Below are 57,230 nucleotides of genomic sequence, written 5' to 3' on the forward strand. Positions count from 1 at the left end.
TGGGATGCGTCCTCGAAAACCAAAGTGTCGTCCATGCCGGGCAACGACTTCTACGCAAACGAGGTTTCGGCCACCATCACCGCTGCTCAGGCCGGTGACGCGAAGATCGAATTTGTTGGCAAAGACGGCGCAACCACCGTTCTGAAAGACGGCTGGCCGCTGGAAGAAGGCACCATCGCGGATGCGACCTTCATGTCGGCAAAAGCCTTGGGGTCCTTCCTGGCAGACGCCATCGACGACACCAAAACAGACGGCACCATGTTCTCGCTTCACATGAAGGCGACCATGATGAAAGTGTCGGACCCGATCATCTTCGGCCACGCTGTGAAAGCATGGTTGGGTCCGGTGTGGGACAAGCACGGTGACGCGATTGCCGCCGCCGGAGGTTCGCCGAACTCGGGTCTGGGTGACATTCTGGCCGCCATCGACAGCATGGGCAATGCCGCCGAGATCAAGGCCGAGATTGCCGCGCTGGACCGTCCATCGATGTACATGGTCGATTCAGACAAAGGCATCACCAACCTGCACGTGCCTTCAGACGTGATCATCGACGCATCGATGCCCGCCGTGATCCGCGCGGGCGGCAAAGGCTGGGACGAAGCTGGCGCGAAAGGTGACACCAACTGCGTGATCCCTGACCGCTGCTATGCCACCGTCTATGACGAAACCATCAACTTCTTCAAAGCCAATGGTGCGCTGGACGTGACCACCGCGGGTTCGGTCGCAAACGTTGGCCTGATGGCGCAGAAAGCGGAAGAGTACGGCTCGCACCCGACCACTTTTGAAGCCCCTGCAAACGGCACCATCCGTGTCGTGACTGCAAATGGCGACACGCTGCACGCGCATGAAGTCGAGGCCGGTGACATCTGGCGTTCGTGCACTGTCAAGAAGGCTCCGATCGAGAACTGGATCGAGCTGGCCATGGACCGTCAGCGCCTGACCGGTTCGGAAGCCATCTTCTGGCTGGACGCAAACCGCGCCCACGATGCCGAGCTGATCAAATACGTGACGCCCGCACTGGAAGCTGCCGGCAAAGCCGACCTGTTCCAGATCATGGCCCCGCGTGAAGCAACCGCCCAGTCTCTGAAAACCATCACGGCTGGCAACGATAGCATCGCGATCACCGGCAACGTGCTGCGTGACTATCTGACCGACCTGTTCCCGATCCTTGAGCTGGGCACCTCGGCCAAGATGCTGTCGATCGTGAAGCTGATGAAAGGTGGCGGTCTGTTTGAAACCGGCGCTGGTGGTTCGGCGCCTAAGCACGTGCAGCAGCTGGTTGAAGAAAACCACCTGCGTTGGGATTCGATGGGCGAGTTCTGTGCGCTGGGTGAAAGCCTGAACTTCCTGGCGGACGTCAAAGGCAACGCCAAAGCTGGTGTTCTGGGTGCCGCTGCCGAAGCTGCGACCCAAGGCATTCTGGACAACAACAACTCGCCTTCGCGTAAAGTTGGTCAGCCGGATAACCGCGACAGCCATTATTGGTTTGCACGCTACTGGGCCGACGCTTTGGCCGCGCAGTCGGATGACGCTGACTTGGCTGCCGAGTTCGCTCCGGTTGCGAAGGCTCTGGCCGAAGGCGAAGAGGCCATCTTGGCCGAGCTCGCCGCAGCCCAAGGTCCAGCAGCCGACATCGGTGGCTATTTCCGCCCCTCGGTCGAGCTGAAAGCCAAAGTGATGCGCCCCTCGGCCACGCTGAACGCAATCATCGACTGATACGTCTCTAAATCACCTGAAAACCCCGTCCTTGTGGCGGGGTTTTCTGTTTTATCAGTCCTGCGTTACAACGCCAGATTGGTGCAAAACCCTGTGTTCTGGGAACCAAATGCCGCTGGGGTGCGTGTCATACACGCGGGTTATGAAATCAGGTGAAACACCCTGCCCCAACATGAACTCGCGGTCCCGCAGCTGCTCGGCCTCGATGTCGAACCCAGGCAATCGCTGCGCGCCTTCCAGCATGTAGCTGTGAAATCCCAGCCGCGCATCGGGTCCAAGCTGTCGCTGCGATCCTGCAATGAAAACAAGCGTGCAGGCCGAGCTACAGGTGGCGTCCACGTGGGTGTCGAGGCCATGAGAGGTGATCAGCTTGGCCAGCCCGCGCGCCTCGAACACATTGCCGCCTTTACTGTCTAATGTGATGCTTGTCGGAAGCGGCGCTTGCGCCAACTCTCGGCGCATTGCCTTGGTTACCCCCAACACAATCTGCCCTTGGAACAGCAGATTCCCATCAGATTGTCGCTTAAACTGATACTCGGCCTGCCGTTCCCGCGCCTTACGTTCGGCAAAGCTGGGCCCGTCATCTACCGGACGCGTCGCAAGGCCCAAGGCCCACCACTGCGACACCACCACGAATACCGCGATCACCAAGGCGATCATCCCGACCCATGTCGGCAACATGGACCCGGTATCGCGTATGCGTGCTTCTGCCGCACGGAAATAGCCGACACCTTGCCATAGCAGGCACAATGCATCAGCGCCAACCAATACGGCGGCCACCCACAAAGCGATCGGCGCATCCCGCAAGACCAGCAAAGTAATTGCATAAACGGCCAGCCGAACCGCAACCCCGTTGACCCAGAAACTTTGCCAAAGCGGGTGCTTTCCGCGCAGATGGTCCAGAGCATATCCCATAGGCCAGCCTAGGGTCGCTCAATCCAGCAAGTCAAACCCTGTCAAACCGGCCCCTGTCATGCGGGCGGGTGTAATCCAGCGCGGGACCTTTCGGCACCACGCGCGTCGGATTGATCGTTTCGTGCGAATAGTAGTAGTGCGACTTGATGTGCTCCATGTTCACCGTCTCAGCCACACCGGGATGTTGATACAGCTCGCGCAGATAGTTCGAGATATTCGGGTAATCCTCGATCCGTTTTAGGTTCGTTTTGAAGTGACCGTGATAAACCGCGTCGAACCGGATCAACGTTGTGAACAGGCGCCAGTCTGCTTCGGTCAGTTGATTGCCGACCAGAAAGCGGCTTTCTGACAGGATACCTTCGACCCGACCCAGCGCAGCAAAAAGCACGTCGAATGCTTGTTCATACGCCTCTTGCGTGGTGGCAAATCCGCAGCGATAGACACCATTATTGATGTTTTGATAGATGTTGTCGTTGATCGCGTCGATCTGGTCCCGCAGCGCTTCCGAATAGAAATCCAGCGTATTTCCAGTCAGGCCGTTAAAGGCGGAATTGAACATCCGGATGATTTCGGAGCTTTCGTTGCTGGCAATCCGCCCCTGCACTTTGTCCCACAAAACAGGAACCGTCACGCGCCCCGAATAGTCGGCTTTGTCAGTCGTATAGATCTGGTGCATGAAACTGTGCCCAAACAGCGGATCGGGATCGGCGGGATCGAACTCCCACCCATTCGACAGCATATGAGGATGCACGGCGGTCACGCCGATCAGATCTTCCAGCCCTTTCAGCTTGCGAAAAATCAGGGTGCGATGTGCCCAAGGGCAGGCAAGGGAGACATAAAGGTGATATCGTCCTGCTTCGGCCTTGAACCCACTATCACCAGTCGGACCCGCCAATCCATCCGCCGTGACCCAATTGCGAAAGCGCGCATCTTCGCGTTTGAATTTTCCGCCGGTTTTCTTGGTGTCGTACCAAACGTCATGCCAAACGCCATCCACAAGCTGACCCATCGGTGCCTCCTATCTTCTGTTACGAAGATAGCATTCGAATTGCTTTGCACAATTCAGCGCGATGCGCGTCGGGTCTGTTCACACCCGCACAGAACGAAAACAGCCCGAAGCAACTGCTCCGGGCCGAATGCGTCTCTATTTCAGCTAAATCAGCGTTTACCCAGTCGGGTCGCAGCCAGCATTGCCATGTTCAGAATATCGTTCGACGTCGAGTTGGTCGAACAGATCTGGATCGGCTGGTCGATGCCGGACAGGATCGGACCGATCACCGTGGCGCCTGCCAATTCCTGCATCATCTTGACCGAGATCGACGCCGAGTGACGCGCGGGTACCACCAGAATATTGGCCGGACCAGACAGGCGGCAGAACGGGTACTGCGCCATAACGTCAGCATTCAGCGCCACGTCTGCAGTCATTTCGCCTTCGAATTCGAAGTCCACGCCACGTGCTTCCAAAATCGCCGGCGCTTCGTGCAGTTTCGAGGCACGTTCTGACACCGGATAGCCGAAGGTCGAGAAACTGACGAAAGCCACACGCGGCTCAAGCCCAAGTCCGCGAGCAACAGCCGCAGCACGTTCGGCGATATTTGCCAGATCTTCGGTCTCGGGCCATTCATGCACCAATGTATCCGCCATCAGCACGATGCGGCCTTTGTGCAGCACGGCGGTCACACCCACGGCACCATCGGCAGCGGTGGCGTCAAACACATGGTTGATCCGGTCCAACACATAGGCAGATTTCCGGGTCGCGCCGGTGATCAGGCCGTCACCATGCCCATGCGCCAGCATCAATGATGCAAACACGTGGCGATCACGTGCGGCAAGACGGTGGATGTCATGGTGGTCAAATCCCTGACGCTGAAGGCGCTCGTACAGGAAGTCTTTATAGGCGTCCAAATGCTCGGTGTTGGCAGCATTCACAACACGCAGTTCACGCACCGCATCGCCCAATCCATCCGCAGCCAGTTTGGCCTTCACATCGTCTTCCCGCCCAATAACAAGCGCCCGGCCATAGCCGTTGCGTTGATACTGAACCGCAGCACGCAGCACTTGCGAGTTGTCGCCTTCGGCAAAGATCATCGTTGCCTGGTTCTTACGCGCCCGCGCCGTGATCCCGCGCAGGATCGAGGCCGTCGGATCCATCCGTGCCTTCAGGCTTTGTTCGTACCCATCCATGTCGATAATCGGACGGCGCGCAACACCCGTGTCCATCCCCGCCTTGGCAACCGCTGGCGGGATTACATAGATCAAACGCGGATCAAACGGCGTCGGGATGATATAGTCGCGACCAAAGGTCAGCTTCTTGCCATAGGCCATGGCAACCTCGTCCGGCACGTCTTCGCGGGCGAGCTCGGCCAGTGCCTGCGCACAAGCGATCTTCATCTCGTCATTGATGGCGCGTGCGTTGATGTCCAGCGCACCGCGGAACAGATACGGGAAGCCCAGCACATTGTTCACTTGGTTCGGGTAATCCGAACGCCCGGTCGCAACGATCGCGTCATTGCGCACTTCGTGGGCTTCTTCCGGCGTGATTTCCGGATCGGGGTTGGCCATAGCGAAGATGACCGGGTTATCCGCCATCGAGGCAACCATATCCTGGGTCACGGCGCCCTTGACCGACACGCCAAGGAACACGTCTGCGCCATCCATTGCTTCTTCCAAGGTACGCAGTTCGGTGTTGGCGGCGTGGGCCGACTTCCACTGGTTCATACCTTCGGTACGACCCTGATAGATCACACCCTTGGTGTCACAGACGATGCAATTGTCATGTTGCGCGCCCATTGACTTGATCAACTCGATACAGGCAATGCCCGCAGCGCCCGCGCCGTTCAGAACGATGCGACAATCTTCGATCTTTTTGCCAGACAGATGCAGAGCGTTCAGCAGTCCAGCCGCGCAAATCACCGCGGTCCCGTGCTGGTCGTCATGAAAGACCGGGATGTCCATTTCTTCCTTCAGGCGCTGCTCGATGATGAAACATTCGGGCGCTTTAATGTCTTCCAGATTGATGCCGCCAAAGGTCGGGCCCATCAGTTTGACCGCGTTAATGAAGGCCTCGGGGTCTTCGGTGTCCAGCTCGATATCGATCGAGTTAACGTCCGCAAAGCGCTTGAACAGAACGGCCTTGCCTTCCATCACCGGCTTCGAGGCCAGCGCACCCAGATTGCCCAGACCCAGAACCGCCGTCCCGTTCGAAATCACAGCCACAAGGTTACCCTTGTTGGTATAGTCATACGCCGTCTGTGGATTCTCAGCGATCGCCTCACAGGGAACCGCAACACCCGGAGAATAGGCCAAAGACAGGTCGCGCTGCGTGGTCATCGGGACCGACGGCGTGACCTCGAACTTGCCCGGCGTGGGGTCAATATGGAAGGCAAGTGCCTCTTCATTTGTGATCTTGGCTTTGGGCATGGTTCGGGCCTTTGTCATCTTCTGTCGAAGTCAAACCCTTACAGGGGGAAAATCCGGGCCTCAACCGGTATTATGCTATTAATCTGTCTTCACTTGGGCTTTTTGGGTAATTCTTGGAAATTATGTTTGATTGTTAGCGCAATAATCGGAACTTCATTCTGTCACCGCATTCACACGTGCCATTCCTTCGGATCCATCCTATATGTCGTTCATTAGAATTGGAGGCTTCACGTGGCACAAAAAGTCCTTTTGACCGGCGGCGCAGGATTCATTGGCTCGCATACTTTTGTCGAGCTGACCAAGGCGGGTTATCAAGTTGTGATCCTTGATAACTTCTCGAACGCAGATCGTGGCGTTCTTGACCGACTCGAGGTCATCAGCGGTGAAAAAGTCACCTATGTGGATGGCGATGTGCTGGACCAGAACCTGCTAACCCGCGTGTTTGCCGAACATAAGTTTGATGCCGTCATTCACTTTGCCGCGCTGAAAGCCGTGGGTGAAAGCACCGAAAAGCCACTGGATTATCTGACCACCAATATCTCAGGTCTTTATACGCTTCTGAACGTCATGAAGGCGGCAGGCGTGTTCCGTCTGGTCTTCTCGTCTTCCGCCACCGTCTATGGCCAGCCGGATCAACTGCCGGTTCCAGAAACCGCGCCCCGCAGCTTTAACAACCCCTATGGCTATACCAAGCTGGTGTGCGAGCAGTCGTTGGAGCAGGTCGCCACTGCGGATGACCGCTGGGCCTTCGGGATCCTGCGCTATTTCAACCCGGCTGGTGCGCATGAAACGGGGCTGATTGGCGAAGATCCAAACGACATTCCAAACAACCTGATGCCCTATATTGCCAAGGTCGCCACTGGCGAACTGGAAAAGCTCTCGGTCTTCGGCAGCGACTATGACACGCCCGACGGCACTGGCGTGCGCGACTATATCCATGTGATGGATCTGGCACGTGGGCATGTGCAATCGGTGGATGCGCTATTGAAAACCAACGAAGGTCACACCGTTAATCTTGGCACGGGCACAGGATATTCGGTGATGGATATGCTCCGCGCCTATGAAAATGCCGCCGAGAAAGAGCTGCCATATCAAATGTCCCCGCGCCGTGCGGGTGATGTTGCCAGCGTTTATGGTGATCCGGCCAAAGCCCGCGATGTGCTGGGGTTCGAGGCCAAACGCGGTCTGGATGACATGTGCGAAAGCAGCTGGAATTGGGTCTCGCGCCGTAAAAACACCTGACCCCTCTTTCACCCCGGCGCGCGACACCCTAATCTGTCGCAAAGCAATACGCCGGGGGGCAGCAGGTGAGCGACAAACCAGCCAAGATCACGCCAATGATGGCGCAGTTTCTTGAGATCAAAGAGGGCTATCAGGACGCCCTGTTGTTCTATCGCATGGGCGATTTTTACGAGCTGTTCTTCGATGACGCCATCGCGGCGGCAGAAGCCTTGGACATCGCGCTGACAAAGCGCGGCAAGCATCTTGGCGAAGATATTCCCATGTGTGGTGTCCCCTTCCATGCCGCCGAAGGTTACTTGCTAACCTTGATCCGCAAGGGCTTTCGCGTTGCCGTCTGCGAGCAAATGGAAAACCCGGCCGAGGCAAAGAAGCGTGGCTCGAAATCCGTTGTACGGCGCGATGTGGTGCGATTGGTGACGCCCGGAACGTTAACCGAAGAAAGCCTGCTGGACGCGCGACGCCACAACTTCCTTGCAGCCTATAACGTGGTCCGCGATGAAGCTGCATTAGCGTGGGTCGACATTTCCACGGGCGCTTTTCGCGTGATGCCCTGCCCGCCTGTTCGCCTTGGCCCGGAATTGGCCCGCCTTGCCCCGCGCGAGGTTGTGTTGTCCGAAGCAGATTACCAAAATTGCGCTGGAATAGTGACTGAATCGGGGGCATCCCCAACAGAGTTGGGGCGCGCAGCCTTTGACAGTTCTGGCGCTGAGAAACGACTTCTGGATCTGTATAAGATCGGGTCTCTGGATGCGTTTGGAATCTTCTCGCGTGCTGAACTTGGGGCGATGGGCGCTATTGTCGAATATCTGGACATCACCCAGAAGGGTAAGCTGCCCCTGTTGCGCCCACCCGTGAAGGAACTTGCGCAAGGTACGATGCAAATCGACGCCGCGACGCGCCGAAATCTAGAGCTAACTCACAGCTTGTCCGGAGGGCGCGAAGGATCGCTTTTGTCCGTGATCGACCGCACGGTGACCGCGGGCGGTGGACGACTGCTGGAACGTCGGATCTCCAGCCCCTCGCGCAGTCTGTCAGAAATCAACGCGCGTCTAGATGCGGTCCGTTTTCTGGCTGAGCAGCGACAGATCTGTGAAAACACCCGTGAATTCCTGCGCAACGTACCCGACATTGACCGCGCACTGTCGCGCCTTGGGCTGGAACGCGGCGGCCCGCGTGATCTGGGATCCATTCGCAACGGCCTTGCCGCTGCAAATGATCTGGCCGACAGCCTGTCGCAATCCGACCTGCCTGCGAAACTGGCCGAAGCCTCGGCCAACTTGCGGGGACACGGTGATCTGATCGAGCTGTTGGATCAAGCGTTGGTGGCCGAGCCTCCGCTTCTGTCGCGGGATGGCGGCTTCATCGCCCCCGGCTATGACGAGGAACTGGATGAGGCCCGCCAGTTGCGTGACGAAGGGCGCGGCGTGATCGCAGCGATGCAGGCACAATATGCCGAGCACACGGGGATCGGATCGCTGAAGGTGAAGCACAACAATGTATTGGGATATTTCATCGAAACCACAGCGACCCATGCCGAAAAGATGCTGAACCCACCGCTGTCGGAAACCTATATCCACCGCCAAACCACGGCGAACGCGGTGCGTTTCACCACCGTCGCGCTGAGCGATATGGAAACCAAGATCTTGAACGCAGGCAACCGAGCGCTTGAGATCGAAAAACGTCTCTATTCCAGCCTAACTACGGCAATTCTGGATCAGGTGGGTGCGGTATCTGACACCGCCCGCGCGCTGTCGGAGATTGACGTCGCCACGGGTTTTGCCGATCTAGCGCGGTCCGACAACTGGTCAGCCCCCACCGTCGATGACAGCCGCGTGTTTCACGTGGAAGGCGGGCGTCATCCGGTTGTCGAAGCGGCCCTTCGCAAGACGGGCGAAGCATTTGTTGCCAACAACTGTGACCTCGCGGACGGGGCAAAATCCGCCGATGTTTGGCTGCTGACCGGCCCCAACATGGCAGGTAAATCGACTTTCCTGCGTCAGAACGCTCTGATCGCCCTGTTGGCGCAAACTGGCAGCTTTGTTCCGGCAAAGGCGGCGCATATTGGGCTGGTCTCGCAACTGTTCAGCCGCGTCGGCGCATCGGACGATCTGGCACGCGGACGCTCGACATTCATGGTCGAAATGGTCGAAACTGCCGCCATTCTGAACCAGGCCGACGACCGCGCGCTGGTTATTCTGGACGAGATCGGGCGCGGGACAGCGACCTATGACGGTCTGTCCATCGCGTGGGCCACGTTGGAGCATCTGCACGACGTCAACAAATCCCGCGCGCTCTTCGCAACGCACTATCACGAGATGACGCAGCTGTCCGACAAGCTGGACGGGGTCGAGAACGCCACCATTGCGGTGAAAGAGTGGGAAGGCGAGGTAATCTTCCTGCACGAGGTCCGCAAGGGCGCTGCGGATCGGTCCTATGGTGTTCAGGTTGCCAAGCTGGCCGGCCTTCCCGACAGCGTTGTCGCCCGCGCCAATGTCGTTCTGGAAGCGCTGGAAAAGGGCGAGCGCGAAGGATCCGGACAGAAAGCCGTGATTGATGATCTGCCGCTGTTCTCGGCCATTTCCGAACCCGTTCAGACCGCGCCCGCTGGGCCAAGTGACCTGCATCTGGCGCTGAATGACATTCACCCCGACAACCTGAAGCCCATCGAGGCGCTGAACCTGCTGTACGAGTTGAAAGAGCTTTCCGAGAAATAACCCAGAACACTTTAAGGTTGATATCCATCACACGTGACGTATCATCGATAGTGTTTACATCGATTATTTTTCTGAGAAGGTCTTCACATGAATGTCTTCGGGGTCTCGAGATCGTTGCAACTATGCGCCCTGTTTTTGCTGTTGTTGGGCTGCGGGCATGACATACGGCTAGGGGGCGTAAGCAGGTACGAACCTGTCGGTCGAATACTGCATGTTCAAAGGATCTTGGGAAACTCTGGATCACAGTTTGGGTGTGGGGTTGACCACACGGGTTTGGGGCTTCCAAATTTCTATGATGATCTTGGTGAAGACGCAGTGGTCGTTGGCCACGAAACGACAGGCGCGGACGATAGATGCGTTCGCGATCAGCTGACCAGATTAAATGCAGCTGTCCGGTTTGATTTGTCCCGGTCAATCGGCGGATCAGCAACAATGCCGGACCCCTCGCACATTCGCGCCGCCTCGCTGACCGTTTCAATACGTGACGGCGACAACTTTAGTAGCATTGGGTGCAGAACTTCGGCCCAATTTGGTTCTGGTGTGCTTCACAATGTTCATTCAGGATCGTGGTTGGCGCCGACTGAATTCGGGATGTCCACACCCCCTCCGATCTCGTCAAAAAGGTTCCATCTTGGCCCCGCCTCCGACGGAAACGAAGTGTCACTTCGCGAATTCATGGCGGCGGCAGGCCGCGCAAGCGTCCTTTCAGAGCACCGAGTATCTCGGATCCGTACGTCGCGGACCAGTGTTACGTTTGAGCTATCAGAAGCGCATGTTGATCAGCTTCGCGATGCGCTGATCGCTGCCGATGGTGCCCCTGCTTATGCCGATTACCTATTTGTGGGGACAAACCAAGGTACAACCACAGTGAACGAGCAATGCTTGAGCTTTATTGAGGATATTCGCCTTAATATCCTCACCAGTCCCGCACCGCGTGCGGGTACTTGAGTGCTTCTACGGCGTGATTTAGTTTTGGGTAGGAAGCGTAAAACGCCCCAATCAAAGGGGCGTTTTAAATAACAACTACGTGCTTATTTGGGGGTCGACGACACGCCAACTTGTGCCGGGCGCAATAGGCGATCATGCAGCATGAACCCTTCAGCCATCACCTGAATGATATCACCAGCTTTGGTGCCAGGCACTGGGGCTTCAAACATGGCTTCGTGCACTTCGGGGTCGAATTCATCACCGACTTCCGGCGCCAGCAAATGAATGCCGTGCTTGTCGAAAATGCCCAGCAAAGCCCGCATGGTCAGCTGTACGCCCTCCAACAAAGCCTTATCTGCTTCGCCCGCTTCGCTTGATGCCTCGAGCGCACGTTTCATGTTGTCATAGACCGGCAGCATATCGCGCGCCAGTTTCGACCCGCCATAGTTCTCGGCCTCGCGACGGTCACGCTCGCCGCGTTTGCGGGTATTTTCTGCATCCGCAAGCGCACGCATGAAACGGTCTTTCATCTCGTCCCGTTCAGCACGAACGGCGGTCAGCTCGTCTTCCAAGCTCACCTCGTCTTCAATGGTCACTTCTTCGGTCATCAGCTCATCGATGCCCGGTTCCAGATCATCTGTGCGTTGGGTTTTCGCGTCCGTCATGTTCTTTGCCTCTATCCTCGGCCTTTATCCTCGATCCGAAATCATCTTGCCGATCAGTTGCGCGGTGTAATCCACAATCGGAACAATCCGCCCATAGTTCAGCCGCGTCGGGCCAATCACGCCCACAGCACCGATGATCTTTCGATCAGCGTTCATATAAGGGGAAACCACCAAAGAGGAACCCGAAAGTGAGAAAAGTTTGTTCTCGGACCCAATAAAAATGCGCACGCCCTCGCCCTGATCGGCCAGATCAAGGAATTCGGCGATGTCCCGCTTACGTTCAAGGTCATCAAACAGGGTGCGAATGCGGTCTAAATCGACCTCAGGCCCATCCTCTGTCAACAGATTCGAGCGTCCACGCACGATCAGCCGCTCATAGGGCTGACCTTCGTTTTCCCAAATTGCTGCGCCCGTTTCGATCAACGCCTGTGCCAGCGTATCCAGCTCCTGCCGTCTGTTGGCAATCTCGGACGAAATAATCCCCTGAAGCTCGGAAATCGTGCGCCCTTCAGCCAAAGCATTCAAGAAATTCGCCGCTTCCCGCATCGAGCTGGGGGTCTGACCCACCGGCGGTTCGAACACCCGGTTTTCCACATGGCCATCGGCAAAAACCAACACAGCAAGTGCACGATCCGGGCCAAGCGAGACGAATTCAATATGTTTGATCGGCGCTTCGTGCTTGGGGGTCAGAACCAAAGACGCCCCCGCGGTGATCCCGGACAGCGCCGCACCCACCCGATCCATCATCGAGGTGATATTGGCTTCATTTCCAACAGTTGCGTCGATTTTCTGGCGGTCATCCGTCGTCAGGTCCGACACCTCAAGCAGCCCATCCACGAACATGCGCAGGCCAAGATCTGTCGGGATCCGTCCGGCCGAAACATGCGGGCTGTCGAGCAGCCCCATATACTCGAGATCCTGCATCACGTTGCGGATGGTTGCCGCGCTGACATTTTCTGCCAGACTGCGCGTCAGGCTGCGCGATCCAACGGGCGCGCCGGTCTCAAGATAGCTTTCGACGATGCAACGAAACACCTCGCGCGAGCGGGAATTCATGTCTTCCATCAATTCAGGAGCATCTGCCATAAGCTTAGCCTTGCCTTTTTGCCGGACCCATGGCTATCACGCTTTTATAGCGGAAACAAAGGAAGAAGCCATGCGTCCCTCAGGTCGAGATTTAGATCAAATGCGCCCGATTTCAATCGAAACCGGGGTCACAAAACACGCAGAAGGATCTTGCATGATCCGCGTGGGCGACACCCACGTACTGTGCACCGCGTCGCTTGAAGCACGCGTTCCCCCGTTTTTGCGCAACTCTGGTAAGGGCTGGGTGACCGCCGAATACGGTATGCTGCCGCGTTCGACCGGTTCGCGTATGCGCCGCGAGGCCGCATCGGGCAAACAAGGCGGTCGCACCGTGGAAATTCAGCGTCTGATTGGCCGGTCTTTGCGTGCGGGTATCGATCTGGTTGCCCTGGGCGAACGTCAGATCACCGTGGACTGCGATGTTATTCAGGCTGATGGCGGCACCCGCTGTGCCTCGATCACGGGCGGTTGGGTTGCGCTGCGACTGGCCGTGAACAAGCTGCTGAAAGCGGGCGACATCACCACCGATCCGCTGATGGATCCTGTCGCTGCGGTATCCTGTGGCATCTATGCGGGTCAGCCGGTGTTGGATCTGGATTACCCTGAAGATAGCGAAGCCGGCGTTGACGGAAATTTCGTTCTGTGCGGCCCAAAACTGATCGAAGTTCAGATGTCAGCTGAAGGTTCGACCTTCACGCGCGACCAGATGAACCAGCTGATGGATCTGGCCGATAAGGGTGTATCCGTACTGGTTGAAGCACAGCTTCAGGCGACAGCATAATGCGGAAATTTGACGGCGATAAACTGGTGGTTGCCACCCACAATGCGGGCAAGTTACGCGAGATTTCCGCCTTGTTAGAGCCTTTTGGCATCGCCGTCACCTCCGCCGGCACGCTGGGTCTGGAAGAACCGGAAGAGACCGAGGACACCTTCGTCGGCAACGCCCGGATCAAAGCCCATTTCGCCGCCAAAGAAAGCGGATTTCCCGCGCTGTCAGACGACAGCGGCATCATGGTCGACGCGTTGGACGGTGCGCCGGGTGTTTACACCGCTGATTGGGCTGAAACGCCAAACGGGCGCGATTTTCCGATGGCGATGCAAAAAACCTGGTCACTTCTGGAAGAAAAGAATGCGCCCCTTCCCCGCACCGCGCGGTTCTGCTGCACCCTTTGCCTTGCTTGGCCCGACGGTCATGACGAGGTTTTCGAGGGCAAAGTCGAAGGGTCGCTGACTTGGCCCATGCGCGGTGATCAGGGCTTTGGTTATGATCCGATCTTTATCCCCGAAGGGTTCGACATCACTTTCGGCGAAATGGATCCTGACAAGAAACACCAGATGAGCCACCGCGCCGACGCGTTCGCCAAGCTGGTGAAGGGCGCCTTTGCTTGAGAATTGGCAAATTGGCGGCTTTGGGCTGTATGTCCACTGGCCCTTCTGCGCTGCCAAATGCCCCTATTGCGATTTCAACAGCCATGTCTCGGCATCGATTGATCAAGATGATTGGGCCGCGGCTTATCTGAAAGATTTGGATCGCTACGGTGCCGAAACGCAGGGCCGCACCCTGTCGTCAATCTATTTCGGTGGCGGCACGCCCAGCCTTATGAACCCGTCGACGGTGGCTGCCATCATCGATAAGGCGTCCGATCTTTGGACATTTGCCAACGACATCGAAATCACGCTCGAGGCCAACCCAACATCCATCGAAGCCCAGAACTTCGCGGGATATCGCGACGCCGGGGTCAACCGTATCTCGATGGGATTTCAGGCGCTGAACGACGTTGATCTGCGGAAACTCGGACGCATGCACTCGGTCGACGAAGGGCTTCGTGCGTTGGAAATCGCCCGCACACATTTTTCCCGTGTGAGCTTCGACTTGATCTATGCCCGCCAAGATCAAAGCCTGCCCGACTGGAAGGTCGAACTTGATCGCGCGCTTAACTTTGAGCCCGATCACCTGTCGCTCTATCAACTGACCATCGAACCCGGCACCGCCTTCGGTGCGCGGTTCGATGCCGGAAAACTGTCGGGCCTTCCAGAAGAAGATCTAGCCGTCGACATGTTCTTCCATACGCAAGAGGCCACGGCCAAGGCCGGGCTTCCCGCCTATGAGGTTTCGAACCATGCACGTCCGGGTGAAGAAAGTCGGCACAATTTGATCTATTGGCGCAGCGGCGATTGGATCGGCGTTGGACCCGGAGCACACGGCCGGCTGACTTTTGGGCGGAACAGGTGGGGAACGGAAACCCCTCTCTCGCCGAGCAAATGGTTGGAAAACGCACTGGGGGACGTTGACAAGCGCGAGAGAGCACCTCTGCCTTCGTCAGAGCAGGTAACAGAATACCTTTTAATGGGGCTTCGAACCCGCGAGGGCATCGACCTTGTACGACTTCAGGAACAGTTCGACAGCCTACTAGATGCTAGTAAAATCAATGGCTTAGAAGAAATGGGCTTGATTTCTTCGACTCCAGAAAAACTTAGGGCGACCGATGAAGGCCGCCCCGTTTTGAATGGTATTTTGCGAGAGCTTTTGCCGGGCTAAACAGACAGTTTTCCGCAGATATCGTCCAGTTGATCGAGGTTTTGATAGCGAATTGTCACCACGCCCGCCTCGCCGCCTGCTTTGTGATCAATCTGAATTTTCATCCCCGTGGCCGCCGACAGATCCGCCTCAAGCGCTTTGGTGTCGGCATCTTTCTCGGTCTTCGGGCCAGCCGCGCGTGGCTTGCTGGGTCCGGGGCCTTTCGCCAGCTTCTCGGCCGCGCGCACTGACAGACCTTTGCTGATAATCTCTCGTGCCAAAGCCGAGGCATTGTCGGCGGTGACCAGTGTCCGGGCATGTCCGGCCGTCAGCTTCCCATCGCGCACAAAGCTTTGTACATCGTCTGGCAGGTTCAGAAGGCGCAGCAGGTTGGCGATATGCGAACGGCTTTTACCCAAAGCCTCGGACACTTTTTCCTGCGTATGGCCAAAACGATCCATAAGATCGCGATAGCCGGCAGCCTCTTCAATCGCGTTCAACTCGGCACGTTGAATGTTCTCGATAATCGCGACTTCCAAAGCTTCGGTGTCGCTATATTCCCGAACAATGACGGGCAGCTCGTGCAGCTTGGCCATCTGTGACGCGCGCCAACGGCGTTCGCCTGCAACAATTTCGTACTCGTCTTCACTTCCAGGGCGCGGACGAACGATCAAGGGCTGAATGACGCCCTTTTCCTTCACGGATGCAGCAAGATCATCCAACTGTTCCTGAGTGAAGGTCCGGCGCGGCTGCTCGGGATTCGGTTTAATTTTCTCGATCGGCACCATCAAATCCGCGCGGCGCGGCTCGGACGTCACGCCTTTCGGAGCCTCATCAACAGCGACATCTGCCATCAAAGCTGACAAGCCGCGGCCCAAACCGCGATTTTTTTGTGATTTGCTCATAACTCGCCTCCGATTACCGTTTGATCAGCTCTGACGCCAAATCGCGATAGGCTTGGCTACCCTTGGAGGTCGGATCATACATCAACACCGGCAGGGCGAAAGAGGGTGCTTCGCTTACCCGCACATTGCGCGGAATTACGGTCTCAAACACCAGCTCACCCAAATTTTCCCGGGCATCCAGTTCAACCTGTCGCGATAGGTTGTTGCGAGCATCATACATGGTCAGAACCACGCCTTCGATTCGCAGATCCTGATTGGCCGCAGCCCGCACTTCGCGCACCGTCAAAAGTAGTTGAGACAGCCCTTCCAACGCGAAAAATTCACTTTGCAGCGGGATCAGAACGCTGTCTGCCGCAACAAGCGCATTCACAGTCAGAAGGTTCAATGACGGTGGGCAGTCAATCAAGATATAGTCGATGCGCAGATCCGCTAACGCTACATCTCGCAGAGCATCACGCAAAAGATGGCTGCGTCTTTCATTCGAGACCAGTTCAATATCGGCCGAAGACAGATCCGTTGTAGCGGGTGAAATCATTAGATCATCGATCTCGGTCTTCTTCAGAACCTCAAGGATCGACGCCTCTTCCAGCAAAAGATCATAGGTGCTCATCTCACGGTCATCTACTGCGATTCCAAGCCCTGTTGAAGCATTGCCCTGAGGGTCCAAGTCGATCAGCAGAACGCGTTTTCCGGCTTCTGCCAATGCCGCGCCAAGATTGATTGTTGTTGTTGTCTTCCCTACCCCGCCCTTCTGGTTGGTGATGGCAATAATCTTCGGCCCGCGATCATGAAATGGGTCAGACACGTGCGATTTCTCCAATCTTCAATACAAAGGCGTCAGGATGGGTCTTGCTGGGATATGTATCTAGCTGAAACGACCAGTTTTCAAGCGCTTCTTGAATTTCATGGCGATAGTTTTCCCCTTTTGGGAAGATCGCAACCCCGCCTGGCTTCAGATGCCGCTCGGCAAAGCCGCACAGCTTGTTTAACGGGGCCAAAGCGCGGGCGGACAGGACATCCGCACCTTGCGGATCAGCCTTTTCAATACGCTCAGATGAAACCGACAGCGTCAGATCAAGTTCGCGCGCGACGGTACGCAGAAACGTAGACTTCCTGACATCGCTTTCAATGCAGACCACACGTGCGTCGGGGTGCTGATCTTTCGCCATGATGGCCACGACAACAGCAGGCAAACCGCCACCCGACCCCAGGTCACACCATATATTGTGGTCTTCGGGTACAAGGCCATATATCTGCGCGGAATCCAAGATGTGCCGGGACCAGATCTGCGAAATCGTACTTGGTGCAACCAGATTGATTGCCGGGTTCCATTTTTTCATCAATGCAACATACGCCTCGAGTCGCTCGAATGTTTCACGTGAAACATCGACTTGGCGCGAAAATCCGGCGTAGTTCATGCAGAGCGCTTCCGTTCGAACTGTCGAATCTTTGACAACAAAAGCGTCAAAGCGGCCGGTGTCATGCCTTCAACGCGGCTGGCATGGGCCAATGTACGCGGACGAGCGGCTTGTAGTTTTGATGCCAGCTCGTTTGAGAGGCCGCTGAACCCAGAATAGTCAAAATCATCCGGGATTACATGCGCCTCATCCCGTTTCAAGGCCTCGACATCCTTCTGTTGGCGGTCGATATAATTCGCATAAAGCGCATCTCGGGCGACCTGAAGCTGAACTTCCCCGTCAATTTCAAAGAGCGCTGGATCTAGTTTTACTAGCTTATCAAAGCTCATATCTGGAAAGGCTAGAAGCTCATAAGCTGTTCGGCGGGTACCATCCTTGCGTACATTGAGGTCCAAACCCACAAGATCTTGTGGAGTATAGGTCGTTTGCGTCAACTGGTCTTTGGCGCGTTCCAATGCGTCACGCTTGGCCTGAAACGTGGATTTTCGCGCTTCTTTCACCAAGCCAAGATCGATTCCCAACGGTGTCAGGCGCTGATCTGCATTATCTGCACGCAGTGACAATCGATACTCGGCACGTGACGTGAACATCCGGTAAGGCTCGGTCACCCCGCGCGTGATCAAATCATCAACCATTACCCCAATATAGGAAGACGCACGCGAAAAGATCACAGGATCCCTGCCCTGAACCGCAAGTGCGGCGTTGGTTCCGGCAACCAACCCTTGCGCCGCTGCTTCCTCATATCCTGTTGTGCCGTTAATCTGGCCAGCTAAGTACAGCCCCGGCACATCCCGCAATGCCAGTGTTTCTGTCAGTGACCGCGGATCGACATAGTCATATTCAATCGCATATCCGGGCTGAAGAATTTCAACATTCTCAAGTCCACCGATCGAGCGCACGTAATCTTCCTGCACTTCCACCGGCAGCGACGTGCTGATCCCATTGGGATACACTGTGTCATCATCCAGCCCCTCTGGCTCCAAGAAGACCTGGTGGCTGTCTTTGTCCGCGAAACGTACAATTTTATCTTCAATCGAGGGGCAATAGCGCGGGCCAACACCGTCAATATGACCGCCATACATGGCCGAGCGATCCAGATTTGCACGAATGATGTCGTGAGTTTGCGCATTCGTGTGTGTGATCCCACACGAAATCTGCCGCGCGATTGGCGCCTTGTTCATAAAGGAAAACATCGCTGGATCGTCATCGCCTGGCTGCGACGCCAGAATATCCCAATTGATGGTCTTCCCGTTCAAACGCGGTGGCGTGCCGGTTTTTAGTCGGCCAAGCGGAAGTCCAAAGGAATCAATGCGCTCCGCCAGCTTGACCGAGGGACGATCCCCCATCCGACCGCCTTGGCTTTGCTTGTCGCCAATATGGATAATGCCGCGAAGGAACGTGCCTGTGGTCAGCACCACAGCGCCTGCGAGCAACTGCGACCCGTCCTGAAGCACAACACCGCTAACGCGATTGCCGTCCATGATCAGGTCAGTCGTTTCGCCTTCGATCAGAGTCAGACCGTCGGTCGACAGAATCTCGGCAGACATGGCTTTGCGATAGATTGCGCGGTCTGCCTGCGCCCGTGGGCCTTGTACAGCGGGACCTTTACGGCGGTTAAGCAACCTGAACTGAATGCCTGCCTGATCAGCGACGCGGCCCATCAGCCCGTCCAGCGCATCAATCTCGCGCACCAAATGGCCTTTGCCCAGCCCACCAATTGCGGGGTTACAGGACATCACGCCCAAGTCTTCTTTGCGCAGTGTGATCAGCGCGGTCTTCGCACCCATACGCGCACTTGCATGGGCAGCGTCGGCACCTGCATGCCCGCCCCCAACAACAATCACATCGAAATCCAGATGTTTCACGTGAAACACTCCTTCGCTACGCACACGTTATTTTCCCAAACAGAAGCTGGAAAAGATTTCGTCCAGAAGATGCTCTACATCGACATGGCCGACCAGACTATCAAGGGCACGGATGGCGGTTCTGATTTCTTCTGCGGCAAATTCAGCGCGCTCAGGACCGTGTTGTACCTCGATTCGCGCATCTTCCAAAGAGAACAAGGCTCGCTCCATCGCGATGCGATGCCGTTCACGCGTGGCGATCCCTGCGCCTTGAACACGGGTTTCCAGAACAGACGAGATCTTATGCACCAGATGATCCATGCCCTGCCCGGTCTTGCCCGAGACAACCAAGTCACCAGACGCACCCAGATCGGCCTTTCCATGCACCACAAGATCATCTTTCAGCGGGTTCATCGCGGGCTGATCATCCGCACCTTCCAACAAGAAGACCCGCAGGTCTGCCCCCTGCGCACGTTCCAATGCGCGGGCAACGCCGATGGCTTCGACCTGATCATCCGTATCGCGAACCCCTGCCGTGTCCAACACCGTCACAGGAAGCCCTGCAAGCTCCATATGCACCTCGATCACGTCGCGGGTGGTGCCCGCAATGTCCGAGATGATCGCCGCCTCACGCCCCGCCAGCGCGTTCAGAAGCGTCGACTTCCCGGCATTGGGGCGGCCAACGATGGCGACCTCAAAACCCTCGCGGATACGCTCGGCAATTCGGGTGCCCGCGGTCTCGCGCTCGAGGCTGTCCAGCGTAGCATCCAGCAGCGTGTTCACCTCGGGCGAGACATCGACGGGTACGTCTTCGTCCGCAAAATCAATGGTGGCTTCCAGCAAAGCAGCGGCCCGGATCAGGTCGGTGCGCCACGCCCCTGCCAGATCCCCCAGAGCGCCAGAGAGCACGCCTACGGCCTGCTTGCGCTGTGCCTCGGTCTCGGCGTCCAGAAGATCGGCCAGCCCTTCCACCTGCGCCAAGTCGAGGCATTCATTCTCAAGAGCGCGGCGGGTGAACTCTCCGGGTTCTGCGGGTCGCAATCCATCTTGCTTGGACAGCTCGGCCAACACCGCGCGGACGACAGCAGTTGACCCATGCAACTGCAGCTCGGCCACGTCTTCACCTGTGAAACTTGAACCTGCTTCGAACAGCAGCACCAAGGCCTCGTCCAGCAACGTCCCGTCCGCACTTAACAAACGACGCAATCCGGCGCGGCGCGGCGCAGGTAGGTCACCGGCCAAAACACGCGCAGCCGAAAATGCATGTGGCCCGGAAATCCGGACCACGGCAACGCCCGCTTTCCCGCGGGCACTGGCAAGAGCATAGATCGTGTCCATTGGACTAACCTATTGTTTTAGTTACGTATTAGGCATTCATGGAGTCGAAGAATTCCGAGTTCGACTTGGTCTGTTTCAGCTTGGAAATCAGGAATTCGATCGCGTCTGTGGTGCCCATCGGGTTCAGAATGCGGCGCAGGACATAGGTTTTCTGAAGGTCTTTTGCATTGACCAGCAGATCCTCTTTCCGTGTGCCCGATTTCAGAATGTCGATAGCCGGGAACACGCGCTTGTCGGCGATCTTGCGATCCAGCACGATCTCGCTGTTACCGGTGCCTTTGAATTCTTCAAAGATCACTTCGTCCATACGCGATCCGGTATCGATCAGCGCAGTCGCGATGATGGTCAGTGAGCCGCCCTCTTCGATGTTACGTGCCGCACCAAAGAAACGTTTGGGGCGCTGCAGCGCGTTGGCATCCACACCACCGGTCAAAACCTTACCCGAGGACGGGACGGTCGTGTTGAACGCACGGCCCAGACGGGTGATCGAGTCCAGCAGGATCACAACGTCGCGCTTGTGCTCGACAAGACGCTTGGCCTTCTCGATCACCATCTCGGACACAGCCACGTGACGGGTCGCGGGTTCGTCGAAGGTCGAGGATACAACCTCGCCCTTCACGGACCGCTGCATGTCTGTCACCTCTTCCGGGCGTTCGTCGATTAGCAGAACGATCAGATAGCATTCCGGGTGGTTCTTTTCGATCGAGTGAGCGATGTTTTGCAGGATCACCGTCTTACCCGTACGCGGCGGTGCCACGATCAGCGAACGCTGGCCCTTACCGATCGGCGCAACCAGATCGATCACGCGGGCCGAACGGTCTTTGATGGTTGGATCTTCGATCTCCATCTTCAGGCGTTCATCGGGATACAGAGGCGTCAGGTTGTCGAACGCAACCTTGTGCTTTGCATCTTCAGGATCGGCGAAGTTAATCCGCTCGACCTTGGTGATGGCAAAGTAGTTTTCGTTCTCGCCGGGCGCTTGAATGACCGCTTCGACAGTGTCACCGGTGCGCAGCGAATACTGGCGGATCATGTCAGGCGAAACATAGATGTCATCGGGACCGGGCAGATAGTTTGCTTCGGGCGACCGCAGGAAGCCAAAGCCATCTTGCAGCACTTCTAGAACCCCGTCCCCGCCGATGATCCATTCTTCATCCGCACGTTCACGCAGGATCGAGAACATCATCTCGCCCTTACGCATGGTCGAGGCGTTTTCGATCTCAAGCTCTTCAGCCATGCTTACCAGTTCTTTGGGGCTTTTGGCTTTCAGGTCGGCTAGGTTTAGACGGTTTTCAGACATGGATATGCTCGGAAATAGATCACGACGGCGCTTACACGCGGTCTATGTCAAGTTGGGAAAAACGCATGGCCGGACGGCCTGCTTAGCAGGTGACATAGGCGTTGGCCGCCCATGAGTCAACAAATTCAGTATTTGAAGATGACCGAGAAGACGATGACGATCATCAATATCGTCGGTAGTTCGTTCATCATACGATAGCGTCGGCCAGTCAAAACATTGGTGCCTGACATGAAATCTTTGCGCCGGGCAGCCAGCCACATGTGAAACCATGTCATTCCCAAGATCGAAATCCCTTTGGTCCACGGCCAGATCAGCGTCCAATCGACCACACCCGGCGTTGCCACAAGACACAGGCCAAAAATCCACGAGCTGATCATCGCTGGGTTCATGATCGCTTTCAGAAGCCGGCGTTCCATGGTCTGGAACAAATCATCTGTTTCATTGCCAGATCCCACGACTTCGACATGATAGACAAACAGGCGCGGCAAATAGAACAGGCCTGCCATCCAAGCGATGACAGATACGATATGCAGCGATTTCGTCCAGAAATACGCGTCAGTCAGAAAGTCACCCATTCTAAGCCCCTTATGTGCGCTTACGCTTCGATCTTCATAAATAAAATAAAGAATAAGAAAAGATGATGTTGTTGTTAGGCCTGTGGATAATGGGGATTAATGACTTCTCCCGCGATTTATTCACAAGTGGATAAACACAGATCTGGATTCTGGATTGAATCGTATGGCGTTTGTTTCATGGGCATTCGCAGACACGGAGTTTGTGGATAAGTCGCTGGATGAAATTTGGCTAAAAAGATTCGCCCACGGGGTGGGATGCGCGAAAACCAACAGTGGAAGAACTGAGAGTTTCGTCTTAGTAACAGGGGGAGTTATCCCACCTCTTGGAAGAGGGCCAAGTTATGCGCCGATTCCAAAACAGGATTACACAGAGTTTTTCCACAGGGTTATCACATGACCACATCCTTGATTTTGGCGTCCTCATCGCAAATCCGTGCGGATCTTTTGCGAAATGCAGGTATCGGTTTTGACATCATCCCAGCCCGTATTGATGAAGAGATGATCCGCGCCTCGTTGGAAGCTGAAGGTGCCAGCCCACGTGATCTGGCGGACGCACTGGCCGAGTTCAAAGCCCGTAAGATCAGCGAAAAGCATCCGGGATCCTTGGTTCTGGGCTGTGATCAGGTGGCCGAACTGGATCAGAACGTGTTGTCAAAGCCGAAAGACCCGGCAGACGCACGCGCGCAGCTTGCTGCCATGTCTGGCAAAGTGCATCGGTTGCTCTCTGCCGCTGTGCTTTATGAAGACGGCAAACCAATTTGGCGGCATGTAGGGTTGGTTCGCCTTAAAATGCGTGAATTATCAAGTGGTTACATAGAAGATTATGTTGAACGCAACTGGGACAGCATCTGCCATTCCGTCGGCGCGTATAAACTGGAAGAAGAAGGCGTGCGCCTGTTTGCCAAAGTGGACGGCGACTATTTCAACGTGCTGGGTTTGCCCCTGACCGAGCTTCTGTCATATCTCATCGTACGAGGAGACCTGAAGATATGAGCGATACACGCATCCCCCTGGCGGGCGTCATTGGAAACCCAATCGAACATTCCTTGTCCCCACGGTTGCATGGGCATTGGCTGCGCAGCATGGGGATTGTCGGACACTATATTCCGATGCGGGTAGAAAACGATGATTTGGAAACGGTCATCCGCACTCTGCCGAAAGCCGGGTTTGTTGGTCTGAATGTCACCATCCCACATAAAGAAGCCGTATTGGCTCTTGCAGATGTGGTCACAGATCGCGCCGCGTTGATCGGGGCGGCGAATACGCTGATTTTCCGCGATGACGGTAAAATCCACGCTGACAATACGGATGGATATGGGTTTACGCAAAACTTGCGCCAATCCGCGCCTGACTGGGCGCCAGAAACTGGGCCTGCTGCTGTTTTCGGTGCTGGTGGAGCTGCGCGGGCCATTCTGGCGTCACTTATTGAACTGGGCGTGCCCGAAATCCGTCTGTCCAACCGCACCCGCGCCCGCGCGGACGCGCTGCGTGCCGAATTCGGCGCGCGGATTGTGGTTTATGACTGGGTTCAGGCAGGAAATATGCTGGATGATGCAGTGACGGTGGTGAATACCTCGTCGCTGGGCATGACTGGAAAACCCGCATTCCGCGTGCCTCTGGACGGGTTGAAGCCCGGTGTGGTTGTGAATGATTTGGTCTATTCCCCGCTGAAAACAGACTTCTTGCAACAGGCCGAGGCCGCCGGTTGCCATGTGGTCGACGGGCTTGGAATGCTGTTGCACCAAGCTGTTCCGGGGTTCGAACGTTGGTTTGGCATGCGCCCGGTTGTGGATGACAGCCTTCGCCAAGCGGTTTTGGGCGTATGAGCGGGCCGTATATTATCGGGCTAACCGGCTCGATCGGGATGGGGAAATCCACTACGGCACAAATGTTTGCAGATGCGGGCGTTCCGATTTGGGATGCAGATGCGGCGGTGCATCGGATCTATGGCGTTGGCGGCGCGGCAGTCGAACCAATCCGCAACGTCTGTCCCGATGCAATCATTGATGGGGCCGTCAGTCGGGATGCGCTGAAAGACTGGATGTCGAATGATGCCAGTGCGCTGAAAACACTGGAAGGCATCGTGCATCCTTTGGTCGCCCAAGATCGCGCCGCGTTCTTGGCAGACAGTACCGCGCCCATTGTTCTTCTGGATATGCCGCTTTTGTTTGAAATCGGCGCGCATGAACATGTGGATCTGGTTGTTGTTGTCTCGGCGCCTGCAGAGATTCAACGTGCCCGCGTGCTGGAACGTGGCACGATGACGGAAGCACAATTCGAGACTATTCTGGCTAAACAGGTCCCAGATGCCGACAAACGCGCCCGCGCGGATGTGATCATTCCGACCGAAACGATGGACGGCGCGCGCGCCGCAGTGGATGAAGTCATTGCCCATGTGAAGGAACAGTTGGATGCGTGAGATTGTGCTCGATACAGAAACCACCGGCTTTGATCCTGAAAGCGGTGACCGGATTGTGGAAATCGGGTGTCTTGAGCTGATGAACCACATGCCGACCGGGCGGACCTATCACCAATATATCAACCCAGAACGCGGGATGCCGGACGAGGCGTTTGGCGTTCACGGCATCGGCCCCGACCTTCTGGCCAGCCCCCGTCCCGCTGAACCGGGCGAGGTGATTTTGAAAGACAAACCCGTTTTCAAAGAGGTTGGGCAAGCTTTTCTGGATTTTATCGGCGACGCCAAACTGGTCATTCACAATGCCAGCTTTGACATGAAATTCCTGAATGCCGAGCTGAAATGGGTGGGTTTGCCGCAGATCCCTTGGGAACGCGCGTTGGACACATTGGCGATGGCGCGCAGTAAATTTCCGGGCGCGCCCGCGTCGCTGGATGCGCTCTGCCGTCGCTATGCAATCGACAACTCGTCGCGAACGCTGCACGGCGCGCTGTTGGACAGTGAAATTCTAGCCGAGGTGTATCTTGAGCTGATCGGGGGCCGTCAGCCGGACCTTGTTTTGGCAGGTGATCAGGCGTCGGCCGGATCAAGTGAAGCAGGTGAAAACTGGCGCCCGCGCCCACGTCCTGAAGCCCTGCCCGCGCGGATCCACGAAAAAGAAACCGCCGCCCATGACGCTTTTGTAGAAAAGCTGGGCGACGGTGCAATCTGGAAGAAGTTTCAGTAAGTTAGCTGAAACGATGTCTATTTAGCTTACCGGAGCATCTGCCTTTTCAGCAGCTGCGCGGCGCTCGATTTCGTTGCGGTACAGGGCAAGGAAATCGACAGTGTCCAGGTTCAGCGGCGGGAAGCCACCGTCACGGGTCACGTCCGACACGATGCGACGCACAAACGGGAACAGCATGCGCGGGCATTCGATCATCAGGAACGGGTGCAGCTGCTCTTCTGGCACGTTTTCCACGTGGAAAATACCCGAATATTCCAGCTCCATCAGGAACAGCTGTTCGCCGTTGGCCTTGTTTTTCGAGCCGATGGTGTATTTCGTGATCACTTCAAACTGGTGATCTGCTGGGCGTTTCTTGGCATCCAGCGCAACTTCGACGTTGATGTCGGGCTGAACTTCGCCCTGAACGCCTTTTTGCGCCAGAATGTTTTCAAACGACATATCACGAATAAATTGACCCAGAACCTGCATTTTAGGCGGAACGGGGGGCGTCTGTGGGGTGGCTTCGTCGGCCATAGTCATCTCCTTCGGGAAAAACTGTCGGGGATGTGCTTATCAGGTTGCACGAAGACCCTCAACTAAGGGTTTTCCCAAGGCGGGATAATCGCTATCAGCGCTGCATGAAAACGATGATCCCTACATGGGTGGACGGCACCCTGACCCCGGTTGAAAAGCTTGAGGCACATGTGAAAGGCCTGCGCCACAAGGCTGTGTCGGTGTTTTTGATCTGCGACGGTCAGGTTTTGATCCAACAACGCGCGGCGGGGAAATACCATACGCCAAACCTGTGGGCGAACACCTGCTGCACCCATCCGCATTGGTGCGAAGACCCGCGTGACTGTGCGATCCGCAGGTTGGATGAAGAGCTGGGCATTAAAGGCGTCGATCCGGTCTGGGTCGAGAACCTGGAGTATCGCGCCGATGTGGGCGGCGATCTGATCGAACACGAGGTTGTCGACCTGTTTGTCATTCACTGCGACACACGCCCAAATCTGGACCTGAACCCGGACGAGGTTCAGGCCGTCGATTGGCAGGATCGCGCTGCGTTAGAGACGAATATCGCGGAAAACCCGGATCAATTTACGCCGTGGCTTCAGATCTATATGCGCAAGCACTCGACCTCAGTGTTTGGTCCAGCCTGAGGGACCTTCGACACCCGGATGCGTTGGGCGCTTCTCGGGCGTCACATCGGTGAAATCGCCGTCAATCACTTCGTCATCTGCACGCGGTTGGCGGCGCGTATCTTGATGCATATCCTGCCCGCCCATCGAGAAGCTTTGTACCTTCACCCGCGATCGCGCCCAGTTGAAAACCGCACGGCGCACCGCGGGGATCAGCAGGGCAAAGCCGACAAAATCGGTGAAAAAGCCGGGTGTCAGCAGCAACGCACCCGAAAACAGGATCATTGCGCCATGGGCCAACGGCTCGGTCGGGTCATTCAGCTTGCCGAAACTGTCACGCAGTTGTGACATCGCCAATGCGCCTTGCGCACGCATCAATTGGGTGCCGACGACGGCAGTTAACACAACGATACCAAGGGTCCACCACAGCCCGATTGCACCGCCAACTTGGATGAACAGGGCGATCTCAATCAGCGGAACGGCGATGAACAATGCAAAAAGCCACATAGCAATGGGTCTCCTTTTCGTGTGACCGGTGGACTTGGCCGGGTACTGCACCTACATATGTCACCGATGAACGCGTTTCCAGTTGGCGCTTAAAATGAGGTATCCATGAGCTCTTCCCTGATCCAGCTTCTTGTCCTTGGCGGCATTGCCCTGTTTTTGATTTTGCGCCTGCGCGATGTGCTGGGTACGCGCGAAGGGTTTGAAAAGCCCGTTGTCCCGCGTCAAGAGGATCGCCGCCTTGACCGCAATAGCCTTGAAGTGATCGAGGGTGGCCCGGATCGGGACATTCTGGATCATGCCGCAGAAGGCAGCCCCAGTGCGTTGGCGTTGGCCGCCATGAAGTCCAACGAACCGTCGTTTAATGTCGGCGAGTTTCTGGGCGGCGCCCGCGGTGCCTACGAAATGATCCTGATGGGGTTCGAAGCAGGCGACATGGCGCAGATCAAGCCGTTTCTGTCGGATGATGTGTATGAAACCTTCGCCAGCGTGGTCGAAGCCCGCGACGCGCAGGGTTTGACCGTTGAGGCGAAATTTGTCGGCGTGCGCGAGCTGAAGCTGGAAGAGGCTGCGTTTGACACAACCACGCGCGAAGGCGAAATCACCGTGAAATTCGTGGGCGAGCTGACGTCGGTCGTGCGCGACAAGGGCGGCGATATCATCGAGGGCAACCCGAACGAAGTGAAGCGCCAGAAGGACGTCTGGACCTTCGCCCGCGTCATGGGGTCGGACAACCCGAACTGGCAACTTGTCGCCACGGGCGGCTGATGCTTCGGGGGCTGGCATGTGCGCTGGCCCTTTTGGCCATGCCTGCCCATGCAGGCTTGGGCGAGGCGCGTATCACCCTAATTCCATTTGAAGAACTTGATGGTTGGGAAGATGACAACCATCAAGACGCGTTGCGCGTGTTTCTGGACACCTGCCGCGATCTGGATGAACCGCAGTGGCGGCCGATCTGCGCAGTGGCCCAGACACAAAGCGATGGCAAAGCGTTTTTCGAGATCTTTTTTCGACCGCTTCTGATCGAAGACGGGGCTACCCCCCTTTTCACCGCCTATTACGAACCGGAACTTCAAGGCTCGCGGTTCGAGACTTCAGTCTATCGCTATCCTGTTTACGCCAAACCCCCCGAGGTTGCGGGTCAGCAATGGCTTCCCCGGCGAAACATCGAAGAGGGCGATACCATGAAGGGTCGCGGGCTAGAGATCGCGTGGGTCTCGGATCCTGTGGATCTTCAATTCCTGCAAATTCAGGGCTCTGGCCGCATTCGTCTGTCTGACGGCAGCAGCATCCGTTTGGGCTATGGTGGGTCCAACGGGCATAGTTTCCGATCGCTTGGGAAAGAGCTGGTCCGGCGGGGTGTGTATAACCAACACCAGGTGTCGCAGGCCGTGATCCGCAATTGGGTGCGCCGCAATCCGGAAGCGGGGCATGATTTGCTGATGTCGAACCCATCGTATGTGTTTTTCCGAAAAATTGGTGCGGTGTCTGCCGAAAAGGGTCCGCTTGGGGCGATGAACCGTTCGATCACGGCGCATCGGTCATTGGCGGTCGACCCGAAATATACGCCCTTAGGGGCGCCGGTTTGGCTGGAAAAAGACGGCGCCGAGCCGTTTCGCCGCCTCATGGTTGCGCAAGACACCGGATCGCGGGTCAAGGGCGCACAGCGGGCGGATATTTTCTGGGGAACCGGTGATCAAGCGGGTAAGCTGGCAGGGCAGATCAAGGATCAGGGCCGGATGCTGGTCCTTTTGCCCATCCAGCGTGCCTACGCTTTGCTGCCCGAGGAAGAGTGATATGGCAAAGCGGCCAAAGACACTCAGCGCGGATGACAAAGCGCTGTGGCAAAAGGTGACGGACAGCACGACGCGGTTGCGTCCGCCAAAGCCGTCAACCGCAAAAACCGAGACTATTCCAGCCGAACCTATCCCAAAACCACCGAAGCCGATCAAGGTCTCGCACCCGAAATTCCGTGTGGGCGAGCGGGCAAAGAAATCTGGAAACCTAAATGATCTGGCGCCTTCGTTGCGCGATCACATTGCAGCCGATCCGGTTGCGATGGACCGAAAGACATTCGGCAAGATGAAGAAAGGGCGGCTGTCGCCAGAGGCGCGGATTGATCTTCACGGGATGACGATTGCGCAGGCGCACCCCATGCTGACGCGCTTTATTTTGAACGCCGTGGACGCCGACCGCCGACTTGTTTTGGTGATCACCGGCAAAGGCAAACACAAGGACGAGGGCGGCCCAATCCCTGTGCGGCACGGCGTCTTGCGCCATCAGGTGCCGCATTGGCTGAACACGGCCCCGCTTCGTCAACATGTGCTTCAAATCACCGAAGCGCATCTGAAACACGGCGGGCAAGGCGCCTATTACATCTATCTGCGCCGTCGGCGTTAGGGTGATGTGTTGGGAATAACCAGACGTGTCGCGTTTTGAACTACCAAAACAGTTCCGGGCAACAGACCGGGGCGGACTGTTGGGCTGTCACTGATTGCGGTCGACAGGTTCGGAATGCTGTTGATCAGGCGCAGGAATGCGGGCGAGGCGAAGGCCACATTGTGATCCGCCTGCCCGTCGCTGAAGGCTGACAGATCCACAAGTGTTACGTCCAGCTCGGCCAATTCGGCGACGTCGGTATTGTTGCCAAGCCGCGCATTTTGCCCCGTCAGTCCGGCAGATAGTTTTAACGCCCGATCACGAGACGATGTGAAAATATAGAAAGGTTGTGGCAGCTTCCCGATGCGTTTGGCTTGCTGTCTGAACAGGTCCAAATCAATATCGGGCGAAATCAGAACGACCCCACCGATTTTGCTAAGCCCTTTTTGCCCGTCGGCGATTGCCATTTGGCGCAAGGCCTCCATCGACAAAAGCGCACCCATGGAATGCCCAACCAGCAGGATCTCATCCACGCCTGATTTCGAGACCGAGCGCAAGGTGGCCTCAAGCCCGTCCCGCGCAAACAGCATGGAATCGCGGTCATATCCGTATCCCAGCGGATGCCCGGCGCTGGGCCAGGAATAGTGGACGGGCAGGAAGGGCAGTTCCAGATCTGCGTTCAATTGAGCAAACCGGTAAAGGCCTTCGGAGAAACGGTTGTTGAACCCGTGGACAAAAACGGCTGCCGTTCGCTCCTCGCCCCGCCGTCCCCGCAATGCGCGCGACATCGCGGTTTCGAATGCGCGCTGCGAGGGGTAGCGTTCGTAACTATCCACAAGAAAGTGCTTCGCTGGGTCCGGGGTTTTTCGACCGGGCCAGTTAATCTCTCCGGGTTCGCGCTGTTTCGGGATCGAAACGCTTACCTCTCCAAACAGAAGATCGCCGCCGCGGTTGCTGGTCGGCGCACCGTTTTCGTCGGTTTCGCGGGTCGAGGTGACAAAGATGCTTTGCACATCACCAATTTGGCCCGCACCCGGCAAGAAGGTGATCGTGCCGCGCGGCGCGCAGGCGGAAAGGACCAGAACAACAAGAAAAACAAAACGGCGCACGGGGCAGTCTCCTGAAACACAGCTAATGGATAGCCGACGAGACCGCCCCTGCCTAGATCAAAGCACGTAGCGGCTGACGTCGGTCGAGGTCATAAGCGCGCCCAGATGCGTGTCGACAAAGGCTTTGTCGACCACAACAGTTTCGCCGCCCCGGTCCGGGGCCGAAAAGCTGAGTTCCTCGAACACGCGCTCCAACACGGTGTAAAGCCGCCGCGCACCGATGTTTTCCACGCTTTGGTTTACGTCAGCGGCAATTGTTGCAAGGGCGGCGATGCCATCATCGGTGAAGCTGACCGTCACGTCCTCGGTCCCCATGAGGGCCGTGTACTGACGGGTCAGTGCGTTGTCGGTTTCGGTCAGGATGCGCACGAAATCCTCTTCCGTCAGGGCGCGCAGCTCGACGCGGATCGGCAGACGGCCCTGAAGTTCCGGCAACAGGTCCGAGGGCTTGGCCACGTGGAACGCGCCTGAGGCGATGAACAGGATATGATCCGTTTTCACCGCGCCGTGTTTGGTCGACACGGTGGTGCCCTCGATCAGCGGCAGCAGGTCGCGTTGAACGCCTTCGCGGCTGACATCGCCGCCCCGATTTTCGGTGCGTGCGCAGACCTTGTCGATTTCGTCCAAAAAGACGATGCCATTCTGTTCAACGGCTTCCAGTGCTGATTTAGTGACTGTTTCGTCATCCAGAAGCTTGTCGGCCTCGTCGGAAATCAGAACCTCATAGCTGTCGCGGACAGTCATCTTTTTTGTCACGGTCCGCCCACCGAACGCTTTCCCAAACATGTCACCCAGATTCAGCATTCCCATGCCCTGCCCCGGTTGCCCCGGAATATCCATCATTGGCATTGGGTTCGAGGTATCGGCGATTTCCAACTCGATCTCGTGGTCGTCCAGTTCACCGGTACGCAGCTTTTTGCGGAACATTTCGCGCGTGGCGTCGCGGGCATCAGATCCGGCGATGGCTTCGATCACGCGATCCTCGGCGGCTTCTTCGGCGCGGGCCTTCACGTCTTCGCGCATATGCTCGCGGGTTTGGATGATGGCTGCGTCCACCAGATCACGCACGATCTGTTCGACGTCACGACCAACATAGCCGACCTCGGTGAACTTGGTGGCTTCAACCTTCAAAAACGGCGCACGGGCGAGCTTTGCCAAGCGGCGGCTAATCTCGGTCTTGCCGACACCGGTGGGGCCAATCATCAGGATATTCTTCGGGTAAACTTCGTCGCGAAGGTCATCCGCCAGCTGTTTTCGACGCCAGCGATTGCGCAGGGCCACGGCAACGGCGCGTTTGGCGTCATTCTGGCCAATGATGAAACGGTCAAGTTCCGAGACAATCTCGCGCGGGGTCAGATCGGTCATGTGGTGTTTCCTTTCTTTAGGCGCATCAGCAGGCAATCTGCCGTGCGGCCTTTAAATTCTGGGATCACGGCAAATCCGGCCTTTTCATAGGCGCGAACAGCGCGGATATTCGCAGGATCGGGGTCGATGATGATATCGTCATGCCCGATGCTGCGCAGGTAGGTGGTGAAATCCTTCAGGATGCGTGTTCCAAGGCCCTTCGACATCAGATCCGCTGGCCCGATCGACAAATCGACACCCACAGTTTCCGGCGACAGCCAGGTAAGCCATGGGTATTCCTTGCACAGCTCTTCGGTCTGGTGGTCGCCGATAACCCAATATTGGATATAGCCGATGGGTGTATCATTCAGCACAAACAGAAACGGATGCGATGGGTCGTGGCCTTCAAGCATATCGTTGATAAATCCAAGCTCTTCTTCGGGGTCGTCGCCCCACCATTCCCGCCAATGCGGCAGATACATCCACTTGCGCAGCAAGGGCATATCGTCAGGCGTCATTGGCCGGAATGTCAGATCAGCCTGCAATCGTCTCAACCGTTAGGTTTCCATTGGTATAGACACAAATATCGGCGGCAATCGCCATGGCTTTGCGGGCCACGCCTTCAGCGTCCAGATCGCTGTCCATCAGGCCACGCGCGGCGGCCAGTGCGAAGTTTCCGCCCGATCCGATGGCGGCCACGTCATGTTCAGGCTCTAGCACGTCGCCAGCGCCGGTGATCACGAACAGATCCTTGCCGTCGGTGACGATCAGCATCGCCTCTAGCTTTTGCAGGTATTTGTCGGTGCGCCAGTCCTTTGCCAGCTCGACCGAGGCACGGGCCAGTTGGCCGGGCGTAGCTTCCAGCTTGGCCTCCAGACGCTCCAGCAATGTAAACGCATCCGCAGTCGATCCGGCAAAGCCAGCGACAACATCAAACCCGCCGGGGGACAGACGCCGCACTTTGCGTGCGGTGCCTTTGATGACGGTTGGGCCCAAACTGACCTGCCCGTCGCCTGCGACAACTACTTTACCATTTTTACGCACGCCGATGATCGTCGTGCCATGCCAGCCGGGAAATTCCGTATCCGCCATATCGCCTCCAAATTCGGTTTCACCCTATATGGACACGCGATTTGCGACGCACAAGCACCTGCCTGCGCGAAGGGACGATTCCCGCCGAGATGGGGGTTAGCGTTTCAGGTTCTAATGAGGCCGCATTCGCTGCCTCTCGCCTTCGGCTCAAACACGATTGCGTCCCCACATGGTTCGGAAATTCCTGAAAACGCTTTAGCCCAGCCAGCCACCCAGATTGCGCTGGGCCACGCCGATCAGCGCGTCGATATGGGCGTCATCGTCGTTCAGGCAGGGAATATAGGTGAAGCTTTCGCCCCCGGCCTCGATAAAGGCCTCTTGGATCTCTTCCTGAATTTCCTCAAGCGTTTCAATGCAATCGGCTGAGAAAGCGGGCGCGATGACCGCGATGTTCTTCTTGCCGCCTTCTGCCAGACGGGCGACTTCTTCGACTGTGTAGGGCTTAAGCCATTCCTCGGGGCCAAAGACCGATTGGAAGGTCGTGGTGATGTCGGTGTCATCCCAACCTAAACGTTCTTTCAGCAGACGTGTGCTTTTTTGACATTGGCAGTGATACGGGTCGCCCTGCATCAGATAGCGTTTCGGCATCCCGTGATAGGATACGACAAGCAGATCCGGGCGCGTTTCCAGCGCGGCATAGCCCTTTTCCACTGACTGTGCCAAGGCGTCCACATAGGCGGGATCGTCGAAATAGGGCTCGATCGTGCGGGACGCGGGCTGCCATGTCTCTTCCATCAACGCGCGGAAGAATTGGTCGTTTGCAGTGCCCATCGTAGCCCCCGCATATTGCGGGTAAAGCGGGAAAAAGAGGATGCGATCACAGCCTGCCGCGACCATCTCGGACACTTTCGACTTAGTTGATGGGTTGCCATAGCGCATGCAGAAATCGACCATGACCTGATCGCCATATTTGGCGTCAAATGCGTCTCTAAGCTTGCTGATTTGCGCCTTTGTGATCGTCATCAAAGGGCTTTCGTTCAGCTCTTCGTTCCAAATGGATTTATACGCCTCGCCCGATGAAAACGGGCGTTTGGTCAGGATGATGGTTTGCAACAAGGGTTGCCATTTCCATGCGGGATAATCGATGACGCGCTTGTCTGACAGGAATTCGCCCAGATAGCGGCGCATCGACCAATAGTCATATCCGTCGGGCGTGCCAAGGTTGGCGAACAGGATGCCGACTTTGCGGGCGGGAAGTTTCGGGTGGTCCGTGGGCATTTGCATAATCATGGCTACGTCCTTGTTCGCGTCTCAGATCACTTAACCGGAATAAATTTCAGGTCAATCGGACAATTTGGTCTCGTCCGTACCCAGAACATCCGCCAGTCGGGCGGCGGCGGATCCGGGGCGCAGGGGTTTTTGCTGGCTTTCATCGGGCGCCCAGCCGGTCAGAAAGATCATCTCGAAGCTGGCGGTGATGCGGTTACCGCCGGCCGGGAAGTGTTGTGCATAGCGGGTTTTGATATCATCAAAGAATGCGCGATTCAGGGGAGCAATAAGTCTCTGTTCCAGCGCATTTCGCTCTCCCATCAGGCGCAGATCCCGCATCAGGGAATAGCTGTCTGCATAGGTCACCTGCCGTACAGCGCTGTCCGCGACGGGCAGCGCAAGGCCCGCACGTTGCAGAAGCGCACCAAGGTCTCGGATTTCGCCCATCGGGACGACGCGAGGGGACAGGCCGCCGGTGCGGGCGACCTCGACCTCGGACAAAATGGCGCGGAGTTCGGACAGGGTTTGCCCACCAAACATTACCCCCATGAACATCCCGTCATTAATCAAAGCGCGTCGGGATTGGATGATTTGCCCCACCGGATCGTTGGCCCAGTGAAGGGATAGCCCGTGGATCACCAGATCATGTGCACCCGGTTCCAGCGATAGGACGTCGTCATCAGGCACAATCACAGCGTCTGGGAAGTTTTCGGCCCAAATCTGCGGAAAACCGGTGACAATCGCTGGCTTGGTAAACGTTCTGTTAACCTCTGTCAGGCGATCCTTCACCTCATCGGCGGCAAGTTCTTGCAAGAACATGCCGTCCTCCGTCGCGCGGCGGCGGTTTTGCGCAAGTTGGTTGCGGTTGGTCAGCTTGGGGGTGTCGTCAGGCAGTCTCATCGACGCGGACCATAGTTGGAAAGGGCGAAAATGCAATCAGCGCTGCACCTGATATATCCTCCGCAATGCATCAGTTGTGACGCGCCGACGGATGCGGATTTTGCACTGTGCCCCGAATGTTGGAGCGGAACGCCCTTCATTACAGGCCTATCCTGCGATCTGTGCGGTGAACCCCTGCCCGGCGAGGATGATGGAAATACCGCGCATTGCGACGCCTGCATGACGCGGCAGCGTCCCTGGGTGCAAGGGCGGTCCGCACTGCTTTATCGCGGGAATGCGCGCCGAATGATCCTTGCCCTGAAACATGGTGACCGGCCTGAACTTGCCCGCAGTTTTGCCCCATGGCTGGCGCGTGCGGCCGAGGATATGTTGCACGACGACATGGTGATCCTTCCCATTCCCATCCATTGGACCCGGCGATTGAAGCGGCGCTATAACCAATCGGCCGAGCTGTCGCGGGCGCTATCACGGGAAACCGGGTTAAAGCACGCGCCGCAGGCCCTGATCCGTCCCCGCCGTACTGCGGTTCACGATGGGATGAGCGTCGAGGATAGGTTCGCGAACATGGAGCATGCGATTGAACCACACCCGAAACATGGTGCAATATTACAAGGGCGCGATGTGGTTTTGCTGGATGATGTGATGACATCGGGCGCGACATTTCATGCCTGCGCGCACGCAGCTGTGAGCGCCGGTGCGGCATCTGTGAAGGTCCTGTCCCTTGCGCGGGTGACCCGTGACGCCTAATTGCCTTTGGTTCTGCAAACGTGCAGAACGGATATGAAGGAAGGGTGTCATGCAACTGGTTACGATCTATACCTCGCCACTGTGCGGATTTTGCCATGCAGCAAAACGGCTTTTAAACAGCAAGAATGTTGAATTCGACGAAATCGACGTGCTGATGAAGCCTGCAAAGAAGCAAGAGATGATGTCGCGCGCCCATGGCCGCCACACAGTGCCGCAGATCTTTATCGGCGATGTACACGTGGGCGGGTGTGATGATCTGTATGACCTGGAACGCAGCGGAAAGCTTGATCCGCTGCTGGCGGGCTGACCCATGCGCGTCGCGCTGATCCAGTTTACGGCCGGGGATGATCCGGCCGCAAATCTTGGACCATTGCGCGACATGATACGGCAAGCAGCACAGAATGGGGCCGAGTTCGTTTTGACGCCGGAAGTGTCGAACATCATCTCGACCAGCCGCCGCCATCAGCAGAGCGTCCTGCATCACGAGCCCGAGGACCCGACGCTTGCCGCCTTGCGTTATGAAGCGCATGCGTTGGGCATATGGCTGTTGATTGGGTCGCTGGCGCTAAAAACTGACGACCCTGACGGGCGCTTCGCCAATCGGTCGTTCATGATTTCTCCGCTGGGGGATATTGTCGCACGCTATGACAAGATCCACATGTTTGATGTGCAGATTGACGACGTTGAAAGCTATCGCGAAAGCGTGGGCTATCGTCCGGGTGATCGCGCCGTCGTCGCCCAGACCGAGTTTTGCCCGATTGGCATGAGCATCTGTTATGACATGCGCTTCCCGCATCTTTATCGCGCGCTTGCCAAGGCTGGTGCTGAAATAGTCACTGTTCCTGCGGCTTTCTCACCCGTGACGGGGGTTGCGCATTGGGAAAGCCTGCTGCGTGCCCGCGCGATTGAAAACGGCGTATTTATTCTGGCTCCGGCGATGTGCGGGCAGCACGGGTCGAAGCGGTCTACATACGGGCATTCTTTGGTTGTGTCCCCGTGGGGCGAGGTTTTGGCCGATGGCGGAACGGACCCCGGCATCACAATGGTTGATCTTGACCTTGCAGACGTGGGAAGGTCGCGCCGACGCGTCCCATCCCTGACGCATGATCGAGAATTCAAAGGCCCCTGATGTCCGAAAGCTCTGCCGAAACCCTGTCCGTCGCCCTGTTCAGCGAGATGTTCATGGCCGACCAGTTGGCGCGCAACCGTCTGTCGAAAGCGCTGCCCAAGGGGATGGAGCTAAGCCATTTTTCCGTGCTGAACCATCTGGCCCGCGTGGGCGAGGAAAAAAGCCCTGCGCAATTGGCCAAGTCATTTCACGTCACGCGCGGGGCGATGACCAACACGTTGAACAAGCTGGAATGGGCCGGGCATGTGCATATCCGGCCTGATTGGGATGACGCGCGGCGTAAATTCGTAACGATTTCCCCGTCCGGGCGCGCGGCGCGCGATGCGGCGCTGGCTGCGATTACGCCGATTATCTCGAACATGGTGAAACAGATCGGTGCGGATAATGTGCGTAACGTTCTGCCTGTGTTGCGAGAGATGCGTCAAATCCTAAGCGAAATCGAATGAAATCGCTGGAATTTGCGACGGACCTCATGGTTCAGGATGGCCAGACCGAGATTCAGAGGTTTGATGATCGGTTCGTTCAGCGCACGCCAGATGAACCTAACTATTGGTTTGGAAACCGCGTTGTTTTCAATGAACAACCGAAATCCGCAGATGATCTAATCGCACAGTTTCACACTGATCTGCCCGAGGCTAAGCACATCTGCATAAGTTGGGATGTTCCAAATCTGAGCATTCAGTCTGTGAGGGACGTATTTGAATCCACCGGGCTGCGCGTGGAGCAAGGCGATGTTCTTGCTTTGCGACAGGATCTGATGCGCGTTGACGTGCCAGAAGGGATCACTGTCCGGCCCTTGGTGTCAGCATCTGACTGGCGTCAGAGCGAAGCCATCGGTCGTTTGGATTTATTGAATGACGGAGCACCTGAGGCAGGGTTAGACACCTTTTTGATGAATAAGACGATCGCGCGACAAGACCAAATCGCCAAAGGGTTGGGTCAGTGGTTTGGCGCTTTTGACGGCGACACACTTGCGGGTGACATGGGCATTTTTAATGACGACCGGCTCATCCGCTATCAGTCCGTTCAAACGCATGCGGCATATCGCCGGCGCGGCATCTGTTCTTCACTTCTGTGCATCTGTCTGGACTGGGCAAAATCCCGCGCGCCAGATGCGCTTCCGGTGATCGTGGCGAATGCGGATACGGATGCCGGGCGGCTGTATCGCCGTGCCGGGTTTACCTTGGCTGAAACAACGGTTGCTGCCTATCGGCCGCCGAAATAGAGACTATTTCGGCTTAACCGAGGTTATGGCGTAGTTCACCGAAAGGTCTTGGGATGACAAAGACCAGCTCCACCCCAGTGGATTGAACACCATGCCTATGCGATCCACCACGTTCAGACCGGCGGCGGCGATCAGGTCGGCCAACTCATCCGGTGTGATGAATTTCGACCATTCATGTGTCCCTTTGGGCAGCCAGCGCATCACATGCTCGGCCCCGATGATCGCGACCATATAGCTTTTCGGATTGCGGTTGATCGTGGATGCCACCATCAGCCCGCCCGGCTTCAACAGCTGCTGACAGGCGGTCAAATAGGCCAGAGGGTCGGCGACGTGTTCAATCACTTCCATGTTCAGAACCACGTCGAACTGCTCGCCTGCTTGGGCAAGGCTTTCGGCGGTGCAATTGCGGTAATCAATCTGCAACCCCATCTGTTCGGCATGGACCTGCGCGACCGGGATGTTGCCCGCCGCTGCATCCGCGCCAATCACGGTGGCTCCAAGACGCGCCATCGGTTCAGACAAAAGCCCACCGCCGCAGCCGATATCCAACAGGCGCAGCCCCTTGAATGGCTCGACATCATTCAGGTCCCGCCCGAACTCGGCGGCGATCTGATTTGTGATATAGTCCAGACGCACCGGGTTCATCATGTGAAGCGGTTTGAACTTGCCCGTGGGATCCCACCATTCGGCGGCCATTGCCTCGAACTTGGCGACTTCGGCGGGGTCGACGGTGGTCTGGTTTTCGACAGTCATCGGATACCTTCTTTCTGATGGCGGGCGCGTCGTGGTCATTATATAGAGGTCTTATGGATAAGGCCGCAGGAAAAAACAGCGCAGTCGCAAGGTTGTATCCCCCGATCGACCCGTTTGATCGGCATATGCTGGATGTGGGCGATGGCCACAAGATCTATGTCGAACAATCCGGCAATCCCGACGGCATTCCCGTGGTGGTATTGCATGGCGGTCCGGGCGGCGGGTCGTCGCCCGCGATGCGCCGGTTTTTTAACCCGCGGCTTTACCACATCATCCTATTTGATCAGCGCGGCTGTGGGCGCTCGCGTCCGCATGCGAGCATCGACCATAACACCACGTGGCATCTGGTGCGTGATATCGAACAAATCCGCACGACGCTGGGCATTGATCGCTGGATTGTGTTTGGCGGAAGTTGGGGGGCGACGCTGTCCCTGATTTATGCGCAGGCGCACCCGTCCCGCGTGGCGCATTTGGTTTTGCGCGGTGTGTTCCTTGCCACGAAATCTGAGTTGGATTGGTTCTATGGTGGTGGCGCTGGGCGGTTCTGGCCCGAGCTTTGGGATCGGTTTGAAAGCCTGATCCCTGAACCCGAGCGTCACGACATGATCAGCGCCTATCATCGGCGCCTGTTCTCTGGAAATTACGCGGAAGAAGCACGCTATGCCCGCGCGTGGACCGGGTGGGAGAACGCGCTTGCCTCGATCCAGAATGCGGGCGCGGTGATCGAAAGCCCAGCCGAATACGCGCGCGCCTTTGCGCGGTTGGAGAACCACTATTTCCGGCATGGCGCGTTTCTGGATGAAGACGGCAAAATCCTTCGCGACATGGATCGCATTGCGCATATCCCTGGTACGATTGTGCAAGGGCGCCACGATATGATCTGCCCACCCAAGATGGCGTGGAAACTGCATCAACGCTGGCCGAAATCCGAACTGCGGATGATCCACCTTGCCGGCCATGCCCTGTCCGAGCGCGGGATTGCGGACGAGCTGGTGACGGTAATGGAAAAACTCGCGGTGAACGCGAGCGATCGGGGTTTAAGATCGCCCGTTTGATCCTATATCGAAGCTATTGCAAGAAATGCGAGGCTTTGACCAATGCAGACCGCGACATTCTGGAACAAGATTGCAGATAAATATGCCAAGGACCCGATTTCGGATGTGGCGTCTTATGAGCATAAGCTGAAGCTGACTCGGGATCGGTTCCGGCCGGACATGACTGTTTTGGAAATTGCATGCGGTACGGGCAGCACCGCGATCTTGCATGCGCCACATGTGGCGAACTATCTGGCGGTCGATATCTCGGATCGGATGATCGAGATCGCACAGGCAAAAGATGTGCCATCTAATCTGACATTTCAGGTCGCGAATGTGGAAGAGATGCCGCTGGATCCGGGCAGCTTCGATATGGTGCAGGCACATTCTGCGTTGCATCTTCTTGGTGATCCCAAGGCCACGATTGAAAAGATCTATGGCACGCTGAATCCCGGCGGGCTGTTTGTCAGCTCGACCGCATGCGTCGGTGGGGTCTGGTGGTTGAAGCTGATCGCGCCAATCGGCAAGGCGCTGGGCAAGTTTCCACATCTCTCGTGGTTCACCGAGGATGAGCTGCGCAAGATGATGCGCGACGCTGGGTTCGAGATCGTCGAAGACTGGCGTCCCAAGGGTAAAATCAAGGCGCTTTTCCTGATCGTAAGGAAGCCTGAAGCGTAAGGCTTGCAGACTCAGGCGCTTTCCCCTATATGCCTTCTTAACAGCGGTGCTTCGGTCTCCACCCCCGAAGCTCCACCGGAAAAATCCGACGGGCCCGCTGGCCCGTTTTTTTGTTTTGGAGATGCGAGTGAGCAACCTTGTTGCAAAATCCGCGATTGATCGTCGTCTGGCTGACATTGCCGGCCCCGTGATTGAAGACATGGGGTTCGAACTGGTGCGTCTGCGTCTGATGGGGGGTAATACGCCCACGCTGCAGATCATGGCAGAACGTCCCGAAGGCGGGATCGAAGTGGATGACTGCGCCCAGATTTCGACTGCGTTAAGCGCGATTTTTGATGTCGAAGACCCGATCGAGGATAATTATACGCTTGAAGTCGGCTCGCCCGGCATCGACCGTCCGCTGACCCGTCTGAAAGATTTCAGCGCGTGGTCGGGCTATGTCGCCAAGATCGAGACATCGGAACTGATCGACGGACGCAAACGCTTCAAGGGGAACCTTGCGGGCGTTGAAGAAAACGAGGTTCTGATCGAGATCGAGAACCAGGGCGAAGAGGTCACGATTGGCCTTGATTTTGACTGGCTGGCAGATGCCAAGCTGGTTTTGACCGACGAATTGATCCGCGAAGCACTGCGTCAGCGCAAAGATGCCGGCCAGATCGACGAAGCCCAATTTGATGAAATTCAAGAAATCACCGGTTCCGAGGAGGACTGAGAATGGCAATTACTTCTGCTAACCAGCTTGAGCTTTTGCAAACCGCCGAGGCCGTCGCCCGCGAAAAGATGATCGACCCCGGTCTGGTCATCGAAGCGATGGAAGAAAGCCTGGCCCGCGCAGCCAAGTCGCGCTACGGCGCCGAAATGGACATTCGCGTGACCATCGACCGCAAGACCGGCCGCGCCACCTTTACCCGCGTGCGCACCGTTGTTGCAGATGAAGAGCTGGAAAACTATCAGGCCGAGTTCACCGTCGAACAGGCCAAGCAGTACATGGAAAACCCCGAAGTGGGCGACGTGTACAGCGAAGAAGTTCCCCCGGTCGAAATGGGTCGTATTGCTGCCCAGTCCGCCAAGCAGGTGATCTTGCAGAAGGTCCGCGAAGCAGAACGTGACCGTCAGTACGAAGAATTCAAAGATCGCGCCGGCACCATCATCAATGGTCAGGTTAAGCGCGAAGAATATGGCAACGTTATTGTGGACGTAGGTGCTGGCGAAGCCATCCTGCGCCGCAACGAAAAGATCGGCCGCGAAAGCTATCGTCCGAACGACCGTATCCGCTGCTACATCAAAGATGTCCGCCGCGAAGCCCGCGGTCCGCAGATCTTCCTGTCGCGCACCGCACCCGAGTTCATGGCTGAGCTGTTCAAAATGGAAGTGCCGGAAATCTATGACAACATCATCGAGATCAAAGCCGTGGCCCGTGATCCGGGCTCGCGCGCGAAGATCGCCGTGATTTCGTATGACACCTCGATTGACCCGGTTGGTGCTTGTGTTGGTATGCGTGGTTCGCGTGTGCAGGCCGTCGTGAACGAGCTTCAGGGCGAGAAAATCGACATTATCCCGTGGAACGAAGATCAGCCGACCTTCCTTGTGAACGCGCTTCAGCCTGCTGAGGTGTCTAAAGTTGTGCTGGATGAAGAAGCCGGCAAGATCGAAGTTGTTGTGCCTGACGAACAGCTGTCGCTGGCCATTGGCCGTCGCGGTCAGAACGTCCGTCTGGCAAGCCAGCTGACGAACCTTGATATCGACATCATGACCGAGGCCGAAGAAAGCGAGCGTCGTCAGAAAGAATTCGCGCTCCGCACTGCCCTGTTCATGGACACCCTTGATCTGGACGAATTCTTTGCCCAGCTTCTGGTGTCCGAAGGCTTCACCAACCTGGAAGAAGTCGCCTATGTCGAAGTCGATGAATTGCTGGTGATCGACGGTGTTGACGAAGGCACTGCACAGGAACTTCAAACCCGTGCCCGCGAATATCTGGAAGCTCAGGCCGCCAAGGCGCTGGAAAACGCCCGCGCAATGGGTGTCGAAGACAGCCTGATCGCCTTCGAAGGTCTGACCGCGCAGATGGTCGAGGCATTGGCCGAAGACGGTGTGAAATCGCTGGAAGACTTTGCGACCTGTGCGGACTGGGAGCTGGCTGGCGGCTGGACCACCGTGGATGGCGAGCGCATCAAGGACGATGGTTCGCTTGAGAAATTCGGCATCTCGCTCGAAGAGGCTCAGGACATGGTCATGACCGCCCGTATTCTTTTGGGTTGGGTCGATCCGGCTGAACTGGAAGCGGAAGCTGCAGAAGGTGAAGAAGACGCCGAAACCGCAGAAGAAGGGGCCGAGGCCTGATCCTCGGGCCTCAGAGGGCAACGCATGACGCGTGGTGGACATAAAAAGCGGCCGGAAGATCCGGAACGGCGCTGCATCGCAACCGGTGAAACACAGCCAAAGGCTGGGTTGATCCGCTTTGTGGTGGGGCCGGATGACATGGTGGTGCCTGACCTGTTGGGCAAGCTTCCGGGTCGTGGGATCTATGTCGCTGCCAACCGTGCGGCGATTGCCACGGCGATTAAGAAAGGCCTGTTTTCACGCGCTGCGCGCAAGCAGGTCACCGTACCTGACGGACTGCTTGAGATGCTTGAACGCAGCTATGCAGATCGGGTGACACATCTGATCGCAATGGCACGCAAAGCGGGTCAGGCGGTCGCTGGGTATGAGAAAGTTAAAGACTGGCTGATGAAAGATCAGGCCAAAGTTTTGATCCAAGCCTCGGATGGGTCCGAGCGCGGAAAATCGAAGCTTAGACCGCCCCGCGAAGAGGGACGGTTTATCGAATGTCTGACCGGTGACGAACTGGGTTTGGCGTTTGGACGTGAAAATGTGATACATGGCGCGCTTGCGTCTGGCGGTTTGGCCTCTCGTGTTGTAGAGGAAGCCCAGAAACTGACAGCGATGCGCGTGCAAGATAGCGACGGCGGGAAGGCTCGCCGGAAAGGTACGAAGACCAGATGAGCGATAATGACGGCAAAAAGACCCTTGGCCTACGCGGAAGCCGCCCCGGCCAGGTGAAGCAAAGCTTCAGCCACGGGCGCACCAAGAACGTCGTGGTCGAAACGAAACGCAAACGCGTTGTCGTGCCCAAGCAAGGTGCGGCAGCTGGCGGTTCCGGCAAGGCACCCGCAGGTGGGGATCCGCGCAAGCGTCCCGCCGGGATTTCGGATGCCGAAATGGAACGCCGCATGAAGGCGCTTCAGGCTGCAAAGTCACGCGAAGTCGAAGAAGCTGCCAAGCGCGAAGCCGAAGAAAAAGCCCGCGAGGAAGAGCGTAAGCGTCGTCGTGAAGAAGCCGAAGCCAAGGAACGCGCCGAGCGCGAGCGTGAAGAAGCGCTGAAAGCCAAGGCCGAAGAAGAAGCCCGCAAGAAGCGTGAAGCTGAAGAAGCGAAAGCGGCGCGTGCGAAGCCCACTCCGGCAGCAGCGGCAGACCCCGCAGCTGCGCAAGCGGCAGAGCAACGCGGCACAGGTAAACCGTCATCCGCTCCGCGCAAGAAAGACGATCGTGGCGGTGCAAATGACCGTCAGAACCGTGGCAACAAAGGTGGCCGCGATGACGGTCGCCGTTCGGGTAAGCTGACCGTGAACCAAGCGATGCGTGGTGGCGATGGCCGTCAGCGTTCGGTTGCCTCGATGCGCCGTAAGCAAGAGCGTGCACGCCAGAAAGCCATGGGTGAATCGGTCGAGCGGGAAAAGGTTATCCGCGACGTTCAGGTTCCAGAAGCCATTGTTGTGTCCGAGCTGGCCAACCGTATGGCGGAACGCGTTGCTGACGTCGTTAAGTCTCTCATGAAAATGGGCATGATGGTCACGCAGAACCAGGCGATTGACGCCGATACTGCGGAACTGATCATTGAAGAGTTCGGCCACAAGATCGTCCGCGTGTCGGATGCTGACGTGGAAGATGTCATCGACTCCGTTGAAGACAACGAGGACGATCTGGAAGACCGCGCCCCGATCATCACGATCATGGGCCACGTTGACCACGGTAAAACCTCGCTTCTGGATGCGATCCGCGATGCAAAAGTCACGGCTGGCGAAGCTGGCGGCATCACGCAGCACATTGGTGCTTATCAGGTGACAACCGACAGCGGCACAACGCTGAGCTTCCTGGATACGCCCGGCCACGCCGCGTTTACCTCGATGCGTGCACGTGGTGCGCAGGTGACGGACATTGTTGTTCTGGTTGTGGCTGCTGATGACAGCGTCATGCCGCAGACCATCGAAGCCATCAACCACGCCAAGGCGGCCGAGGTTCCGATGATCGTTGCGATCAACAAATGCGACAAGCCGACGGCGAACCCCGATCAGGTCCGCGCCGAGCTGCTGCAGCATGAAGTGATCGTCGAGAAAATGTCAGGTGACGTGCAGGACGTGGAAGTGTCCGCCATCACCGGTGCCGGTCTGGATGAACTGCTGGAAGCCATCGCGCTGCAGTCTGAAATCCTTGAACTGAAAGCCAACCCGAAGCGTGCCGCTTCTGGCGCTGTGATCGAAGCCCAGCTTGATGTGGGCCGTGGTCCTGTTGCCACCGTTCTGGTTCAGAACGGTACGCTGAAACAGGGTGACATCTTCGTCGTGGGCGAGCAGTGGGGTAAAGTCCGCGCGTTGGTCAACGATCATGGGGATCGCGTGAAAGAAGCAGGCCCGTCCGTTCCGGTCGAGGTTCTGGGTCTGAACGGTACACCTGAAGCTGGCGACGTTCTGAACGTTGTGGACACTGAAGCACAAGCGCGCGAGATCGCAGAATATCGCGAGCAAGCCGCCAAGGACAAACGCGCCGCTGCCGGTGCTGCGACCACGCTGGAACAGATGATGGCCAAGGCGAAGGCCGACAAGGATGTGGCCGAGCTGCCCATTCTGGTCAAAGCCGACGTGCAGGGTTCTGCTGAAGCCATCGTTCAGGCGATGGAAAAGATCGGCAACGACGAAGTCCGCGTGCGCGTGCTGCACTATGGTGTGGGCGCGATCACCGAAACCGATGTGGGTCTGGCGGAAGCCTCGGGCGCGCCGGTTATCGGGTTCAACGTGCGTGCAAACGCGTCGGCCCGTAACTCGGCCAACCAGAAGGGCGTCGAGATCCGGTACTACTCGGTCATCTATGACCTTGTGGATGACGTGAAAGCGGCGGCTTCCGGCCTGCTGTCGGCAGAAGTTCGCGAGAATTTCATCGGATACGCGGAAATCCGCGAAGTCTTCAAAGTGTCGGGCGTTGGCAAGGTTGCTGGCTGTCTGGTCACCGAGGGTGTTGCCCGCCGTTCGGCTGGCGTGCGCTTGCTGCGCGACAACGTGGTGATCCACGAAGGTACGCTGAAGACCCTGAAGCGCTTCAAAGACGAAGTGAAAGAGGTTCTGTCTGGTCAGGAATGCGGTATGGCATTTGAAAACTATGACGACATCCGTCCGAATGACGTGATCGAGATCTTCGAACGCGAAGAGGTCGAGCGCTCGCTGGACTAATCGTCGCGTCGACTGATGGAAAAGACAAAGGGGACGGTTTTCCGTCCCCTTTTCATATCTAAAGCGTTTCGGTTTTAACCTGACATAGGGGAAAACCGAAACGCAGTGCAAGATTGCTGGGTTGCGGGCGTTTCGCGACAAACTTGTGTCTCAAGTTTATCCCGAAACGCTTTAGTGGTGTCTTATGCCGCCATGTCGCGTTTCACAGGCCAACCAACATGCAGCCGGTCGCCCACGCGCACCACGAGGCGGCCATCGGACAGAGTTTTCACAAACTGACCCTGCACCATACTGTATGTGCCAATCATGATCGTTTTAAGCATGTGACTTCCCCTGACACGGAAATTGAACAGGGTCAGAATACCATGCGGTTGGTAAACCCGCGGTAAACCTTTTGCGCGCTGCCTTTGTTACGGGGTCAAAGCAGGTCGCGCAGGATCGGGATTAGGGGAATATCTGCAGGCGGCATTGGATAGTCGCGCAGCTGGTTCACCCGTGCCCATTTCAGTACCTGCCCCTCGCGCGGGCTGGGTGTGCCGTTCCATTTGCGGCAGGCAAATAGCGGCATCAGCAGATGGAAGTCGTCATACGTGTGACTGGCGAAGGACAGCGGGGCCAGACAGGAATCCCACGTCTCGATGCCAAGTTCCTCATGCAATTCACGGACCAAAGCTGCCTCGGGCGTTTCGCCGGGCTCAACCTTCCCTCCCGGAAATTCCCACAGCCCAGCCATGGATTTACCTTGGGGCCGCTGGGCCAGCAGGATACGCCCATCGGGATCAATCAGGGCGACGGCAGACACAAGTACAGTTTTCACGAGCGATAATCCGCGTTGATTTGGATATAGGCGTGGGTCAGATCGCAGGTCCAGACGGTGGCGGTGCCATCGCCGACACCAAGATCAACATCAATCAGCAGTTCGTCCTGCTGCATGTAATCTGCGCCGGCCTCTTCGTGATAACCGGGTGAGACCCAGCCCTTCTCGGCGACCAGAATATCCCCGAACTTGATCGACAGAAGATCACGGTCGGCATAGGCGCCGGATTTCCCAATGGCCATGACCACGCGGCCCCAGTTGGGATCCTCGCCAGCAACGGCGGTTTTCACCAAGGGTGAGTTGGCAATGGACAGCGCGTGGATTTTTGCATCTGCGTTGGATTTCGCGCCGGTCACGCGGACCTCAACGAATTTCGTGGCCCCCTCGCCGTCGCGCACAACTTGGTGCGCCAGATCCAACATGACGTCGTTCAGCGCGGTGCGGAACGCGGTGTTGGATTGGTCGACTTCAACGTCAGATGCGCCCGTTGCCGCCAGCAGTAATGTGTCCGAGGTCGAGGTATCGCTGTCCACGGTAATGGCGTTGAAGCTGTCTTCGTTAAGGTCCGACAGCATTGCTTGAAGATCCGCCTGCGCGATCTTTGCATCCGTAAAGATGAAGACCAACATCGTCGCCATATCCGGCGCGATCATGCCTGATCCCTTGGCGAAGCCCGCGATGTTCACCGTCTGGTCGCCCACCTGTATCTCGGCCTTGGCCCCTTTGGGGAAGGTGTCTGTGGTGCGGATGGCTTGGGCTGCGTCCTGCATCGCGTCGGGAGACAGGTTGGCCTTCAACGCGTCGATCTTGGCGGTGATACGATCATGGGGCAGTGGTTCGCCAATCACGCCAGTTGAGGCGGAATAGACACGGTTTTCAGGCACATTCAGCGCCTTTGCGACGGTCGCTGTGATGGCCTGAACCGATCCATCCCCGGCAGCACCCGTAAAGGCGTTCGAGTTGCCCGCATTGACCAAAATCGCGGCACCCTGATCCGAGGTAGAACCCAGTTTTGCCTGACAATCCAGAACCGGTGCCGAGCGCGTGGCGGATCTGGTGAAAACCCCCGCCACGGTCGTGCCCGGTTGAAGTTCGGCCAGCATAACGTCCAGCCGATCTTGATACTTTACACCCGCCGCAACAGCCGAGAACCGCGCCCCGGCTATTACAGGCAGATCGGGAAAACGTGCAGGGGCAAGCGGCGAAACCTCATGTGTGTGGGTCTTCGCTGCGACCAGCTGGGCCTTCAGCTTGGACACCTTCTTTTTCAGCTTTTTGATTTTCGCCGTCTTACCCATCTTCGCCCCCTAAGATTAGTTTTCCAGAAGTGTCATATCACGCGAGACGGCGGGGTCGATCCCTTCCAGCTCGATGCGCTCGATCGTTGCATCTTCTAGAAGCACCTGAACGGCAGCCTCGACCGCATCGTTTTCGATCTGCGCGGCCAGATCAGCGCGCACATCGTCCAATGCAGGTGCGCCAACCATGCGCTCATCATTCAGCTTGACCACGTGCCAGCCGAACTGAGTTTGAACGGGGCTGGAAACAGCACCTTTGTCCAACCCGATAACGGCGTCTTCAAACGGTTTTACCATCATGCCGGGGCCAAACCAGCCAAGCTCGCCTCCACTGGGGCCGGATGGTCCGGTTGAAAACTCTTTCGCCAGTTCGGAGAAATCAGCACCGCCGTCGAGCTTGGTAATCAGTTCCATTGCTTCGTCTTCGGTGGCGACCAGAATGTGCGAGGCGTTGAATTCCTGCGACGGTTCGGCATCTGCATAGGCCGCGTCATAGGCAGCTTTCAGCGCCTCGTCGGTGACGGCATCTGCAATGATGTCATCCACTTTCTCGGCGGCTGCAAGTTCACGACGATGGTTTTCCAAAATGACTTTGCCACGGCTGCTAATCTCGTCCGAGGCTTGACCCAGAACGGCCTGCTGAATCAGCTGCTCGACCAGCCCCGGAAACAGAACGTCGTCGGGCAGTTGCTGAAACTGCGGAGCCAGTGCCTGACGGGCAGCAATGACGTGGGCAAGGGTGATCTTTTCGCCGTTGACTGTTGCCAGGACCGTGTCAGCCTGAACCTCGACCTTAGGCGCGGATTCCACTGTTGCGGTCTCTTGCGCGACGGCCGAACCGCCCAAAGTCAGTGAAAGCGCAAAGCCAAATGCGGCTGCGTGGCGATTAAGCATGAAAATATCCTTTAAAACAGGCCGGATCCCCCGGCAACATTGACAGTTTTCCACCCGACGCTTACATCGCTAAGGGCTTGAGAGCGTGGGTTCTTGAGCACCTAGATAGGTGGCTGGATCGGGACGGGCAAGTTTCCTCTGGTCAAACCAGCGTTAAACCGCATTGAGGCACAAAAACATGCTTGGAAAAATCGCGCGCAAAGTCTTTGGCACACCGAATGATCGCAAGATCAAGGTCACGCGACCCATTGTCGAAAAGATCAACGCGCTTGAGGACGAATTTGCCACCCTGTCGGACGATGGCATCGTCGCCAAGACCGAAGAGTTGAAGCGACGCGTGGCCGATGGCGAGAAGCTGGATGCGATCCTGCCGGAAGCCTTTGCCAACTGTCGCGAAGCCGCCAAACGTGCGCTTGGTCTTAGGGCCTTTGATACACAGCTGATGGGCGGGATCTTTCTGCATCAAGGTAACATCGCAGAAATGAAAACCGGCGAGGGCAAAACCCTTGTGGCGACCTTCCCCGCCTATCTACATGCGCTGACTGGAAAGGGCGTGCATATCGTTACCGTGAACGACTATCTGGCCAAACGCGATTCCGAGTGGATGAGCAAAGTTTATGGTGCTTTGGGCATGACAACCGGTGTTGTCTATCCACATCAGGCGGATGACGAAAAGCGCGCTGCCTATGCCTGTGACGTCACCTATTCCACCAATAACGAACTTGGCTTTGATTACCTACGCGACAATATGAAATCCGAGCTTAAGGATATGTTCCAACGTGGCCAAAACTTCGCGATTGTGGACGAGGTGGACTCGATCCTGATTGATGAAGCAAGGACACCATTGGTCATCTCGGGACCGTCGGACGATCGTACTGAACTGTATACGACTATCGACGCGCTGATCCCCGAACTGACGGAAGAACACTATAATATCAACGAAAAGGACAAGAACGCCACCTTCACAGAGGAAGGCAACGAGTTCTTGGAAGAGATCCTGCATGCCCGCGGCCTGTTGCCAGAAGGCCAGTCGCTCTATGACCCGGAAAGCACGACGATTGTTCACCATGTGAACCAGGGTCTACGCGCCCACAAGCTGTTCGCCCGTGACAAAGATTATCTGGTTCGCGACGGTGAAGTGATCCTGATCGACGAATTCACGGGTCGTATGATGACGGGCCGACGCTTGTCGGACGGTCTGCATCAGGCGATTGAAGCCAAGGAAGGCTGCAAGACTCAGCCAGAAAACGTCACGCTGGCCTCAGTCACGTTCCAGAACTATTTCCGCCTCTATGGCACTCTTGGTGGCATGACCGGCACTGCACTGACCGAAGCCGAAGAGTTTGCCGAGATTTACGGCCTTGGCGTGGTCGAAGTGCCCACCAACCGCCCGATCGCACGGATTGACGAACATGATGCTGTCTATCGCACCGAGCGTGAGAAATTCGACGCCATCGTCAAAGAAATCCGTGGGGCGAATGAAAAGGGGCAACCTGTTCTGGTCGGCACCACCTCGATCGAGAAATCGGAAGAGCTGTCGCAACTTCTGACAAATGCGGGGATCAAGCATGATGTTCTGAACGCGCGTCAGCACGAGCGTGAAGCGCAGATTGTCGCAGACGCGGGCAAGCTGGGTGCAGTGACCATTGCGACCAACATGGCTGGTCGTGGGACAGATATTAAGCTGGGTGGTAACGTTGAATTCAAGGTGATGGAAGCCATTGCGGCCAATCCTGATGGCGACCACGAGGCACTACGTGCCCAGATTGAAGAAGCTCACAAGGCCGATGAACAAGCGGTGAAAGATGCCGGTGGCCTGTTCGTTCTGGCAACTGAACGTCACGAAAGCCGCCGGATCGACAACCAGCTACGCGGTCGCTCGGGCCGTCAGGGTGACCCGGGTCGCTCGGCCTTCTTCCTGTCACTGGATGACGATCTTATGCGTATTTTTGGCTCGGAACGGCTGGAAAAAGTGCTGTCGACATTGGGAATGGAAGAGGGCGAAGCCATCGTTCACCCGTGGGTGAACAAGTCGCTGGAACGCGCTCAGGCCAAGGTCGAAGGCCGCAACTTCGATATGCGTAAGCAGCTTCTGAAATTCGATGACGTGATGAACGATCAGCGTAAAGCGATCTTTGCTCAGCGTCTGGAAATCATGGAAGCCGAAGACCTCTCCGAGATTGCGGGTGACATGCGCCATCAAGTGATCGACGATCTGGTCGATCAGTATATGCCGCCGAAATCCTATGCTGATCAATGGGATACCCATGGGCTTCAGGCTGCCGTGATCGAGCATCTTGGCTTTGAAGAACCAGTTGTTGACTGGGCTGCCGAAGAAGGTGTGGATGACGATTCCATCCGCGAGCGTCTGTATGATGCGTCAGATGCGTTCATGGCCAAAAAGGCGGCTGATTTCGGACCCGAGACCATGCGCTCGATTGAGAAGCAGCTGATTTTGCAGACAATCGACGCCAAATGGCGCGAACATCTGCTAACGCTGGACCATCTGCGTTCGGTCGTGGGCTTCCGTGGCTATGCGCAGCGTGACCCGCTGAACGAATACAAAACCGAGGCATTCCAGCTGTTTGAAAGTCTTCTGGATGGGTTGCGGTCCGATGTGACACAGAAGCTGTCTCAGATCCGTCCGATGACCGAGGAAGAGCAACAAGCCATGATGGAGCAGATGGTCCGGCAGCAACAGGCCGTAGCACAAGCAGCAACAGAATCAGGCACTTCAGAAGCTAGTGAAAACGCAATCGAGGGATTTGATGAAAACGATCCCAGTACATGGGGTAACCCGTCGCGCAACGATCCCTGCCCTTGTGGTTCTGGTAAGAAATTCAAGCACTGCCACGGCAAGCTGGCCTAAACTAAACTAAACTAAACTACACTAAACTAATCGCGTCGCTTCGGCGGCGCGATACCGTGTGACAACAATCTCTTGCAGGACTGCCGATAGCTGGCCTATCGTTAAGTGGTATTTGGCAGGACTTTGTTTGTTTATGGTTTATCGGCCCGAGATCGATGGATTGCGCGCGATCGCAGTTCTTCCGGTAATCTTCTTTCATGCCGGGTTTGGCCTGTTTGAAGGCGGCTTTGTCGGTGTCGACGTTTTTTTTGTCATTAGCGGATATCTGATCACCTCGATCCTGATCGACGACATCGAACTGGGACGCTTTAGCCTTCTGAAATTCTATGAACGCCGCGCACGCCGCATCCTGCCCGCGCTGTTCTTTGTGGTGATTTGTACAGTTCCCTTCGCCATCTTATGGATGCTTCCCGCGCAATTACGCGATTATTCTCAAAGCCTTGTGGCAGTCAGCCTGTTCTCGTCAAACTTTCTATTCTGGCTGGAAAGCGGGTATTTCGAGGCCGGTGCCGACCTGAAGCCTCTGCTTCATACATGGAGCCTTGCGATTGAAGAGCAGTTCTATGTTGTCTTCCCGGTGCTGCTGCTCGTGTTGGGGAAATTGGGCCGTCGTACGGTGATTTGGATCCTGACACTGATCGCGCTGATCAGCCTTGGGCTCGCTGAATGGGGGTGGCGCGGCCACCCAGCCGCGAATTTCTTTCTGGCGCCTGCCCGCGTGTGGGAGTTGTTGGCCGGATCACTTTGCAGCTTCGCCCTGCATCGACGCCTCCTATCTGGCAATGATGTTGCAGCCACATTGGGTCTGATTGCTATTGCGTTGGCGATCTTCCTGTTTGACAGTACTACGCCATTTCCCAGTCTCTATACATTGCTGCCCGTGGTCGGAGTGGTGCTTATCATCCTGTTTGGCGGTCAGGGCACGCAGGTGGCTGCGTTGCTGTCCGCCAAGCCGCTGGTTGCGGTCGGGTTGATCAGCTACAGCGCCTACCTGTGGCATCAACCCCTGTTCGCCTTCGCCCGCATTCGCAGCCTGACCGAGCCAAGTTTGGCCCTGATGTTGGGATTGGCTGCGCTGTCGCTGATCTTGGCCGCATTTAGCTGGCGCTTTGTCGAAAAACCCTTCCGCGCCGGGCTACAAACACGTTTGACATCGCAGACTGGTGTCTTTGCAGCCAGCATCTTTGGGCTGGTTTTGACTGCTGGGATTGGTGTGTGGGGGCATCTAAACAAGGGGTTTCCTGACCGGTTTTCACCCCAAGCCCTTGCGGTATTGAAGTTGAACACAGATCAGATTGATCGAAGCTGCCATTTCGACGAGGCAACGTCTCTGTTGGTCCCAAAACCAGGCTGCCTTTTCACAACACCGGGTGCGAACAGCACCGTTATGCTTCTGGGTGACAGCCATGTCGCGGCGATTGCGGGAGCGACCGTTTCCGCTCTGAAGGCCAGCGGGCGGAATGTCTATGTTGGCTCCTACGGTGGTTGCATCCCCCTGCCCACGACCCGCCGCGTGCACAAACCAACCACGCATAAATGTGCCGAATTTGTTGATGCGATGCTGGCCTATGCTGGCGAGTCGGGCATCGACACTTTGATACTGGCTGGCCGCTTCCCGGCTTATCTGCAGGGCACTCGGTTCGATAATGGCGAGGGCGGAGTAGAACACGGGATCCGCATGGATATTCGTGATCTGAATACTGATCCGGACAATCCATGGCGTCGGAATGTTGATATGATTAGGGTAAAAATCGAGGCCCTTTCGGCGCAATTCAACCTTGTTCTGCTCGCTCCGATTCCCGAAGCGGGCTGGAATGTGCCTGAGCTGATCGCGAAAAGGATGTACTATCATGGCGGTGAAGAACAGACACTAACCACGCCCTATTCCGCCTATGTCGAGCGGACGAAAGTGCTGATGGCAGAGTTTTCGATGCTTGCGGCGTGGTCGGACAACATCACGGTTGCACCAATTCACCGGCGGTTTTGTGACAGCGAGATAGCGCGATGTTTGCATGCGGATGGTGATCAGATATTCTATTTGGATGACGACCACCTCAGCCCTGCGGGCGCAGAACTGATTGCGCCAGACATTGTCGAAGCAGTGGGTTCTTTGCCCACGCGATAGGGTCGACGCTGACGGAATAACCACGCCAGCTGTGAAATATCCGGACGGCAACCGCAAGCTCTGGCGCTGGACGTAGAAAGCCCTATGGTCATCTTGTGACTCGTACTGTTTCGAATACCCTATTGCGCCTGTTTCGTGTGGCGATTGCTTCGGTCCTGATTGCAGGTTCTGCGGCCCAAGCACAGGACGTTACCTTAACGTCGCGCGACGGAACGATCGAGCTGACAGGCTATCTTCTGACCTTTGATGGCGAGTTCTACCGTGTGGATACCGAGTTCGGCATTTTGACCATCGACAGCTCGGGTGTAAGTTGTGATGGTCCGGGTTGCCCCAGTCTTGGGCCCTTTGTCGCAGAGCTGACAATCTCGGGTGCACATAATATGGGGGCGGTTCTGTTTCCTGCTTTGGTAGAAGGTTTCGCGCTGCGCAAAGGGTATGCGTTAAAACGCGAGGAAATTCAGGGCGTTGGAACGCTCTATTCGCTTTTGGAAGGCGGAACTGGGCAAGAGGTCGCGCGGTTTACCATCAAGCTGACCACCAGTTCCGAAGGGTTTGCAGATCTTCTTAGCCAGCAGGCCGATATGGTTCTGTCGATGCGGCAGGCAACCACGCGCGAACGCAGTTTGGCCCGTGATGCGGGCTTGGGCGATCTTCGGATCGCGCGTCAAAGCCGGGTTGCCGCTTTGGATGCGCTGGTGCCGATTGTGTCGCCGGGCAATCCTGTTACCAAGATTTCGATTTCTCAGTTGGCCGCGATTTATGCGGGGAAAATCCAGAATTGGTCCGAACTTGGGGGCGAAGACGCTCCGATTACGCCCTATATGATGGATATCGAAGAAGGGTTCGGTCCGGTTTTCATGCAGGATGTGATCGCGGCGCAGGGTGCCACGCTGTCTGACCGCGTGGTGATCCACCCCACCAGCCGCACGCTTGCGGACGCCATCGCCCGCGACCCATTTGGCATCGCGATGACCACCTATACGCAGCGCGGCAGCGGTGAAGTGGTCGAGCTTTCGGGAGGTTGCGGATTTTCGGTTCATGCGTCGCGCGCGTCTATTAAGTCGGAAGATTATCCACTGACCATGCCGATGTTCCTGTATCTGCCCGAGCGCCGACTGCCGCAGGTTGGGCGCGAATTTCTGTCCTATCTGCGCACTGACAGCGCACAGTTCGTGACGCGCCGTGCGGGGTTTGTGGATCAAGCTCTGACCCGCCAATCAATACGCGCACAAGGGGATCGGATGGCCAACGCCGTTTCCACCGCTGGTGAAGAGGTCACACTGGAAGAATTGCAGCGGATGGTTCGTACCTTGAACGGGCACGAGCGGCTGTCGATCAGCTTTCGATTTGAAGGGGGTTCAACCCTTTTGGATGCACCGTCGCGGTCGAACGTCGCCCTGCTGGCTGAAGCATTGGAAAGCGGTCGCTTTGACGGTAAGCAACTGTCATTCATTGGTTTTTCCGACGGGCAAGGCGCAGCCGAGCAAAACAGAAATCTGTCAGAACGCCGCGCACGCGCCGTGCGTGACCAGGTTCTGGCGCAGCTGGAAGCGTTCGATCCTGCGCGTGTTCAGATGCTGATTGACGCCTTTGGCGAAGCCATGCCGATGGCGTGTGATGACAGCGCTTGGGGTCGCAGTGTGAACCGCCGGGTCGAAATTTGGGTTAACTGAAGGTTTCTAGAGATACCCTTCGGACCGAAAGCTCAGTTCCGTCGATTTTCCGATAATTAGATGATCGTGCAGCGCAATTCCCAGCGCCTTTGCTGCGTCATGTACTTGTGCCGTCATCTGTATGTCGCTCTCAGACGGGGTTGGATCGCCAGACGGGTGATTATGCACCAAAATCAATGCCGAGGCATTCAGCTCCAACGCACGCTTTACCACTTCACGCGGGTAAACCGGCACGTGATCCACGGTGCCTTTCGCCTGTTCCTCGTCCGCGATCAGCACGTTTTTACGGTCCAGAAACAGCACGCGGAACTGTTCCGTATCGCGATGCGCCATTGTGGTGTGGCAATAGTCCAGAACCGCGTCCCAGCTGGAAATCACATGCCGTTGGATTACCTTGGACCGTGCCATGCGGTGGGCTGCAGCTTCGATAATCTTTAGGTCGGTGATGACGGTATCGCCAATTCCAGACACTGAACGCAGCCGATCTGCGGGCGCGGTGACCACGCGGTTAAAGTCGCCAAACGTGTCCAGCAATTCGCGTGCGATGGGTTTCACATCGCGTCGCGGGATGGATCGGAACAGCAAAAGCTCCAACAGTTCGTAATCCGGCATGGCTTGCGCCCCACCCTCATTGAACCGCGCGCGCAGCCGTTGCCGATGATCCTTGATATACGAGGGAAGCTTGCCCGGTGTCACTTCAATCGGAACCGCAGGCGCTTCGTCCGTATCGAACAGGCTTTGCGGCATTTCGGCGAATTGGAATTCACTGTGTTCGGTCATGGGCTCAGACTGCCCCAGAACTGGTGAATGAAAGGTTAACGCCTGCCTGAAAAAGAAAACGCCCCGGCGTCTTCACAACACCGGGGCGCAAGGCTTGCTGAAAGGCAGTTTAGCCTTTCATGCTGTCCCAAAAGCTTCTGACTTTGGTAAAGAAATTCGAGCTTTCGGGGTTATTTTCTTCCGACAGTTTCTCGAACTCGCGCAGCAGATCTTTCTGTTGCGAGGTCAGGTTGACCGGCGTTTCAACTGCCAGCTCGATGTACATGTCGCCGTTGGGTCCACCACGCAGACCGGGCATACCCTTCGAGCGCAGACGCATCTGACGG

Annotated in this window: 55 protein-coding genes (2 of these 55 cut by a window edge); 28 read left to right on the plus strand and 27 right to left on the minus strand. The window is 56.7% G+C overall.

Annotated elements, in window-relative coordinates:
• Positions 1-1,716: the 3' portion of an NADP-dependent isocitrate dehydrogenase gene (locus FIL88_RS12685; protein ID WP_142854248.1), read on the plus strand. Its footprint begins 501 nt before the window's first position; only the last 1,716 of its 2,217 coding nucleotides appear in the window; the start codon falls outside the window, past its left edge; the stop codon is at positions 1,714-1,716.
• Positions 1,717-1,770: 54 nt separating this feature from the next.
• Here the strand turns inward: FIL88_RS12685 and FIL88_RS12690 are convergent, their stop codons facing one another.
• The 3 genes from FIL88_RS12690 to FIL88_RS12700 all read right to left on the minus strand — a co-directional run bounded on the left by FIL88_RS12690 (position 1,771) and on the right by FIL88_RS12700 (position 6,051).
• The gene (locus tag FIL88_RS12690) at positions 1,771-2,631 is read right to left on the minus strand and encodes a COG3904 family protein (RefSeq protein ID WP_142854249.1); all 861 of its coding nucleotides are present in this window, start codon (positions 2,629-2,631) and stop codon (positions 1,771-1,773) included.
• Positions 2,632-2,662: 31 nt separating this feature from the next.
• Complete coding sequence (locus FIL88_RS12695; protein ID WP_142854250.1) at positions 2,663-3,640, minus strand: glutathione S-transferase family protein; 978 nt, start codon at positions 3,638-3,640, stop codon at positions 2,663-2,665.
• Between the two features lie 149 nt (positions 3,641-3,789).
• The gene (locus tag FIL88_RS12700) at positions 3,790-6,051 is read right to left on the minus strand and encodes an NADP-dependent malic enzyme (RefSeq protein ID WP_142854350.1); all 2,262 of its coding nucleotides are present in this window, start codon (positions 6,049-6,051) and stop codon (positions 3,790-3,792) included.
• A 231-nt stretch (positions 6,052-6,282) separates the two neighbouring features.
• On the opposite strand from FIL88_RS12700, the gene galE reads away from it, so the two are divergent.
• Both galE and mutS read left to right on the plus strand, forming a co-directional pair.
• Entirely contained in the window at positions 6,283-7,293 is a 1,011-nt protein-coding gene (gene galE / locus FIL88_RS12705; protein WP_142854251.1) for a UDP-glucose 4-epimerase GalE, read from the plus strand.
• Between the two features lie 95 nt (positions 7,294-7,388).
• Positions 7,389-10,007 carry a DNA mismatch repair protein MutS gene (mutS, locus tag FIL88_RS12710; RefSeq protein ID WP_142854351.1) on the plus strand — a complete coding sequence of 873 codons (2,619 nt, stop codon included), beginning with the start codon at positions 7,389-7,391 and terminating at the stop codon, positions 10,005-10,007.
• Between the two features lie 1,031 nt (positions 10,008-11,038).
• On the opposite strand, the gene FIL88_RS12715 is transcribed toward mutS, so the two are convergent.
• Positions 11,039-11,599, minus strand: a complete 561-nt coding sequence (locus tag FIL88_RS12715) for a nucleotide exchange factor GrpE (RefSeq protein WP_142854252.1) — start codon at positions 11,597-11,599, stop codon at positions 11,039-11,041.
• 24 nt (positions 11,600-11,623) lie between these two features.
• Positions 11,624-12,685 carry a heat-inducible transcriptional repressor HrcA gene (gene hrcA, locus FIL88_RS12720; RefSeq protein ID WP_142854253.1) on the minus strand — a complete coding sequence of 354 codons (1,062 nt, stop codon included), beginning with the start codon at positions 12,683-12,685 and terminating at the stop codon, positions 11,624-11,626.
• 70 nt (positions 12,686-12,755) lie between these two features.
• Here hrcA and rph point away from each other — a divergent pair, with 70 nt between their 5' ends.
• From rph to hemW, 3 genes are read left to right on the plus strand one after another with little or no spacing between them, the layout of a single operon-like run.
• Positions 12,756-13,466, plus strand: coding sequence for a ribonuclease PH (rph, locus tag FIL88_RS12725; protein WP_142854254.1), 711 nt, complete (start codon positions 12,756-12,758; stop codon positions 13,464-13,466).
• A complete protein-coding gene (gene rdgB, locus FIL88_RS12730; protein ID WP_185960941.1) occupies positions 13,466-14,074 on the plus strand; it encodes an RdgB/HAM1 family non-canonical purine NTP pyrophosphatase in 609 nt (202 codons plus the stop codon). Before rph ends, rdgB begins: the two co-directional genes overlap by 1 nt.
• Positions 14,067-15,224: a radical SAM family heme chaperone HemW gene (hemW, locus tag FIL88_RS12735; RefSeq protein ID WP_142854256.1), complete on the plus strand. Its 1,158-nt coding sequence runs from the start codon at positions 14,067-14,069 to the stop codon at positions 15,222-15,224. Before rdgB ends, hemW begins: the two co-directional genes overlap by 8 nt.
• On the opposite strand, the gene FIL88_RS12740 is transcribed toward hemW, so the two are convergent.
• From FIL88_RS12740 to FIL88_RS12770, 7 genes are all read right to left on the minus strand, one after another.
• Complete coding sequence (locus FIL88_RS12740; RefSeq protein WP_142854257.1) at positions 15,221-16,108, minus strand: ParB/RepB/Spo0J family partition protein; 888 nt, start codon at positions 16,106-16,108, stop codon at positions 15,221-15,223. The two genes, hemW and FIL88_RS12740, sit on opposite strands and share 4 nt — an antisense overlap.
• Before the next feature lie 13 nt (positions 16,109-16,121).
• Positions 16,122-16,913, minus strand: a complete 792-nt coding sequence (locus FIL88_RS12745) for a ParA family protein (RefSeq protein ID WP_142854258.1) — start codon at positions 16,911-16,913, stop codon at positions 16,122-16,124.
• Positions 16,906-17,526, minus strand: coding sequence for a 16S rRNA (guanine(527)-N(7))-methyltransferase RsmG (rsmG, locus tag FIL88_RS12750; RefSeq protein WP_142854259.1), 621 nt, complete (start codon positions 17,524-17,526; stop codon positions 16,906-16,908). The genes FIL88_RS12745 and rsmG overlap by 8 nt, the downstream gene beginning before the upstream one ends.
• Positions 17,523-19,391, minus strand: coding sequence for a tRNA uridine-5-carboxymethylaminomethyl(34) synthesis enzyme MnmG (mnmG, locus tag FIL88_RS12755; RefSeq protein ID WP_142854260.1), 1,869 nt, complete (start codon positions 19,389-19,391; stop codon positions 17,523-17,525). The genes rsmG and mnmG overlap by 4 nt, the downstream gene beginning before the upstream one ends.
• Positions 19,392-19,418: 27 nt before the next feature.
• Complete coding sequence (gene mnmE / locus FIL88_RS12760; RefSeq protein ID WP_142854261.1) at positions 19,419-20,708, minus strand: tRNA uridine-5-carboxymethylaminomethyl(34) synthesis GTPase MnmE; 1,290 nt, start codon at positions 20,706-20,708, stop codon at positions 19,419-19,421.
• A 28-nt stretch (positions 20,709-20,736) separates the two neighbouring features.
• Positions 20,737-22,008, minus strand: coding sequence for a transcription termination factor Rho (rho, locus tag FIL88_RS12765; RefSeq protein ID WP_142854262.1), 1,272 nt, complete (start codon positions 22,006-22,008; stop codon positions 20,737-20,739).
• A gap of 125 nt (positions 22,009-22,133) precedes the next feature.
• On the minus strand, positions 22,134-22,583 hold the full coding sequence (locus tag FIL88_RS12770) for a CopD family protein (RefSeq protein WP_142854263.1): 450 nt from the start codon (positions 22,581-22,583) through the stop codon (positions 22,134-22,136).
• A gap of 393 nt (positions 22,584-22,976) precedes the next feature.
• Between FIL88_RS12770 and FIL88_RS12775 the strand changes: the two genes are divergently transcribed.
• From FIL88_RS12775 to dnaQ, 4 genes are read left to right on the plus strand one after another with little or no spacing between them, the layout of a single operon-like run.
• Positions 22,977-23,576, plus strand: a complete 600-nt coding sequence (locus FIL88_RS12775) for a Maf family nucleotide pyrophosphatase (protein ID WP_142854264.1) — start codon at positions 22,977-22,979, stop codon at positions 23,574-23,576.
• Positions 23,573-24,409, plus strand: coding sequence for a shikimate dehydrogenase (locus FIL88_RS12780; RefSeq protein ID WP_142854265.1), 837 nt, complete (start codon positions 23,573-23,575; stop codon positions 24,407-24,409). Before FIL88_RS12775 ends, FIL88_RS12780 begins: the two co-directional genes overlap by 4 nt.
• Positions 24,406-25,002 (plus strand): dephospho-CoA kinase, encoded by a 597-nt coding sequence (coaE, locus tag FIL88_RS12785; protein WP_142854266.1) that lies wholly within the window; start codon positions 24,406-24,408, stop codon positions 25,000-25,002. The genes FIL88_RS12780 and coaE overlap by 4 nt, the downstream gene beginning before the upstream one ends.
• Complete coding sequence (gene dnaQ / locus FIL88_RS12790) at positions 24,995-25,726, plus strand: DNA polymerase III subunit epsilon (RefSeq protein ID WP_142854267.1); 732 nt, start codon at positions 24,995-24,997, stop codon at positions 25,724-25,726. Before coaE ends, dnaQ begins: the two co-directional genes overlap by 8 nt.
• Before the next feature lie 21 nt (positions 25,727-25,747).
• Here dnaQ and secB read toward each other — a convergent pair whose 3' ends face one another.
• On the minus strand, positions 25,748-26,239 hold the full coding sequence (secB, locus tag FIL88_RS12795) for a protein-export chaperone SecB (protein WP_142854268.1): 492 nt from the start codon (positions 26,237-26,239) through the stop codon (positions 25,748-25,750).
• 104 nt (positions 26,240-26,343) lie between these two features.
• Between secB and idi the strand changes: the two genes are divergently transcribed.
• Positions 26,344-26,865: an isopentenyl-diphosphate delta-isomerase gene (idi, locus tag FIL88_RS12800; protein WP_142854269.1), complete on the plus strand. Its 522-nt coding sequence runs from the start codon at positions 26,344-26,346 to the stop codon at positions 26,863-26,865.
• On the opposite strand, the gene FIL88_RS12805 is transcribed toward idi, so the two are convergent.
• On the minus strand, positions 26,845-27,351 hold the full coding sequence (locus FIL88_RS12805; protein WP_142854270.1) for an FxsA family protein: 507 nt from the start codon (positions 27,349-27,351) through the stop codon (positions 26,845-26,847). The two genes, idi and FIL88_RS12805, sit on opposite strands and share 21 nt — an antisense overlap.
• A gap of 105 nt (positions 27,352-27,456) precedes the next feature.
• Here FIL88_RS12805 and FIL88_RS12810 point away from each other — a divergent pair, with 105 nt between their 5' ends.
• Genes FIL88_RS12810 through FIL88_RS12820 form a run of 3 tightly spaced genes read left to right on the plus strand, consistent with a single transcriptional unit; the run spans position 27,457 to position 29,748 of the window.
• Complete coding sequence (locus FIL88_RS12810; protein ID WP_142854271.1) at positions 27,457-28,116, plus strand: Tim44/TimA family putative adaptor protein; 660 nt, start codon at positions 27,457-27,459, stop codon at positions 28,114-28,116.
• Complete coding sequence (mltA, locus tag FIL88_RS12815; RefSeq protein WP_142854272.1) at positions 28,116-29,144, plus strand: murein transglycosylase A; 1,029 nt, start codon at positions 28,116-28,118, stop codon at positions 29,142-29,144. Before FIL88_RS12810 ends, mltA begins: the two co-directional genes overlap by 1 nt.
• 1 nt (position 29,145) lies before the next feature.
• Entirely contained in the window at positions 29,146-29,748 is a 603-nt protein-coding gene (locus FIL88_RS12820; protein ID WP_142854273.1) for a Smr/MutS family protein, read from the plus strand.
• Here the strand turns inward: FIL88_RS12820 and FIL88_RS12825 are convergent.
• The 6 genes from FIL88_RS12825 to FIL88_RS12850 form a co-directional block, all read right to left on the minus strand.
• The gene (locus tag FIL88_RS12825) at positions 29,745-30,836 is read right to left on the minus strand and encodes an alpha/beta hydrolase (protein WP_142854274.1); all 1,092 of its coding nucleotides are present in this window, start codon (positions 30,834-30,836) and stop codon (positions 29,745-29,747) included. The two genes, FIL88_RS12820 and FIL88_RS12825, sit on opposite strands and share 4 nt — an antisense overlap.
• A gap of 57 nt (positions 30,837-30,893) precedes the next feature.
• Positions 30,894-32,201 carry an ATP-dependent protease ATPase subunit HslU gene (gene hslU / locus FIL88_RS12830; protein ID WP_142854275.1) on the minus strand — a complete coding sequence of 436 codons (1,308 nt, stop codon included), beginning with the start codon at positions 32,199-32,201 and terminating at the stop codon, positions 30,894-30,896.
• Positions 32,198-32,734 (minus strand): GNAT family N-acetyltransferase, encoded by a 537-nt coding sequence (locus tag FIL88_RS12835; protein WP_322788899.1) that lies wholly within the window; start codon positions 32,732-32,734, stop codon positions 32,198-32,200. Before FIL88_RS12835 ends, hslU begins: the two co-directional genes overlap by 4 nt.
• The gene (gene hslV, locus FIL88_RS12840) at positions 32,715-33,272 is read right to left on the minus strand and encodes an ATP-dependent protease subunit HslV (RefSeq protein WP_142854277.1); all 558 of its coding nucleotides are present in this window, start codon (positions 33,270-33,272) and stop codon (positions 32,715-32,717) included. Before hslV ends, FIL88_RS12835 begins: the two co-directional genes overlap by 20 nt.
• A 195-nt stretch (positions 33,273-33,467) precedes the next feature.
• Positions 33,468-34,502, minus strand: coding sequence for a ferrochelatase (gene hemH, locus FIL88_RS12845; RefSeq protein WP_142854278.1), 1,035 nt, complete (start codon positions 34,500-34,502; stop codon positions 33,468-33,470).
• A 51-nt stretch (positions 34,503-34,553) separates the two neighbouring features.
• Positions 34,554-35,381 (minus strand): methyltransferase domain-containing protein, encoded by an 828-nt coding sequence (locus tag FIL88_RS12850; RefSeq protein ID WP_142854279.1) that lies wholly within the window; start codon positions 35,379-35,381, stop codon positions 34,554-34,556.
• Positions 35,382-35,411: 30 nt separating this feature from the next.
• On the opposite strand from FIL88_RS12850, the gene FIL88_RS12855 reads away from it, so the two are divergent.
• Genes FIL88_RS12855 through FIL88_RS12875 form a run of 5 tightly spaced genes read left to right on the plus strand, consistent with a single transcriptional unit; the run spans position 35,412 to position 38,482 of the window.
• Entirely contained in the window at positions 35,412-36,128 is a 717-nt protein-coding gene (locus tag FIL88_RS12855) for a ComF family protein (protein ID WP_142854280.1), read from the plus strand.
• Between the two features lie 49 nt (positions 36,129-36,177).
• On the plus strand, positions 36,178-36,435 hold the full coding sequence (grxC, locus tag FIL88_RS12860) for a glutaredoxin 3 (RefSeq protein ID WP_142854281.1): 258 nt from the start codon (positions 36,178-36,180) through the stop codon (positions 36,433-36,435).
• A 3-nt stretch (positions 36,436-36,438) separates the two neighbouring features.
• The gene (locus tag FIL88_RS12865) at positions 36,439-37,257 is read left to right on the plus strand and encodes a carbon-nitrogen hydrolase family protein (RefSeq protein WP_142854282.1); all 819 of its coding nucleotides are present in this window, start codon (positions 36,439-36,441) and stop codon (positions 37,255-37,257) included.
• On the plus strand, positions 37,257-37,703 hold the full coding sequence (locus tag FIL88_RS12870; RefSeq protein WP_142854283.1) for a MarR family winged helix-turn-helix transcriptional regulator: 447 nt from the start codon (positions 37,257-37,259) through the stop codon (positions 37,701-37,703). Before FIL88_RS12865 ends, FIL88_RS12870 begins: the two co-directional genes overlap by 1 nt.
• Positions 37,700-38,482, plus strand: coding sequence for a GNAT family N-acetyltransferase (locus tag FIL88_RS12875; RefSeq protein ID WP_142854284.1), 783 nt, complete (start codon positions 37,700-37,702; stop codon positions 38,480-38,482). Before FIL88_RS12870 ends, FIL88_RS12875 begins: the two co-directional genes overlap by 4 nt.
• A 3-nt stretch (positions 38,483-38,485) precedes the next feature.
• Here the strand turns inward: FIL88_RS12875 and ubiG are convergent, their stop codons facing one another.
• On the minus strand, positions 38,486-39,235 hold the full coding sequence (gene ubiG, locus FIL88_RS12880; protein ID WP_142854285.1) for a bifunctional 2-polyprenyl-6-hydroxyphenol methylase/3-demethylubiquinol 3-O-methyltransferase UbiG: 750 nt from the start codon (positions 39,233-39,235) through the stop codon (positions 38,486-38,488).
• Between the two features lie 53 nt (positions 39,236-39,288).
• Between ubiG and pip the strand changes: the two genes are divergently transcribed.
• From pip to infB, 6 genes are all read left to right on the plus strand, one after another.
• Positions 39,289-40,290 carry a prolyl aminopeptidase gene (gene pip, locus FIL88_RS12885; RefSeq protein WP_142854286.1) on the plus strand — a complete coding sequence of 334 codons (1,002 nt, stop codon included), beginning with the start codon at positions 39,289-39,291 and terminating at the stop codon, positions 40,288-40,290.
• A gap of 42 nt (positions 40,291-40,332) precedes the next feature.
• On the plus strand, positions 40,333-40,947 hold the full coding sequence (locus FIL88_RS12890; protein WP_142854287.1) for a class I SAM-dependent methyltransferase: 615 nt from the start codon (positions 40,333-40,335) through the stop codon (positions 40,945-40,947).
• Positions 40,948-41,074: 127 nt separating this feature from the next.
• The gene (gene rimP / locus FIL88_RS12895; RefSeq protein ID WP_142854288.1) at positions 41,075-41,659 is read left to right on the plus strand and encodes a ribosome maturation factor RimP; all 585 of its coding nucleotides are present in this window, start codon (positions 41,075-41,077) and stop codon (positions 41,657-41,659) included.
• Positions 41,660-41,661: 2 nt separating this feature from the next.
• The gene (nusA, locus tag FIL88_RS12900; RefSeq protein WP_142854289.1) at positions 41,662-43,287 is read left to right on the plus strand and encodes a transcription termination factor NusA; all 1,626 of its coding nucleotides are present in this window, start codon (positions 41,662-41,664) and stop codon (positions 43,285-43,287) included.
• A 24-nt stretch (positions 43,288-43,311) separates the two neighbouring features.
• On the plus strand, positions 43,312-43,950 hold the full coding sequence (locus tag FIL88_RS12905; protein ID WP_142854290.1) for an RNA-binding protein: 639 nt from the start codon (positions 43,312-43,314) through the stop codon (positions 43,948-43,950).
• Positions 43,947-46,448, plus strand: a complete 2,502-nt coding sequence (gene infB / locus FIL88_RS12910; RefSeq protein WP_142854291.1) for a translation initiation factor IF-2 — start codon at positions 43,947-43,949, stop codon at positions 46,446-46,448. Before FIL88_RS12905 ends, infB begins: the two co-directional genes overlap by 4 nt.
• Positions 46,449-46,630: 182 nt before the next feature.
• Here infB and FIL88_RS16730 read toward each other — a convergent pair whose 3' ends face one another.
• The 4 genes from FIL88_RS16730 to FIL88_RS12925 form a co-directional block, all read right to left on the minus strand.
• Positions 46,631-46,771, minus strand: coding sequence for a hypothetical protein (locus FIL88_RS16730; RefSeq protein ID WP_185960942.1), 141 nt, complete (start codon positions 46,769-46,771; stop codon positions 46,631-46,633).
• A 95-nt stretch (positions 46,772-46,866) separates the two neighbouring features.
• Positions 46,867-47,265, minus strand: coding sequence for an 8-oxo-dGTP diphosphatase MutT (gene mutT / locus FIL88_RS12915; RefSeq protein ID WP_142854292.1), 399 nt, complete (start codon positions 47,263-47,265; stop codon positions 46,867-46,869).
• Complete coding sequence (gene argJ / locus FIL88_RS12920; RefSeq protein ID WP_142854293.1) at positions 47,262-48,563, minus strand: bifunctional glutamate N-acetyltransferase/amino-acid acetyltransferase ArgJ; 1,302 nt, start codon at positions 48,561-48,563, stop codon at positions 47,262-47,264. The genes mutT and argJ overlap by 4 nt, the downstream gene beginning before the upstream one ends.
• A 15-nt stretch (positions 48,564-48,578) precedes the next feature.
• Positions 48,579-49,457: a peptidylprolyl isomerase gene (locus FIL88_RS12925; protein ID WP_142854294.1), complete on the minus strand. Its 879-nt coding sequence runs from the start codon at positions 49,455-49,457 to the stop codon at positions 48,579-48,581.
• Positions 49,458-49,635: 178 nt separating this feature from the next.
• Between FIL88_RS12925 and secA the strand changes: the two genes are divergently transcribed.
• The 3 genes from secA to FIL88_RS12940 all read left to right on the plus strand — a co-directional run bounded on the left by secA (position 49,636) and on the right by FIL88_RS12940 (position 56,124).
• Positions 49,636-52,326, plus strand: a complete 2,691-nt coding sequence (gene secA / locus FIL88_RS12930) for a preprotein translocase subunit SecA (RefSeq protein WP_142854295.1) — start codon at positions 49,636-49,638, stop codon at positions 52,324-52,326.
• Between the two features lie 133 nt (positions 52,327-52,459).
• On the plus strand, positions 52,460-54,451 hold the full coding sequence (locus FIL88_RS12935) for an acyltransferase family protein (RefSeq protein ID WP_142854296.1): 1,992 nt from the start codon (positions 52,460-52,462) through the stop codon (positions 54,449-54,451).
• Between the two features lie 95 nt (positions 54,452-54,546).
• Positions 54,547-56,124 (plus strand): phosphate ABC transporter substrate-binding/OmpA family protein, encoded by a 1,578-nt coding sequence (locus tag FIL88_RS12940; RefSeq protein WP_246066719.1) that lies wholly within the window; start codon positions 54,547-54,549, stop codon positions 56,122-56,124.
• A 6-nt stretch (positions 56,125-56,130) separates the two neighbouring features.
• Here FIL88_RS12940 and radC read toward each other — a convergent pair whose 3' ends face one another.
• Positions 56,131-56,904: a RadC family protein gene (gene radC, locus FIL88_RS12945; RefSeq protein WP_142854297.1), complete on the minus strand. Its 774-nt coding sequence runs from the start codon at positions 56,902-56,904 to the stop codon at positions 56,131-56,133.
• A gap of 109 nt (positions 56,905-57,013) precedes the next feature.
• Positions 57,014-57,230, minus strand: partial view of a molecular chaperone DnaJ gene (gene dnaJ, locus FIL88_RS12950; protein ID WP_142854298.1) — the 3' end only. It continues 926 nt past the right edge of the window; 217 of the gene's 1,143 nt are visible here — the last part of the coding sequence; its start codon lies beyond the right edge, outside the window; it ends in the stop codon at positions 57,014-57,016.

The organism is Aliiroseovarius halocynthiae (genome assembly GCF_007004645.1).
Classification (GTDB): Bacteria; Pseudomonadota; Alphaproteobacteria; order Rhodobacterales; family Rhodobacteraceae; genus Aliiroseovarius; species Aliiroseovarius halocynthiae.

Coding starts and splice junctions, on each gene's coding strand:
- FIL88_RS12690 (WP_142854249.1), bottom strand. CDS start 2,631: ATGGGATATGCTCTGGACCATCTGCGCGGAAAGCACCCGCTTTGGCAA.
- FIL88_RS12890 (WP_142854287.1), top strand. CDS start 40,333: ATGCAGACCGCGACATTCTGGAACAAGATTGCAGATAAATATGCCAAG.
- FIL88_RS12870 (WP_142854283.1), top strand. CDS start 37,257: ATGTCCGAAAGCTCTGCCGAAACCCTGTCCGTCGCCCTGTTCAGCGAG.
- FIL88_RS16730 (WP_185960942.1), bottom strand. CDS start 46,771: ATGCTTAAAACGATCATGATTGGCACATACAGTATGGTGCAGGGTCAG.
- FIL88_RS12810 (WP_142854271.1), top strand. CDS start 27,457: ATGAGCTCTTCCCTGATCCAGCTTCTTGTCCTTGGCGGCATTGCCCTG.
- FIL88_RS12925 (WP_142854294.1), bottom strand. CDS start 49,457: ATGCTTAATCGCCACGCAGCCGCATTTGGCTTTGCGCTTTCACTGACT.
- infB (WP_142854291.1), top strand. CDS start 43,947: ATGAGCGATAATGACGGCAAAAAGACCCTTGGCCTACGCGGAAGCCGC.
- FIL88_RS12820 (WP_142854273.1), top strand. CDS start 29,146: ATGGCAAAGCGGCCAAAGACACTCAGCGCGGATGACAAAGCGCTGTGG.
- hemH (WP_142854278.1), bottom strand. CDS start 34,502: ATGATTATGCAAATGCCCACGGACCACCCGAAACTTCCCGCCCGCAAA.
- radC (WP_142854297.1), bottom strand. CDS start 56,904: ATGACCGAACACAGTGAATTCCAATTCGCCGAAATGCCGCAAAGCCTG.
- mnmE (WP_142854261.1), bottom strand. CDS start 20,708: ATGGACACGATCTATGCTCTTGCCAGTGCCCGCGGGAAAGCGGGCGTT.
- hrcA (WP_142854253.1), bottom strand. CDS start 12,685: ATGGCAGATGCTCCTGAATTGATGGAAGACATGAATTCCCGCTCGCGC.
- FIL88_RS12805 (WP_142854270.1), bottom strand. CDS start 27,351: ATGTGGCTTTTTGCATTGTTCATCGCCGTTCCGCTGATTGAGATCGCC.
- FIL88_RS12855 (WP_142854280.1), top strand. CDS start 35,412: ATGCAATCAGCGCTGCACCTGATATATCCTCCGCAATGCATCAGTTGT.
- secA (WP_142854295.1), top strand. CDS start 49,636: ATGCTTGGAAAAATCGCGCGCAAAGTCTTTGGCACACCGAATGATCGC.
- FIL88_RS12905 (WP_142854290.1), top strand. CDS start 43,312: ATGACGCGTGGTGGACATAAAAAGCGGCCGGAAGATCCGGAACGGCGC.
- nusA (WP_142854289.1), top strand. CDS start 41,662: ATGGCAATTACTTCTGCTAACCAGCTTGAGCTTTTGCAAACCGCCGAG.
- dnaQ (WP_142854267.1), top strand. CDS start 24,995: ATGCGTGAGATTGTGCTCGATACAGAAACCACCGGCTTTGATCCTGAA.
- rph (WP_142854254.1), top strand. CDS start 12,756: ATGCGTCCCTCAGGTCGAGATTTAGATCAAATGCGCCCGATTTCAATC.
- coaE (WP_142854266.1), top strand. CDS start 24,406: ATGAGCGGGCCGTATATTATCGGGCTAACCGGCTCGATCGGGATGGGG.
- FIL88_RS12740 (WP_142854257.1), bottom strand. CDS start 16,108: ATGAGCAAATCACAAAAAAATCGCGGTTTGGGCCGCGGCTTGTCAGCT.
- rdgB (WP_185960941.1), top strand. CDS start 13,466: ATGCGGAAATTTGACGGCGATAAACTGGTGGTTGCCACCCACAATGCG.
- FIL88_RS12695 (WP_142854250.1), bottom strand. CDS start 3,640: ATGGGTCAGCTTGTGGATGGCGTTTGGCATGACGTTTGGTACGACACC.
- FIL88_RS12775 (WP_142854264.1), top strand. CDS start 22,977: ATGACCACATCCTTGATTTTGGCGTCCTCATCGCAAATCCGTGCGGAT.
- FIL88_RS12715 (WP_142854252.1), bottom strand. CDS start 11,599: ATGACGGACGCGAAAACCCAACGCACAGATGATCTGGAACCGGGCATC.
- idi (WP_142854269.1), top strand. CDS start 26,344: ATGAAAACGATGATCCCTACATGGGTGGACGGCACCCTGACCCCGGTT.
- FIL88_RS12850 (WP_142854279.1), bottom strand. CDS start 35,381: ATGAGACTGCCTGACGACACCCCCAAGCTGACCAACCGCAACCAACTT.
- FIL88_RS12700 (WP_142854350.1), bottom strand. CDS start 6,051: ATGCCCAAAGCCAAGATCACAAATGAAGAGGCACTTGCCTTCCATATT.
- FIL88_RS12875 (WP_142854284.1), top strand. CDS start 37,700: ATGAAATCGCTGGAATTTGCGACGGACCTCATGGTTCAGGATGGCCAG.
- FIL88_RS12865 (WP_142854282.1), top strand. CDS start 36,439: ATGCGCGTCGCGCTGATCCAGTTTACGGCCGGGGATGATCCGGCCGCA.
- rsmG (WP_142854259.1), bottom strand. CDS start 17,526: ATGAACTACGCCGGATTTTCGCGCCAAGTCGATGTTTCACGTGAAACA.
- mutS (WP_142854351.1), top strand. CDS start 7,389: ATGATGGCGCAGTTTCTTGAGATCAAAGAGGGCTATCAGGACGCCCTG.
- argJ (WP_142854293.1), bottom strand. CDS start 48,563: ATGGGTAAGACGGCGAAAATCAAAAAGCTGAAAAAGAAGGTGTCCAAG.
- FIL88_RS12770 (WP_142854263.1), bottom strand. CDS start 22,583: ATGGGTGACTTTCTGACTGACGCGTATTTCTGGACGAAATCGCTGCAT.
- mltA (WP_142854272.1), top strand. CDS start 28,116: ATGCTTCGGGGGCTGGCATGTGCGCTGGCCCTTTTGGCCATGCCTGCC.
- rho (WP_142854262.1), bottom strand. CDS start 22,008: ATGTCTGAAAACCGTCTAAACCTAGCCGACCTGAAAGCCAAAAGCCCC.
- FIL88_RS12780 (WP_142854265.1), top strand. CDS start 23,573: ATGAGCGATACACGCATCCCCCTGGCGGGCGTCATTGGAAACCCAATC.
- grxC (WP_142854281.1), top strand. CDS start 36,178: ATGCAACTGGTTACGATCTATACCTCGCCACTGTGCGGATTTTGCCAT.
- secB (WP_142854268.1), bottom strand. CDS start 26,239: ATGGCCGACGAAGCCACCCCACAGACGCCCCCCGTTCCGCCTAAAATG.
- pip (WP_142854286.1), top strand. CDS start 39,289: ATGGATAAGGCCGCAGGAAAAAACAGCGCAGTCGCAAGGTTGTATCCC.
- hslU (WP_142854275.1), bottom strand. CDS start 32,201: ATGACCGATCTGACCCCGCGCGAGATTGTCTCGGAACTTGACCGTTTC.
- ubiG (WP_142854285.1), bottom strand. CDS start 39,235: ATGACTGTCGAAAACCAGACCACCGTCGACCCCGCCGAAGTCGCCAAG.
- FIL88_RS12935 (WP_142854296.1), top strand. CDS start 52,460: ATGGTTTATCGGCCCGAGATCGATGGATTGCGCGCGATCGCAGTTCTT.
- hslV (WP_142854277.1), bottom strand. CDS start 33,272: ATGGCGGATACGGAATTTCCCGGCTGGCATGGCACGACGATCATCGGC.